We start from the raw sequence: 57,671 nt of genomic DNA on the forward strand, positions 1-57,671 counted from the left end.
ACTAAACAATTTAACCTGACATTGTTCGTCTTTAGGGGATAGTACTTTAGTTATGTCCCAGCCTCTTAACCCACTATAAATATTTTTTCATTTTACATTCCCTTTGCCTTTACAACGCGGACAGGTCTCAGAACCACCCAATACTAACTGAAAATACCCTTTTCCTGAACAATAAACACATGTCTCCTTATCAGTAGCTCTCATGTTACCCTCTCCTTTTTTCTTAATTTTCAGATAATAATACCATCATCTTTTGAAATTGAAAAGGGACATAATACAGTATGTACTTCTAAGTAAACGGATACATGTGGGGTTATCTCACAATATCTCAGTTTTTTTATCTTTTACAGAATATTTGAAAAATGACAGAGCAATATTGCTCTGTCATTGAATACTTCTATTAAAAGAATTTAAATTTTCCTTTTTTGAATACTAGTGATGGTCCGCCAACCATGTATAATGCACGGTTGTCTATCACTTTTTTCATAAAGGAAGCTTTAGTACCTGTCAGCTTTTTACCATATACAACGCCAATAGCATCATCTTCACCTAAGGAACACACTGTACCTTTAATATCTGGAGTGAATTCTTCTAAATGCTCGCTTCCTTTTACTAAGCTAGCGATGTTACGCGCACATACTTCCCCTTGCTGCATAGAAATTTGCGCAGTTGGAGGATATGGTCGATTAATTTCCTCATTGATCATTAAAGAACAGTCTCCGATAACAAAAATATTATCATGACCAGGAGCTCTAAGATCTTTATTTATTTTAACACGTGCACGCATGTTTTCAATGCCTGCTTTTTCGATTAGAGGATTACCTCTTACACCAGCAGCCCAAACAACAGTGCCAGCTTTGATTTCTTCCACTTCGTCTTCGCCTTTAGCGATTAACACACTATTTTCAGTTGCTTCTTTTAATGGTGTACCAATAGAAAATTCTACACCTTTTTTCTCTAATTTTGCTCTTGCATACTTAACAAGTTCTGGATCAAATCCAGGTAAGATCATAGGAGCAGCTTCAACACAAACGATTCGTACTTTTTTAGGGTCTACATCGTATTCTTTACAAAGCTCTGGTATACGATTTCCTAACTCCCCTAAAAATTCAATACCTGTGAACCCAGCTCCACCTACAATGATTGTTAAACGTTCATCGTTTTTCTCATCTTCGGTTTTGTAAGTAGCGAATTGATATTCGATATGCTCACGAATTTGACGTGCAGAATTAACATTAGAAATCATGAAAGCATACTCTTTTAATCCTTGAATGCCAAATGTTTCTGCTTCTGCTCCTAATGCAATTACTAAATAGTCAAATTCCAATTCACCTTGGTCTGTAATGACCTTCTTCTCTTCAATCTTAATGTCTTCTACTGTTGCTTGTAAAAAGTTTACTTTACTGCGATTAATTACATCATTGATACTATAACGTACGCGATCATGATGAAGAGTACCAGCGGAAGCTTCATGCAACCATGTTGTTTCATAGTGGTAATCATTTTTATTAACTAATATAATTTCGGCAGCATCTGTACCCATTTCTTTTTGAAGACGAGTTACTGTCATTAATCCGCCATAACCTGCACCTAAAACGACGATTCTTGGCTTTCTCAACTAAATCACATCCATCTTTTTTTATTGATTTTGTGAAAGATATACTTAGCTTCCTCCACATGTTTCTTTTTTATCCCGTTCAATCTATAGCCAAGCTTTAACTAGTAGTGATAATAGTTTAAACGTGATAAATATCAATTAGGTAATAAAATATAATAAATAAATTAAAACAAAAAAATTGTGACACTTTTCACGAACTAAAACAAAAATGTTCGAAAAATGTCATAATATCTTAACAATATGTCTCCACTACATAATATTCTTTTTACTAGGGTTTTTCAAGATATATATAAGAAATAAGTAAACTTAAGAAAATTATGAAAAGTCGATAGAAATGGGGACTACTCTTACTTCACGAAAAGCAAAAATACCGAAGAATGGAGTGAAATGTGATAGAATGAAGTGGGATTTCCAACAACAGGGATACAATTCCTTAATGATACTGGAGATCAGTCTAGCCTTCAATCTCTAGAATTAGGGGATTTAGCTATTTCTGAACCATTAAATATAACGGAAGAAGGCTTACTACTCGTTTCTTCGGGATAAAATATAATAATGGTTCTATTTTCAGGAGGGATTTCACGTGAGAGAAGATCAAAAAGTTTATGATATAACAATTATTGGAGGCGGCCCAACAGGTTTGTTTACCGCTTTTTACGGTGGAATGCGAAAAGCATCTGTAAAAATTATCGAAAGTTTACCTCAATTAGGTGGACAGTTAGCTACATTATATCCAGAGAAATACATATATGATGTTGCGGGTTTTCCTAAAATAAAAGCACAGGAACTTGTGGATAACCTTAAAGAACAAATGGCCATGTTCGAACCCACTATCTGCCTTGAACAAGCTGTAGAAGGTTTAGAAAAACAAGCAGATGGTGTTTTTAAACTTACAACGAACAATGAAGTCCATTATTCTAAAACAATTATTATTACGGCAGGAAACGGTGCATTCCAACCAAGACGATTAGAACTTGAGAATGCTGACAAATATGAGGGAAAAAACTTGCATTACTTTATTGATAATTTAGAACGCTTTAGAGATAAAAAAGTAGTTATTTGTGGAGGAGGAGATTCAGCAGTTGACTGGGCACTAATGCTAGAACCAATTGCTGAAAAAGTTTCCCTTGTACATCGCCGTGATAAGTTTAGAGCACACGAAAGTAGTGTAGAGGAGTTGAAAAACTCGGCTGTAGAACTCAAAACTCCATTCGTTCCGGTTGAAGTTGTTCATGATGAAGAAAAAATCACTCAACTCATCTTAGATGAAGTCCGTGGAGATACAAAAGAAGTAGTAGAGCTTGATGAGCTTATCGTTAACTTCGGTTTCGTTTCCTCTCTTGGACCAATTAAGGATTGGGGATTAGAAATTGAAAGGAACTCCATTATCGTTAATTCTAAAATGGAAACGAACATTCCAGGTATCTACGCAGCTGGAGATGTCAGTACGTACGAAGGAAAGGTAAAATTAATTGCCAGCGGTTTCGGTGAGGCACCTACAGCGGTTAGTAATGCGAAAACATACTTAGATCCAAAAGCAAGAGTTCAACCAATGCATAGTACATCTATGTTTGAATAACAAAAACGTAAGCGCCTTGAACACCCTAAAAGTTTCATAAGCCAATCATCCTAGAAAGGTGCTTTTTATGCCTTTTGCGATGATTGGCTTATGCGCTTGAGTGGCTAAATCACTTTAATGTTAAAGTTTTCCCCATGCGAATATTTTATAACGAAAAAAGCTGTCCTAAGAGTATTAAGCTCTTAGGACAGCTTTTTATTAACAGTTTTCTGGAGTACCTACATTCGTAGCAGTTCTAAACGATGAACCACAACCGCAAGATGCAATGGCATTTGGATTATCGATGGTAAATCCGCCGCCCATCATGGATTGCTTATAGTCAATTTTCGTTCCATTTAAAATAGCTGCGTCATTCTTTGCCACAACCACTTTGATACCGTGCTGCTCTAATAAGGAATCATCCTCTCCTACTTCACTTTCAAAACCCATACCGTAGGAAAGTCCACTACAGCCTCCGCCTTTAACAGCTACTCTTAATAAAGCATCCGCTTCATCGTGTTCCTTCATCATATCCTTAATCTGAAGGGCAGCGGCTTCTGTAAGAATAACAACTTCACTCATTCTCTACACCTCCACTGTAATCTACCTTGTATTTTACTTTCAGTATACTCTTTTATTCTTTATTACTCAACCAATGGAGCTTGTGTGACAACTTTTCTATTCACCTTCATAAAAACTAGTCTTTTATACTCATTTGGTATTATAATTAAGTATAATAGTCCTATTATCTATTTCAGAAAGAGGTGTGAAGCATGACAGAGATCACTCCGTTTTATGAAAAACAGGTGCAATGCCTATCGTGTAAAAACTCATTTTCAACAACAAAAATCCGCTCCAGATTTGTAAAAGTTAGTAGGCACGATGGAGATTTTTGTCCAATTTACGCGTCCACTGATATAAATCCTTTGCTTTATAATATACACGTTTGTCCTTCTTGTGGTTTTTCTTTTACCGAAGACTTCAATCGTTACATGGTACCAGCTGTTCAAAAAGAGCTAGAAGAAAAGATTAGCCTCCATTGGACAAAACAAGACTATGGTAAGATTAGAAGCTATAAAGAGGCAATAAATACTTATAAGCTCGGAGCATACTGTGCCCTTATTAAACGTGAAAAGAAAATCACGATTGCTGGATTATATTTACGGACAGCTTGGTTATACCGATATTCCGCAGAGGAAGAGGAAGAACAAAGATTTTTAAGGCTTGCTGTTCATGAATATATGGAATCTTATTCAACTGGAGACTTCCAAGGTTCTTCTATGACAGAAGTAAAACTTACTTATTTAATTGCGGAATTACATAGAAGGCTGGAACAATATGAAGACGCCGCTAGGTACCTTTCTAAAGTATTGGAAAAACAAAAGGCATCAACAGAACCTAAAATTATTGAAATGGCTAAAGAACGCTGGCAGGAGATGCGTGGGGCATACAAGGAAGCACGTTCTAGTTAATGATTCAATGATACTAGAAATAAAACAGGGTACCAAACGAGTCTCGTTTGGTACCCTGTTTTTATATAAATAGTTATCAATGCATTAAAACATTGGGTTTTCTTCTAAAAATTGATAGATGTTATCTACTAATTCTTGCGGTGTATCACCTGTGACAACCTCCCCATTAACTAAAGCATAATGGGACTGCGCACATTTTCCACAATAGCCTAAACACCCATATTCTATAACATCAAGATTAGGATCTCGTTCCACTATTTCAAGTGCTTCTTGAGCACCACTCGCTAAGTTGCTAATACAAAACTCAATAATTGGTTTCACTTCTATCACCTCACAACTATTAGTTATGCTATCTTTTTTTTGAGTAAACGTCAACGAATTGCGCTTTTGTTAATCGTATAACAGATTGTGAAGATTTTCGCCAATTTCTGTTGTGAAAGCACTGTTATTTCGATATACTTTTACTGTTAATAGGTTTAGTTTCTTCGTACTTTTTACGATTATGAATCATATTGAAAATGCTTACTATAAATGTATACTGCAAAAGGGGAAATTTCCATGAAACAATTAGTGCTGCTTGGAGGCGGTTACGGAAACATGCGCGTACTGCTTCGCTTATTACCTAATCAACTACCAGAAGACGTTTCCATTACGCTTGTTGATCGAGTACCTTACCACTGTTTAAAAACAGAATATTATGCATTAGCGGCAGGTACTATTTCCGATCAGCATGTTAGAGTCGACTTTCCAGAACACCCTCGACTATCAACGAGATTTGGTGAAATCACAGAAATTGATATCGAAAATAAATTGATTCATCTGGAAGACCAAGAGCCAGTTTCATATGATGATTTAATTGTTGGATTAGGCTGTGAGGACAAATATCATAATGTTCCAGGTGCAGATGAATTTACTTACAGTATCCAATCCATTGAAAAATCACGCAGAACATATGAATCATTATGTAATCTTCCTGCCGGAAAAATTGTTGGAATTGTCGGTGCAGGATTGAGCGGCATTGAGTTAGCAAGTGAACTGAGGGAAAGTCGTTCTGACTTGAAGATTAAGCTCTTTGACCGCGGACCGAGAATTCTAAACGCCTTCCCTGAACGATTAAGTGCTTATGTTCACAAATGGTTCGAAGACAATGACGTCGAAATAGTTAACGGAGCAAACATTACAAAAGTAGAACCAAACACATTGCATAACCATGAAGAACAAATTTACTGTGATGCTATCGTTTGGACAGCTGGTATTCAACCAAATCGTGTTGTACGAAACATGGACGTTGAAAAGGATAGACAAGGACGTGTCGTATTAACGAAACATCATAATATCCCAATTGATGAGCATGTTTATGTTGTAGGAGATTGCGCTAGCCTCCCTCATGCCCCAAGTGCACAACTTGCGGAAGGACAAGCAGAACAAATTGTTCAGATTTTACTAAAACGTTGGAAAAATGAACCGCTGCCTGAAGAACTACCGACAATTAAGCTAAAAGGTATTTTAGGTTCACTCGGTAAAAAACATGGCTTCGGTCTTGTAAATGATCGCTCTATTACTGGGCGCGTTGCCCGTTTAATGAAATCTGGCGTACTTTGGATGTATAAATATCATAATGGGTAAAAAAGGAAAAGGAGTAACCGCAAAAATGGTTACTCCTTTTCTTTACACTGCTTTATATCCAAACTTTTCTAACTCAGAAAAAATTGTTTTTAATTTAGGGTTCCCTTCCCCAACTATATTGCCTTCTAGTAACACGACAGGATAAAACATATCCTCTTCAATAACTCTTTCTGCAAATAACTTAATTGCCTCATCTTCTGGAGGCTGATAAATATCCACATATTTAATCGTAAATGGTTGGTTCGGGAATTTTCTTGCTACCGCCGCCTCTAACCATTCATATGTTTCTTTTGCTGAAGGTAAATTTACACAGCTAGCGCATAATTGCTCCGCACCATATACTTGAATCTCAACCAGTTTTTGTTCCATGCTATTCCCCCCTTTTTGGTCCCCTTTAGTATATTCTACAAAAAAATGGCATACCTTGAAACAAAATTGTTATTCCCAATTATTCGCTGTTAATAGATTTTTTTGTAATATGTCATTATAATAGAAGTAAAGAAAGGAGTAGATAAATATGACTGAACAAGAAATGCTACCAGCTGTACAGGAAGTATTAGATAAATTGCGCCCATTCCTACTTCGTGATGGAGGAGATTGTGAGCTTGTCGATGTAGAAGACGGCATCGTAAAACTCCGCCTACTAGGCGCATGTGGCAGTTGTCCAAGTTCAACAATCACACTAAAAGCCGGTATTGAACGTGCTCTTCTAGAAGAAGTTCCTGGTGTTGTTGAAGTAGAACAAGTATTTTAATTTCTACACTGAAATAAAACCTAAATCTCTAAATGGAGATTTAGGTTTTTTTATTAGAATAAACACCTTTATTTTTAAATTCTTTTGAGGCCGCTTCTCTTCAATTCCCAACTGTTTCTCTTCGTTCTTGATTATCTTTTTTGGGGATTAATACATCTAAAAGAGCCGGCATAACTACCCACCAGCTCTTCTACTTCATTTTTCCTTCCCCAGCCATTCCTTGTTCACAAGTGTTTTAGGTTTATCTCCATTCAATATCAAATTAATATTTTCTACACAAAGCATCATCATATTGTACCTTGTTTCTCTAGAGGAGCTCCCGATATGTGGTAATGCTACTACATTTTTCAAGGTTAACAAAGGATGGTCTGCACTAATTGGTTCCTTATCGAACACATCTAAACCCGCTCCTGCTATCTCTTTATTCTGTAAAGCTTCATAAAGGTTCTCTTCATTTACAATTGGCCCTCTTGCGGCATTGATGAAAATAGCAGACTTTTTCATCATCCGAAACTGCTCTTTTTGAAATAAACCTTTTGTTTCTGCTGTTAATGGAGCAAGGCAAACGACAAAGTCTGCACGTTTTAGTAGCTCGTCTAATTCTGTATAAACCGCACCGAGCTCTTCCTCTGCCTTCTGTTTACGGGAACGATTATGATAAAGAATTTCCATATCGAAGCCTTTAGCCCTTTTCGCAACTGCTTCTCCGATACTACCCATTCCAACGATTCCAATTGTTTTATGATGTATGTCCGTTCCAGCTAATAAAAGAGGTGACCAGCTTTTCCATTCCCCTTCTCGAACGAATTGAGCTGCCTCCACTACTCTTCTAGCAGTAGCCATCAATAGCGCAAATGTTAAATCAGCTGTTGTTTCCGTCAAAACATCAGGAGTATTGCAAATCGCAATTCCCTTTTCGTTCGCTGCGTTTAAATCAATATTATCAAAACCCACTGCCATATTTGCAACAACTTTTAATTCAGACGAAACTTCAAACAACTCTTGATCTACATTATCAGAAAGCACTGTAAATAAAGCACTAGCCTTTTTGGACTTTTCCAATAAAATAGTACGCGGTACTGGAGAATCTTCTCGTTCCCACATTTCCACCTCAAAGTTTGATTGTAAGTTCTCAACAATTTCACTTGGAATCTTTCTTGTAATATAAACAAATGGTTTCATTTTATCCCGCCCCTTTACTATGTCGTATTTCTATATTTTAACATAGTAAACAGGCTTCCTTTAAAAGGAATATACCTAAATTAATAACATTTTACTGAAGCCAATCAATAACAGGAATACCTAGCTTCTTTACCGGAACCTCACTTAAATGGTAAAACTCAGCTAAAAAACGTTCATAATGCCGGGACTGTTTTAAATGCCTTTCTAATTTCTCTTCCATCGTTTTTCTTTGTTGATCAGACTGAGAAATATAATATTCTTCTATACACTCAAAATAGTGAAGCGGGAATAACAGCCTAGCGTACAACAACCTCCATGAAAAAGAACTAAGAGGTGTAATTGTCTGATACGACCTGAGAAATTCCTGTAAATCATGATGAAAAGTGTTGCTTTTTAGAAAATATTTCTCCCTAACCCATTCAGCTAAATCTCTGCTGCAATGGTCAAACACCCATTGGAATGGGAAATGTATCCACACTTCATTTCCCCAAGTTTTACTGCCAAATCGTTCATGACAAACAGTTCCTGCATCTGTTTCTTTCGGTTCATCATCTAGTTCAGTGTCAACTAAATATTGAATTGCATTTTCGGCTAACGCACTATAATAAGGATAACTTTCTGCAAACTTTCGTTCAAATTCATCTCCAGGGTGTTGTTCTACAACTTTTAAATAAGCACTTTCTAATTGGGCCAGCCTCGTTTCCCATAGTTGCTTCCATTTTCCCATTCGACTTATCTTTTCTACCCTTTCTTGATAAAGCCTTCCTCTATAATGAAGTTTACTCAACTTCCTTCCTACCTTCTTTTGTGATGAAGCTTGAATAAAATTATTCTTTAATACAACAAAGTCTTCGTTTCTTTCTGTTACAAGAAACTTTTCTTCACTTGTTGGTACAAAAGAAGATACATAGATATCTCCTGCGGATGATAAGTGTTCCGTTAAATTATAAAGTTCTACTAGCGTTTCTTGTTCCAAATTGGTAACTGGAACAATACTATATAGTAATTCACCCACTAAATAGCGGTCCATTTCCCCATCATAAAAGGAACGCTCAGGGTGTATACCAAAATATTTCGTTAAGATTTCTTGGGACATTGTTCCTCTCTCCTATCCAGTCTACGATCAAAATTTTCGTTCTAATATATATATATGTAAGAAAAAGAACGATTCATGAATATGAAAGGAAATAGATGGGCAAAAATGAGGATAATGGATGCTTTTTCTATTCTTTATTAACTAATCATATAAATAAAGTAAAACTACAAATAGTGGGATTCCTACTGTTTGTTAGCTGAATCAATTGAGCGTTTACGAGCAGTTATCCCCCCACCTACACTTTGTTCGATTGCTCTAATCCCTGAGGTGGAGGTATTAATGCCCGTTAATGCGGGATAAAGTAAAGCTTCTTGCGTAATAACGGGAAGGTATAATCAAAAGGAAAAGGTGAAGAGGATGAAGGAAGAAAAGAAAATGAACTTAACAGAAGAAACGGCAAGAAAATGGCTTCACGAACGTGGCGTAGAAATAAAAGATATTGCTGAATTGGTTATGTATCTTCAACACAAATACCATGACAACCTTCTTATAGAGGATTGTATTCACAACGTGGAAAAAGTAATATCAAAGAGGGAAGTGCAAAATGCTATCCTAACAGGTATTCAGCTAGATCGATTAGCTGAAAAAAAGATGCTTGAAGAACCACTTCAAGGTATCATTGAAGTTGACGAAGGATTATATGGTGTAGATGAAATTTTAGCGTTTTCCATTGTGAATGTGTACGGGTCAATTGGTTTTACTAATTATGGGTATATTGATAAACAAAAGCCAGGTATCCTTGAAAAGTTAAATGATAAATCCGGAGGTCAGTGCCATACATTCCTTGACGATATTGTCGGAGCAATTGCAGCTGCAGCATCTAGCCGTCTAGCACATCGTGTAGAATCTACTGAGTGAGGTAAGGGTATATCTCTTGCCTTTTTTACTTTTCCCAAAGCATCATGTTGGGAGCTCCCTTTATCTTTATAGAAGGAGCCCCTAGCATGGCATGTTAACCTTGTATTTCTTTTATACTTCCCACTCATCAAGAGTATTAATAGTATAGGTCGGCTGAACATCTTTCATTTTTAAAATATCCTTCGTTGTCACTCCCGTATGAACAAGCAATGTATCCAGGCCTGCATTTATCCCAGCAAGAATATCCGTATCATAATTGTCACCAACCATTAACGTATCTTCTTTTGCTACCCCTAACACTTCAAGCGCTTGTTCCATAATAATCGACTCTGGTTTTCCGATAAAAATTGGCTCTGTTTGCGTCGAGACCGTAATAACTGAAGTCAAGGAACCATTCCCTGGCAATAAACCTCTTTCAGTTGGAATGGCGATATCTCCATTAGTTGAAATAAAAGTTGCCCCATTTCGTACACCTAAGCAACCGAGCGCAAGCTTTTCATAGTTAATATCACGATCAATCCCAACAATAACAAAATCCGGACCTTCCTCTACTAGTGTAATACCCTTCTCTTGCAACGCTGACTGGATTCCCTCTTCACCAATTACATATGCTGTCGCATCCTTTTTTTTGTCAGCAATGAACTGTGCTGTTGCCATAGAGGTTGTAAAAACTTGTTCCGGCGTTGCAGGGATATCAAAGCCTCGAAGTTTTTCCGCTACCTGCTCTGGGCGTCTGGATGAATTGTTCGTCACAAATAAATAAGGCAATCCCTTATCAATTAGTCTTTGAATAAACGCTCCCGCTTCCTCAATCTTTTCTTTCCCTTTATACATTGTTCCATCTAAATCAATTAAGTATCCTTTATAACTTTTCATCATTTACCTCCATTAGTTCTTCTCCACTATTATAACCAAAACATCTTTAAGTACATTTTTTCAAGAATAAAAACGCCTCCTTTTAAAGAAAGCGTTTTCCACGAAATACATGTTAATTTCTAAAAGCTGATACCGGACCAAGCTCTGTTTCTAAGTAATGACGTATAGATATTGGAAATTGTTTTAGTGTTGATAAAACTTTTCCTAAAGTCTCAGTTAATTCAGTATGGGTAACAGTGGTATATTCTTGGACAAGTTTCTTTCTCCACTCCACAATAACTTTAAGGTCCTTACTCATATCTTTTCTTACGACTTTCTCATCCAATAAAATGTCAATGATATCTTCATAACTTCCAGGGTCACGCATAATAAAGCCATCAATCATTGCATTTCCAACATCCAAAATAGACTCTACGACTGTATGGGCGATTCTTTCTAAAGCTAGCTTTTCAATAGGAGAATCCCAATTATTTTTCTTTTCCAAAATAGCTAATTGTTCCTCCATATATTGAAGAACAACTTCAATCTTTTCTCGATCAACAAAATACAAAGCAGCCACCTCTTTAGACCAAATTGCTTACCAACTCTATTTTAACATAAAGTGAAACTTCAATCAGTGGGGATTTTTACTGCCCATTAATGTGGGGGAAATAAAACAAAATCTTAAAAATCGCTCACTTTATTAGGAGACTGACTTCCATTTTAATTGGCTGCTTTTATAAAGTTTGTTGTTGATGGGAAGCGGACCATTCCTCCCCGAGGAGCCTAGTGTCCGTAGCGGAAATTAACGGGCTAAATTCATAAGTAAAAACAACAATCTGTGAGAAAAGATCCTTTAGAAAACAACCTTTCAATTAAATAAATTCATCAAGAAACTCCTTTAATTCTCCTGCTTCTTCTTCTGTTAATTTAAAGGTACTCTCTAAATAGCCAGGCTCTTCTAAATCATCATTTCCAATAATTGCGAATCGACTGCCTTGTAAATCAAGAATAAGATGTTTTCCATAGTAACGCTCTGTTTTAATAATGGCTAAATCATAACGTTGCTGTTCACCCATAAAGCTGACAAAACGTGTTTCCGTTGCTTCCGTATCATCATATAAATAAAAACGATCTTCCATCCTAAACCCCCCCTTCGTGTAATGAAGCCCCACTAATAATTATTTTACTTTTTTTATTAGGAAGTAAGGACACCCAAAATTACAGTACTCATACAAATAATCTTTGTATGTACTCACCTTTGTATCAAAGGATGCCTTTTGATTTTGGTCGTCAAAAAAGCCTTTTAACCTTAGCTGACCATAGCCCCAATCACCAAAGATATAATCGTATTTCGTTAATATATCACTATATCTTCCCTTAAACGCTTCTTCATCGAAGCCTTCTCTAAATTCTTCTATCATTTCATAACAAGTATTTTGTATGCAAATCATTATAGCGCACCTTCTTTCCATTCCTTATTTAAAATTATAACGGATTGTCCATTAATTACTAAGAGAAAATTAAAATTAAATGGTGACTCTAACAAATGAGGGGGTGTTTTAGTTGAACAAAACAATACTAGGAACAACTTTATTAACCTTTGCTCTTGTTGGAACTGCCTGTTCTGACGATTTTGCGACGAATGATGTATATCCCGAAAATGGAAACACCATCAATGTGAGTGATCGACAAGACCTTTATAATAAAGATGGCAGAGATAGCGAAGATTTTGGTTATGTCCGTCAGCAAAAAAGTCCAGTAGAAGGTCAGCCTATTTCGTATAAAGACATGTATACCGTGGATCGGGAAAAAGTTGCAGATGCCATCAGTAGAATGAGCATTGCCCTTCCCAACGTTAATGACAGCTCTACACTCGTTACAGATGAAGAAGTGCTTGTTTCCTATGTAACAGACAAAGATAAAAAAGATAAAGATGGTCGATTTGCTGTTGCCGATCAAGTAAAAAGAACAGCGATGAGCGTCGTTCCTCGCTGGTATCACGTATATGTCACAGATGATCCGAACTTGATGAGAGATGTTGAAAACCTTGCATCAATGGATACTGATATGGATAATGTCAATACTGCTATTGATGATACTATTAATTTAATGTTAAAAGCTTCTCCTCAAGGAAATAAGGTTGATGCCGGTGAAAATGCTAATGGTGAAATGACGCAGGATAAATATGAATTACAAGATGATGATGTTCACCAGATCAATCGTGAGCGTCAAAAGCGTAACGATCACACGGAAGAATCAAATAACGAGAACAATACAGGTACAACAGGTGATATGCAAGAATAACTTCACTGTAATAAAGGGACTGACACGATTAGACGAGTCAGTCCCTTTAAATAGTTAATTAAGCATTTTGAGCTTCTTTTTCCCCTTGTGCCTGTTTTGCTTTAGCTGCAGCATTTACTTGCTCATCCGCATGATAAGAAGAACGTACAAGCGGTCCTGCTTCACAATGGCTAAACCCTTTTTCGATAGCCGCTTTGCGAAGTTCAGCAAATTCATCAGGATGATAATACTTTTGCACTTTAAGATGTTTTTTAGATGGTTGTAGATATTGTCCAATTGCCATGATATCTACATTGCTTGCACGAAGGTCATCCATTGTTTCAAGAATCTCCTCTTTTGTTTCACCAAGACCGACCATAATACTTGATTTCGTAGGAACATCTGGTTGAAGTTCTTTTGCTCGGCGAAGGAACTCTAGTGTACGATCATATGTGGCACGTGCACGAACTCTTGGAGTCAAACGTCTAACCGTTTCCACATTGTAGTTCATAATATCAGGCTTCGCATCCATTAACGTTTTGATATTATCAAAAACACCACCCATATCAGATGGAAGTACTTCAATCGTTGTAAATGGATTTTTTCTGCGGATTGCTCTTACTGTTTCAGCAAAAACCTCAGATCCACCATCTTTTAAGTCATCACGTGCTACGGCAGTTACAACAACATGTTTAAGATTCATCATTTGAACTGAATCTGCTACACGTTCCGGTTCCTTCCAATCTAATTCATTTGGAAGACCAGTTTTTACTGCACAGAAACGGCATGCACGTGTACAAACATCGCCTAAGATCATAAATGTAGCGGTTCTTCTTGTACCCCAACATTCATGAATATTAGGACAGCGAGCCTCTTCACATACAGTGTGAAGATTGTTCTCCCGCATCATTTTCTTTAAACCAGTATAATTATCATTCGTGTTCAGCTTTATTTTAAGCCAATCAGGTTTACGGATATGTTCATCTTTTTTGCTCAATACCCTCATCTCCAATCATTAATAGTTGCACTGAGGCAAAGGGTGAAACAGACCTAGTATGTAGGTAAGCTAAAATTTATTATAGTACTTCTTTCTTTGTCACTTTATCATACTAAAAAAACGAAAACAAGTATTCAAAACCTTTTGTCAAATCATCCAGGAACAGGTTTATACTGAGACTTAGATTTATTAGGATTTCCTACTATTCCTTTTGACATTCAGTACGGTTAATTTCCATTAATTTATATTAATGATTCTTCAAGAGAGTAACAAAATATAGATAGGACTATTGGAATGGAGGTAAAGAAAGTTGCTCAGAATTCGTTTTGTACTGCTATGCCTCGGCATTATGATGATAAATTTTACTCCTGCCAGTTTAGCTGCTGAAATGACAGAAAAACAAATCCATGAAAAACGATTCGAATTGTTCCAACAAACCGAGGCAGTAACCAATATTCCTTGGTATTACCTCGCAGCTGTTGACCAGTATGAAAGAAGCTTAAGGTTTGCTCGTAAAGACCGCGACAAACCATCCTTTGACAAAGCCATTTCCATTTATATTGAACCTAATAAATGGGTTGGTCCGCTAAACCCTAATAAACATGATCAAAATCCAAAATCTATTGCTTTTTTTGATGGGATTGGGAAAGATGGAAACGGGGATGGCAAGGCAAACCTTGAAACTGATGAAGATATTTTAGCTGCATTTTCTAATTTTGTATTAGAATATGGTATTGACCACGATAATTTTAAATTAGCTTTATGGGACTATTATAAAAGGGATAAGACAGTTAGTATTATTATGGGAAAAGCTAAAATTTATAAACATTTTGGCACAATTCATTTAAATGACAAGGCCTTCCCTCTCCCTTTACGCTTTAACTATAGTTACAACAATACTTGGGGAGATGCCAGAGGTTGGGGTGGAAGAAGAATGCATGAAGGAACAGATATTTTTGCTGATTATGGCGTTCCAGTCCGTGCCACCTCCTATGGTATTATTGAAATGAAAGGATGGAATCGCTTTGGCGGTTGGCGTGTTGGGATTCGCGACATAAATAACACGTACCATTATTTCGCTCATCTTAGCGGTTTTGCAAAGGATTTGAACGTTGGACAAATAGTAGAGCCCGGTAAGGTTATTGGAGGAGTAGGAAGTACAGGATATGGACCTCCTGGAACATCTGGAAAATTCCCACCCCACTTACATTATGGAATGTATAAAGACAACGGCGTATCAGAGTGGTCTTTTGACCCCTATCCTCACCTGAAAATGTGGGAAAAACACGATAAAATAGAGAATAGAAAGAAACGATAATTTAAAACATATAAAAAGCAGACAATGGGTCATTGACCAATTGTCTGCTTTTTATTAATTAGGATTGCTTTGATTGCTTTGATTTCTTTACTGCATTAGCAATACTTGCTGCTAAACCACCCCAGATAATCACCATTCCAAGAATCATCATGAAAATTGCACTACCTGACATATTATCCAACCTCCTTATAGTTTTCAACTTTAGTTTGAGAACTCCATGGTTTGAAGGTTAGTAATATTCCAGCTACGAGGGCAAATAGTGCAACAAACCAACCACCGTATAAAATAAATGCATTGGAATAGTTTTCATAATTTCCTGTTTCTGATTCAAACTGTCTAAGAAGGTTAAGCTTAAATAATCCAAACATCATATAACCAAGAACAATTGGTGTAATGGCTCCGAGACAAACCTTCCACCAGCTACCAAGCTGAATGTCAGAGATCCCATTGGCGTGCGTTTGAAAATCATTAAGTTTACGCAAGATCCAAGCCATTAAGATAACTTCCACTAAACCGATAAATGCAACACCGAACTGGTTAATAAAATAATCTGCTGCATCTAAGAAGAATAGACCGCCTCTTGTCGCAAATATTAAGGAAATTAAAGCGGCAGCCCCACCACCAATTGCAACGGCTTTGTTTCTAGAAATACCAAATTTCTCAGAGAAGCCTGCAACATATGTTTCCGTAATAGATATAAGAGATGATAAACCTGCTAGAACGAGTGATGCGAAGAAAAGGAATCCAAAAAGTCCATTAAGAGCAGGAAATTCATTAATGATTTGCGGGAAAACAACGAATGCCAGCCCAACTCCGCCACTTACAACCTCTTGAACAGATACACCAGCTTGATTTGCCATAAATCCTAAAGCGGCAAATACTCCTATACCAGCTAATAACTCAAACCCTGAATTAGCAAATCCAGTAATAAATGCATTATTTGTTATATCCGATTTCTTTCCTAAATAACTTGAATAAGTAATCATGATCGCAAACGCGATGGATAAACTAAAGAAAATCTGTCCATACGCCGCTACCCAAACGTCAGGTTGCATAATAGCGTCAAAATTTGGTTTGAAGAAGGCGTCTAATCCTTCCATAGCTCCAGGCAATGTTAAAGCTCGAACAACGATTATTAAAAATATTATTACAAGTGCAGGAATAAAAATTCTGTTCGCAACTTCAATACCTTTTTTAACTCCTTTAAATAAAACCCCTAAAGTAATAGCCCAAACTAAAATTAATGGAATTAACACCCCCGGTACTAATCCACCAAATTGACCCGGTGCCTCAGCTAACTTTAAATGCTCTCCGAATAAAAATCCTTCTGTGTCGTCTCCCCAACTAAGATTGAAGGAAAATACACTATAGGACATCGCCCATGCAATAATAACTGCATAATAAGTGGATATTACAAAGGAAACAAAGACTTGCCACCAACCTACCCACTCAAATTTTCTATTTATCCTAGAGTAAGAAAGTGGTGCGGATCCACGATACTTTTGACCTATTGTAAATTCAAGTACTAATAGTGGAATACCAGCTGTTAAAAGAGCAAATAGGTACGGAATAAAAAATGCGCCTCCACCATTTTCATACGCTACGGACGGAAAACGCCAAATGTTTCCTAAACCGACAGCTGACCCAACTGCAGCTAAAATAAATCCGGCCCTAGTCCCCCATTGAGCACGATTCTCCATGATAGTCCCTCCCAAAGGTTCCAAAAGATATTGGAAATTTTTATATTTTCAGATTATTTATAATCTATCAATAGTATAGCTAGTTCTAATGTAATTGTCAAAGACATTTTTAACTAAAATAGTTGGATAACTATGGACCTGTATAGTTCTAAATAAGCATACGAAAAAAGCTTATCCAAAGTAGTAATTTGGATAAGCCTTTTCTATTAAGATTCTTGCTCTATAGCCGTTTCAGTTTTCTTCTTTTTAACAACAAATGGTAGTAGAATAACAATTGCAAGTGTAATAGGGAATGCTAGTATCGTACTACCAGTGAAACCTAAAATAATAAAACCTACAGAAGCAATAACAGCACCAGCTATTGCATAAGGTAATTGCGTAATAACATGGTCCATGTGGTTACTTCCTGCTCCCGTAGAAGACATGATTGTTGTATCCGAAATTGGTGAACAGTGATCACCAAATACTGATCCTGCTAAAACAGCTGCCATCGAAGGTAACAAAATTGTAACATCGGTTGCTACTGCAATCTCTCCTGCAATCGGAAGTAAAATACCGAAAGAACCCCATGAAGTACCTGTAGAGAATGCCATAACTCCAGCAACAAGGAAAAGGATAACTGGCAAGAAACCAGTAGATAAATTTGCCTGTTCCACTAATCCTGCCAAGTACGTTCCTGTTTGCAATTGATCGATTAATGTAACAATCGTCCAGGCAAATAGCAAGATATATATAGCAGGAAGCATTGATTTTGCCCCTTCCATAATTCCTATAGGAAATGCGCTCCCTACTATACCTTTTTTAAAATACTGATTAATAAAGACAATAATTGATATAGCTAATCCAAACAATCCACCATAAAGAAGTGACGCAGTAACATCCGTATTTTCAAATATTGGTAAAATATCAAAATTACCTACCGCTTTATACCCAGTCCATATCATTGCTCCAACTGTACCAATCACAAGCCCAAGTATTGGGAGCAATAAACCAGCAATCGAGCCTTTATCACTGACAGGGAGGTCATTTTTTAATTCTCCCGGGATTTCCTTATTAGGGTCATACAGACTTCCAGTTTCTACAGCACGTGTTTCATGAAACTTCATTTGACCAAAATCTAATCCTCTAGTAGCAACAATAAGTACTAAAGCAATTGCCACCCATACATAGAGGTTCATCGGGATCATTTGAATAAATGCAGAAAACGCGGAGTACTCCGTAATATTATGTGTTGCTAAGATTGTTCCAATTAGACCTATAATGTATGCTCCCCAACTCGAAATTGGTGAGACGACACAAATCGGTGCAGACGTCGAATCAATAATGTAAGCAAGCTTAGCTCTTGAAATTTTGTGACGGTCCGTAATTGGTCTTGAAACTTGTCCAACTGCCAAAGCATTAAAATAGTCATCAATAAAAATTATGATACCTAAAACAGCAGCTAAAATTTGAGCACCAGCTCTCGTTTTCACACGGGACATTGCCCATTCTCCAAATGCACGACTGCCTCCAGAAATATTTACAAACGCTGTAATGACACCAAGAATCAATAAGAATAAAATGATATACACATTCCAGGTGTTTAGTGTGCCTTCACTGACAAAGATGCCTTTAAATGCATCCCACATAAAGGTAAATGTTTTTGTAATTGAGAATTCAGCTAAAAGGAAGGCTGATGCGACAATCCCTACTCCTAAAGAAAGTAGTACCCGCCGCGTAAGTATAACCATAATAATGGCTAGAAGGGGTGGTATTAAAGAATAGATTGTGTTTTCCATAGTTTCCTCCTCATTGATAGGGGGGACACTAAGTAGCATGACAGAAGACAAAATAAAAAAGGCAATGATAGAGAACTCTATCATTACCTTGTTAGTAATGAGATCATTGCTCCATCACGATCTGTAGCTCCCCATTATGAAAATTCTTCATAATGACAGTGTTACCCTTATTTAAGGTAACCCCAGCGAATAAATCTATGACTAAAATTTATCCACTTCGGCAAGATTCCCTTTCATCTGTGATCCTTGTTGTCATCCTCACACAGAATACTCTTGAATAATGCACCTCTACCCCATCGGATTGATGATGTGGTGTTATATTTAATTTCCTTTAATAATATACCAGATTCCTTCAATCCTGACAATGTTATTTTTTCTCAATTTGTTGGAACTTCAATAGATGGCGAAGTCTCTCCACCATTATTAAAAAATTCCGGTACATCTCCTTTAATATTCCCTTTCGCAATTAGTACATCCTGCTTTACTGTTGTTTCTTTCGTTGCAAATGGAATAATAGTCTGAACTTTCACCTCTAACTGAACATAGATATTAACCATTGCATTATTAATTCCCCAAGGTACTGTTTCATCTTTTAAATTCGCAGAAACATTTCCTACAACATGAAAACGTATAGGGACTTGTGGTCCTAAATTAGCTAATAACACATTATCGGTAGCCTGCCCAAGAGGTACTGTATATACAATTCCCTCGTCCCCTTTTGTTCCTTCCTGATCAATTTCAACATCTGTTAAAAATTCTAACTCCTTTATGTTCCCATCTTCAGCTTCATTTAGATTAACCTGAGCAGCATTATGTATTTCAGACATAACTCTGCTTATAATCTCTGCATTGTATTGATAATTGCCTGCATCGTCGGTGTATATTATTTCATTCACATCCATTACATTGGCAATTCTTTTGTTAACAGCATTGGTAAGGACTAAGTTTGCTATTTCCCTTGATTTTGATTCAGCATATGCTATTAATGTTGGAGTTATCCCTCTATTGACCATCCATAGTCCACCTGCTGTTGATAAGGTAAAAAAAATAAACGTAATGATAAACACATACTGTAATGGTAATGGCCCGCGCCCACGCGGGGGTTTATATGTTTTGAACTTAGGCAAAAAAATCCCCCCTTACAAGCTATTGTTATGCACAGTAAGGAGGGTTTAGCAGAACAAATTATTAACTTTTTAACATACCATTCTCATAATCAGGATCAAATCCAACAACCATTTTATCCAAATGGTTTTTCAAATCTAATTCATAAGGTTCATTTAGCTCTTCCCCATCTTCATAGAATACCCGTAAGACAGGGCGCTCCGTTACGCTTTTATTTTGCTTCAACACTAGTCCTTTTCTCCCGTCATTCAAATCGACTACCATTCCAGTAGGATAGATAGCGATGGAGCGACGAAAGGCTTCCACTACGTCTTTATCAAATAATGTATCTGCTCCGGCAAATAATATCTCTAATGCTTGATGCGGAAGCATTGCCTTCTTGTAAATTCTATTTGTTGTCATTGCATCAAATACATCCGCTACTGCAATTATCTTTGCGTATGGATGTATTTCATTTCCTTTAATCCCCCGCGGATATCCAGAACCGTCTAATCGTTCATGATGCTGATAAGCGCAATGTGCAACTAAGAGTGAAACTGTTTGTAATTGTCTTAATATATTAAACCCATATTCAGAGTGCTTTTGAATCTCAACAAATTCATTTGCAGTCAATTTACCAGGCTTTAATAATATTTCTTCCGGAACGAGCATTTTCCCGATATCATGTAAAATAGCCCCAAGCCCTAATTGTTCTAATTGCTTCTGGGTTAATTTTAGTTCAACCCCCATTGACAACGTATAAAGGGTAACATTGAACGAGTGATGAAAAATGTATGAATCATATGCATAAACATCCGTCAATACTGTCAATATATCCGAATTTGTTTTAACTTCAGTTAGGATTGTATTAATAATTGATTTAAATTGTTTTGTACTTTTTTCAAGAGCCATTATATTTGTAGAAAGATTCTTTTTGCTTATCTGCGTAAACGTCTCTTCAATTCTCTGAACCGCCTCTTGCTTAACCGCACTAGAAAAAGAGTTTTCTAACTCAATCCCATTAGATAACGAATCTTTTATATATACGTATTGGATTTCAAGTTCCTTCAGTCTTGTAATCATTCTTTCTGTTATAGACACATTTTCGTGAATTAATGCTTGTCCCTTTAAATTATATACAGTTGTCGCGAGTACCATTTCTGGTTTTAACGTTTTAGTTGAGATAAGTCTCATAAAACTCTCCTATGTAATTTCTTCATTTTTCGACAAAATTTACTAATAAATTTATTATAAAGGATAAACATCATCTTTCAAGCTAAAATTCAGCCATTATTAATCGTAAAATAAAAAAAGACTGCCTCACAAGCACCTAAGCCCTTCCTTTCAACTAATATATAGTTAATTAAGGAGGACCTAGGACTTTGCTTTAAGCCAGTCTTCATTACACCCTACCATTTTGCACGGTATGAGTTATCATACCATCTTCAATAGTGCATCTCTTCCTATCATACCTTTTGTAATCCCAATATTTTGTGCTTCTATCGTGATTGATTCTAATGGAGCATCTAGCAATTGATCTATCGTTTTCACTCCAACTGCTCTACCAGCAATAATTTTACGATCTTGAAGTTTTTCATTCAGCAAGCCAACATCTAAAGCACCACACATAATGTAACCTTTTTCACTTGTTACAACTAGAAGATTCGTTTTTGGAAGCTGAACAGAGACTGCCAAAAAAGTATGACCTCCGATTTCGACCGGAGAAAGATTCATCATGGTTGATTCTCTCCTTTCTTCATATTTTATGAAAAAAGAGCATCAAGGGTGAGGCTTTATCGCTTTAATTTCCATTCCAAAATATCTCGCATAAATTCAGGCATAAAATACTTTTTTGATGCGCGATGAAGTTCTGGAAAAAAGTGTCCAAATGTAAACATATCTGTCGTTGCAAGTTTATACTTTCCTTGAGGGTCAATAATATTTCCTTGGACGCGAAGTGTTTGCCCATTACTTCCTATAGTAATGCCACTATAGATGAAATTCCCCATTACTTTTCCTCTAAAGCCTAGTCCTTTTATTTGAAGATGAGGCCACTTCTCATCAAATGTTTGTTTAATAACCTCTTTCAGTTCCGCTCCCGTTAACTCTATTAAACACGGGTTTATAGGATGAGGTAATATTTTGTGTAAATCATACTTTGTTACCTCTCCACGACTCAAGCCATTCAGCAGTAGACCCGCATTTAAAAAAGCACAGTCTGCATCACACCATTCTAATAATCCATCAGTAAGTAATTGTGGCAGAGGGGACAACTGAAACCAATCCGCTTTTAATTCAGTATCCAAAAAGGCAACAGGTTGATCCAGCAGTTTCTTTCCTTCCACAAACCAATTTTCTATCTCCCTCTCCTCTAATGGGCTCTTAGGAAGTTCCTGATGCTCGTAAAGTTGAGCTTGTCTTGATAACAATTTTTTCGAAACTGTATCAACTTCTAGTATTATGTGACCGACAAATTGGCCGTACTTTCCTGCAGCACCTAATAGGGAATTATTAACCTCTTTCCCTTCACGAAGAATATGGTGTGTGTGTGCACCCAAAATGATATCTACTTCCGGAAACTGTTCTGCAATCCATTCATCATCTTTAATTCCAAGATGTGAAAGCAGAATTACATAGTCTGCCATTGGTTTTACTTTGTTAATAAGATACCCCAACTCATCCATCGGAGCTGTAACCTTCCATCCTAATGGTTCATAGAAGTTTCCAAAGTTTGCTGTTAGCCCAATTACACCTATTTTCATCCCACTTTTTGTAGTATAAATTTTATACGTATCCACCCAGGATGGAATGTCCTTTTCCATTGTGTAAAGGTTTCCTATTATCACATCAAACTCCGCTTTATCATATAAAGAATCTAAGTCATCATGATCGAGAGTAATGCCCTCATTGTTTCCAATAGTGACAGCATTGTACCCGACCTCGTTCATTAATGCTATATTTCCTTTTCCTAAGGTTCCCTCTGTAAAAGGGTGCCAACGGTCAACATGATCTCCTAAATCAAACAGAAATACGTTGTCCTTCTCTTCTTCATGCCATTTTTTTCTTTTCTTTAAAAAGTCTCGTATCCGAGGCCAATGCTCTAAATGACTATGAAGATCATTTGTATGATAAATATGTATCATTTCTTTCATTTTTTCTCCTCCTCTCCAAGAAAAGTTGACCCGTTCCAGTTCCAGCAGCTAGCCCGCTATGGAAAAGATAATTCCCCCTCTAAAGGTAAAAAATGCCTTCCCGCGGGAAATCCCTATTTTCTTCGCGAGCTGACCAAGTTGCTTCCACTTTTCTTATTACCCAACAATCCCTTGATAGATTAAGCGGATACCCATAATAATCAAAATAATCCTTAGTATATTTACAAGTGTTTTGGATTCTAATTTTGTATTTAAAAAGGAACCTATCCTTGCGCCACTCCACGCTCCGGGAATAAGGACTAAAGCATATAGCCATTTAACATTCCCTAAATATATATGCGTCCCCGAGCTGACGAGCGCGGAAAGAAAAACCATAAACATTGATGTAGCAACAGCAACATGAGGTGGAAAAAGAAAAATAAGAATCATTGCTGGCACCATTAACGAGCCCCCGCCTATCCCAAATAGTCCAGAAGCAAAACCAACGGCAAAAGCAATTGCTGTGCCGACTATCGGTGGGAAACTATAAGTAAATGTTTCCCCGTTTGGGTCTGTAAAAGAACGCTCATAGGATGCATTACGAAATAAATTAACCGGCTTTAGTTTATCGCGTATCATCAAAATAATTGCTGTGACAATCATAAAAAAACCAAAATAAAGATTAAAATCTTCCATATTTAAATCCTTATTAAACCATGCTCCAACAATAGAACCAGGACCACTTCCCGCAAAAAAGATTAATCCACTTTTATAATCTACTCTCTTATATTTTAAATAAGCAAGCGTAGAAGAAAGCCCTGTAAATATCATAATAAATAAAGAAGTCCCTACAGCCGTTTGAGGATTAATTCCTTCTAGCCATGAGGTTGATGTTCCAAAGTAAAGTAGTGCAGGTACAACGATGACTCCCCCACCGAGCCCAACTAAAGAACCTATTGCGCCTGCAAATAATCCTATAGAAAGGAGTATTATCCATACCATCAAAATTCCAACTCCCAGTTCTATCTAGTTGTATTAACAAATAGCTTCCGCTTTTCTAATTGGCTTTTTTCCCATAGATTGTTGTTTTTACTTGTGAATTTTACCCGTTGATTTCCGCTACGAACACTAGCGGAAGCGGCTTAGTCAGCTCGTGAAGAAAATAGGAAAACTCCCAAAAGGCGCCCTTCGCCTTTTGGGGATTTTATCTTTTTCACAGCGAGCTAGCCGCTGGAGCCAGACACTCGGCTTCGCCTGTGAAGTCTCTCACTTCCCTTTATTTCGGCAGGAGTCTAGTGCCCTCCGCTCCGATCAACTCAGTAGGTCCAACTTAGTTTTTAGCTAAAAAGCAACAATCTTTACAAATAGCCTTCTAATTAAAACAACCCCAATTGTTTTGGAGCCAGTCCTTCGTATTGTATATTTAATAAATGAATTAGCTCTTTTGCATTATCTGCTGCGTCCCCACCTGAATTGTTATTAAAAAGAATGAAAAGGTTTTTTGTTTGTTTTTCGAGTTTCTTTATTTTTTCTAGCCATTCCGTTAGTTCTTCGGTTGTGTATCGATATAAATAACGGACTTCTCGCCAATTTTCTCCATTTGGTTTATTCCAGCCATATACATTTCGACCATGAAATCGAATAAGAGTTGCCTCGTCATTAGTTGGTTTTAATATGGTTGGGACCGATCCTTCTCCTGCCTGTGGTTCGTCACAAATACTATGTATCCAACCTTCTTGTTTCATAAAATCAAGTGTTCTCTCACGATAAGGCTCCCGAAACCATGATTGATTCCGGAATTCTAATGCTAACGGCAACCCGCTTAACTCCCTTTTACAAAAGCGAATATAATCAACATGGGCTTTTTTACAATCAAACCATGGAGGAAACTGTAACAGCACCATAGCAAGCTTTTTTGCTTTTAGATAAGGAGTTAGCGACAAACGAAAAGCTTCAAACATCTCATACTTATTTTCAAAAGGTATTTCCCCTCGCTGATGACCTGTAATCCCCTGGTATGCTTTCACAATAAACTGAAATGAATTCGGAGTTTCCTTTACCCACTTCTCAGCATTTTTTAATGGCTGAATAGCATAAAAAGTAGAGTCTACTTCAACAATTGGAAAGTGTGCTCCGTATTCCTTTAATTTATCCCTTGGAGACACATTAATATATAAGGAATCATGATCTCCCCAACCAGTAACACCTATGTAAACCATATTTTAAACACCTTCTTTTGTATAAGCACTATTATTTTACCATACACCATCCAATATTTCTTTAAACCTGTAGGGTACTTCTTATACGAATTAGAGTACCATTTATTGACCCACCTTATCTATTTAAACCAAAATAAAAACTCCCCTGATTGTAATCAGGAGAGTTCTTATACTATTAATTATCCGATTGAACCTTCCATCTCGAACTTGATTAGACGGTTCATTTCAACGGCATATTCCATTGGTAGTTCTTTTGTGAATGGCTCAATAAAGCCCATTACGATCATTTCTGTTGCTTCCTCTTCTGAAATACCGCGGCTCATTAGATAGAATAACTGTTCTTCTGACACTTTTGAAACCTTTGCTTCATGTTCTAATGAAATGTTATCATTTAAAATTTCATTATAAGGAATCGTGTCAGATGTTGATTGGTTATCCATGATAAGCGTATCACATTCGATATTGGAACGTGCACCTTCCGCTTTTCGTCCGAAATGAACGATACCACGATATGTTACTTTACCACCGTGTTTAGAGATGGATTTAGAAACAATCGTTGAAGAAGTGTTTGGTGCAAGGTGAGTCATTTTTGCACCAGCATCCTGATGTTGGCCTTTACCTGCTAAAGCGATAGAAAGTGTCATACCGCGAGCACCTTCACCTTTAAGAATAACAGCAGGGTATTTCATCGTTAATTTTGAACCGATATTTCCGTCTACCCATTCCATTGTTGCATTTTTTTCACAAACAGCACGTTTTGTTACAAGGTTATACACGTTGTTTGCCCAGTTTTGGATGGTAGTGTAACGGCAATATGCGTTGTCTTTAATGATGATTTCCACAACTGCAGAGTGTAAAGAGTTTGTTGTGTAGACAGGTGCCGTACATCCTTCCACATAGTGAACGCTTGCGCCTTCATCAACAATAATAAGTGTACGTTCAAATTGTCCCATATTTTCGGAGTTGATACGGAAGTACGCTTGAAGTGGCGTTTCCACTTTTACCCCTTTTGGCACATAGATAAATGATCCACCTGACCATACTGCTGAGTTTAATGCGGCGAACTTATTATCTGTTGGTGGTATTACTTTTGCCCAGTGCTCACGGAAAATATCCTCATTTTCTTTAAGAGCTGAATCTGTATCTTTGAAGACAATTCCTTGTGCTTCTAAATCTTCTTGCATATTGTGATAAACAACTTCAGATTCATACTGAGCAGATACACCTGCAAGGTATTTTTGTTCTGCTTCTGGAATACCAAGTTTATCAAACGTTTGTTTGATCTCATCTGGTACTTCATCCCAAGAACGCTCTGACTTCTCAGATGGTTTTACATAATAAGTAATTTCATCAAAGTCTAATGAGTTTAGGTCCCCACCCCATTGTGGCATTGACATTTTATAAAAATGCTCAAGTGATTTCAAACGGAAATCAAGCATCCACTGTGGCTCATCTTTCATTCGAGAGATTTCTTCGACAATCTCACGAGTTAAACCACGCTTTGAACGGAAAATTGATACGTCTTTATCAGAAAACCCGTATTTATAATCCCCGATCTCTGGCATTTTTTTAGCCATGTTGATTCCTCCCATTCATTTTATGGAGTCGAAGAGTTGGTGAAACTAACACCTTACTCTTCCTCTTTTACTCCTTTTTCCATCGCTTTCCACGAAAGAGTAGCACATTTGATTCTTGCTGGGAACTTCGCTACTCCCTGTAAAGCCTCTATATCACCTAAATCTACATCTATCTCTTCATCGTAATCTTTTCCTTGCATCATGTCAGAGAAAAGTTTTGACATTTTTAAAGCTGTGTCAATTTCTTTCCCTTTAATTGCCTGAGTCATCATCGAAGCAGAAGCCATCGAAATGGAACATCCTTCACCGTCAAACTTAGCATCCTCAACAATGCCCTTTTCTACTTTCAAAGTAAGACGAATTCTATCTCCACAAGTAGGATTATTCATGTCGACTGTCATGCTTCCATCTTCTAGTGATCCTTTGTTACGCGGATTTTTGTAATGATCCATGATCACCTGACGATATAACGTATCTAAGTTATTAAAAGACATCGCTGAAATACTCCTTTGTTTTCACAAGTCCAGCTACAAGCTTATCAATATCTTCTTCTGTGTTATACAAGTAAAAGCTTGCACGAGCTGTTGCAGATACTTTTAACCATTTCATTAATGGTTGAGCACAGTGGTGACCTGCTCGAACTGCAATTCCTTCTGCATCTAAAACGGTGGCTACATCGTGAGGGTGCACGTCATCAATATTAAAAGTGACAAGACCAGCACGTTTAGAAGGGTCGTTTGGACCAAACACGGTCAATCCTTCAACATCTGACATTTTCTCCAACGCATAGGCAGCAAGCTTATGTTCATGCTTTTCAATTTCATCAAGCCCAATTTGCTCTAGAAAGTCAATAGCAGCACCTAAACCGATAGCCCCTGCAATAATAGGAGTTCCACCTTCAAATTTCCAAGGAAGCTCTTTCCATGTGGAGTCATAAAGACCGACAAAATCAATCATTTCTCCTCCAAATTCAACAGGCTCCATTGCTTCTAATAAAGCTTTCTTTCCGTAAAGGACACCAATACCTGTCGGACCAGCCATTTTATGACCAGAAAAAGCAAAAAAGTCGCAGTCTAAGTCGTTTACGTCCACTTTCATATGAGGTGCTGATTGTGCACCATCTACTACCATAACTGCCCCATTTTCATGAGCAATTTTAGCAATTTCTTTAACAGGATTCATTGTACCAAGGACATTAGAAACCATCATGATAGAAACGATTTTCGTTTGAGGAGTAACCGTTTCTCTTACGTCTTCAATGGAAATAGTCCCATCTTCTTGAAGGGGAACATATTTAAGTGTTGCCCCTTTTTCCTTCGCAAGTTGTTGCCAAGGAATAATATTGCTATGGTGCTCCATGTGAGAGATAACAATTTCATCGCCTTCGCTCACATTAGCACGCCCATAGCTTGCTGCAATGGTATTAATTGAAGTTGTGGTCCCTCTAGTAAAAATTACCTCTTCCGTTGAAGCAGCATTAATAAACTTTCGGACCTTCTCACGCGCACCTTCATACCCATCTGTTGCTCTTGTACCTAGCGTATGCACACCTCTATGAACATTGGAATTATGCTTCCGATAATAGTCATTAATTGCTTCAATCACTGATATCGGTTTTTGAGATGTTGCAGCACTATCTAGGTAAACCAGTGGATGACCATTTACTTCTTGATCGAGAATCGGAAATTGTTTGCGAATCTCTTGGACATTCATTAGTTAACTTTCCTTTCAATTACCTCAACAAGTTGTTTCTTAACTCCTTCAATAGGAAGTTGGTTCACAACTGGAGCAAGGAATCCATGAATAACTAATCGTTCCGCTTCTTTTTGCGGTATACCTCGGCTCATCAAATAATAAAGTTGAAGTGGGTCGACACGTCCAACAGAAGCAGCATGACCAGCTGTTACATCATCTTCATCAATAAGAAGAATTGGATTTGCGTCTCCACGTGCTTTTTCACTTAACATGAGCACACGAGATTCTTGTTCAGCATTTGACTTAGAGGCACCATGTTCAATCTTTCCGATTCCGTTAAAGATGGAAGAAGCTTCCTCTTTCATCACGCCATGCTTTAATATATATCCTTCAGAGTTTTTACCGAAGTGAACAATCTTTGTAGTAAAGTTTTGTTTTTGTTTTCCACGTCCTACTACAACCATTTTCGTATCTCCGTAGGAACCATCACCAAGAAGGTTTGTCACATTTTCAGAAACAGTATTACCATCATTCATTAAACCAAGTGCCCATTCAATGCGAGCATCTCTTTTGGCAATACCACGACGGTTAACATATGTTGTAAGGCCACTTGTGAGGTTATCAACCGCACCATACGCCACTTTTGCATTATCGTTGGCAATTACTTCCGTCACAATGTTATACACACCATTTTCTACCTCTGTTGTAGAAATATAGTTCTCCACATATGTTACAGAGCTATTATCTTCCGCTACAACCAACACATGGTTGAACATTGCCACTTCTGGATTATCGTGAACATACACAGCTTGAATAGGTTCTGCTATTTCAACATTTTTAGGAACGTAAAGGAATGTTCCACCGTTAACAAGAGCAGCATGAAGCGCTGTTAATTTGTGTTCATCCACTTTAACTCCTTCTGTCATATAATACTTTTGAAGAAGGTCACTATGTTTTGATACTGCTGTTAGAATATCAGTGAAAATAACTCCTTTACTTTCCAAGTCTTTGGAAAGTGAAAGAAAAGCTGGTGTATTGTTTCTTTGTACATAAAGGTTTTTATTTTCATTATCCAGATCAATCAGTGATTGTGCTTGTTCTGGTAACTCATTAAGTGTTTGATAAGCATCACTTTTTACAGTGTGCTTTTGAAATCCAGTAAAATTCCACTTATCAATTTTTGTTTTATCAGGCTTTGGAAGTCCTAGTTCATTTGCTTTTTCGAAAGCATCCGTACGCATCTTAGTAAACCATTCAGGTTCACCAAGTTCTTTTGAGTAGGAGCTGACATAGTCCTGATCTACTGTTAGTTTCGTTTCTACAGTCATAATTATCCCCCTAACACTTACGCTTCTTGGCCTACAGTTTCGTCCTTAATTCCTAGTTCTTCCTTAATCCAGTCATATCCTTCTGCTTCAAGACGTTGCGCTAATTCTGATCCACCGGATTTCACAATACGTCCTTGCATCATTACATGAACCTTGTCTGGTGTAATGTAGTTAAGAAGACGTTGATAGTGAGTAATGATTAGGCAGCCAAATTCTTCGCCACGCATTTTGTTGATTCCTTTAGATACAACTTTAAGTGCATCAATATCAAGACCGGAGTCAATTTCATCAAGAATTGCAATCTTTGGCTCAATCATCATTAATTGAAGAATTTCGTTACGTTTTTTCTCACCGCCAGAAAACCCTTCGTTAAGGTAACGCTGTGCCATATCGGGATCCATTTCTAAATATTCCATTGTAGAATCCATACTACGAATGAATTTCATTAAAGAAATCTCGTCTCCCTCTTCACGACGGCTATTAATGGAAGAACGAAGGAAATCTGCGTTTGTAACACCGCTAATTTCACTTGGATATTGCATTGCAAGGAATAGTCCAACGCGAGCGCGCTCATCTACTTCCATTTCTAATACATCTTTACCATCAAAGGTAATGCTTCCTTTTGTTACTTCGTATTTAGGGTGCCCCATTATAGCGGAAGATAAAGTGGATTTACCAGTACCGTTCGGACCCATGATTGCATGGATTTCTCCACCTTTAACTTCAAGGTTAACCCCTTTTAAAATTTCTTTTCCTTCAATTTCAACATGTAGATCTGTGATTGTTAGTGTAGAACCTGCCATGTATAATACCTCCGTGACTTTTATAAAATGAATTTTAAGAATTATTATAACCATTCTCATTTTATTCTCATTACAATCTTATATCAAATAAAAGTTATAATCAACTTTTTCAAGCTATTGTTCTGTACTAATTTACTTTGTTGAATACTTTTTTATTGTGAGCATTATTTCTAATAAATATATTAGTAAAAAGAAAAAAACCAGTGTTATTAGCCACTGGTTTTTCCCAGAGTGTCGAGAAACCCTTTAGGCTCCCGACAACTTGAACGGTTTTTGATAGAAAACAGGGAAAGAAGGATTGAAATAGAGGGATAATTCTTCAAAATAGCCTTCCATCCTATCTTTTTGATGAGATGGAGGGCTATTTTCTTCATATTTTGGCAAGCAGCTGTCATAAATGCCTGCTCTTGGACAGACTTCACCCCTCGAAATCGTGCGTACCGATAACCATGAAGCTCTTTCGCATCGGCAAAACTTCGTTCAATAGTAGAACAGCGAAGCCTATATAATTGTTTTCCTTCGCTTGTTCGTTTATGTTGACGCGTGATTTCCTTATATCCTTCCCAGATGTGCCGTGTAATCGTGCGTTGTTTTTGCTTGGTAGACATACAATCTGAGCGAAGAGGGCAAACTTCACAATCGCTCTTATTGGATTTATAGTGACGATATCCATCACGGTCCGTTGTAGAGTAAGAAAGCATGCACCCCATTGGACAAGCGTACACATCCTTTTCTTCTACATAATGAAATTTCCGTTTTGGTAGACTCTTTTTGGGGTTTCCAAACCGGCGATACCCCATCACCGTAAAGATATTTTGTTCGATTAGTTTCTTACAAATATAGTTGTTAAAATAACCGGCATCCAAAGCGATAGCTTCTACACGAAATTGAAATTTCTCTATTTGCTTTTGAAGGCGTGCCAAATACGGCTCGGAATCTGCCACATTTCCAGCCGTGATAAACGTATCTGTAATGATATTATATTTCGCATCTACCGTGCGATGATCTAAATAGTAAAACCCTTTAGGCTTTCCATCGCGCATAAGAAAGCCACTTTCCGGGTCCGTTTTACTCACTCTCGTTTGTTTTGTTTTGGCAACGCCTTCCTTCTTTGGTTTTAATGCTTTTTTCCGTGTTGAATACGATCTTCTGTCACAGCTGCTTCTAATTCTTCTAAGTACTCTTTTGGACGCTCTTCTTTTGCTTTTCGAATAAATTTATTTTTATTCGCGTTGGCTTTGATATGAGTAGAGTCGGACGTTAAAATGCGCCCTCCTACCATTTTCTGTTCTGCAGCTTGATGGATAATTTCATCAAAGATGTCTTCGAAAATCGTGGTGTTAAGGAATCGAGTACGTCGGTTAAAACTGATGGTGGAGTGGTGAGGAACTTGATCGGATAAAGACAATCCTAAAAACCAACGATACGCAAGGTTCATTCTAATATCTTTCGCTAATTGACGTTCGGATCGAATGCCATAAAAATAACCAATAAACATCATTTTAAAAAGGGTAATAGGGTGAATGGAGGGTCTTCCGTTATCTTCACAATAATAAGGTTGTAACTTTTCTTCAATAAATGAAAAATCAATCGTGGCTTCTATGGCACGTAAAAAGTGATCCTCTGGAACTAAGGATTCAACCGATACGGTTACCTCTTGATCTCGATGATTCTGTAAAGCTCCCATCATACTGCATCTCTCCTTCTTCTTTTCTTTTTAGCAGTGTTAACAGATAGGAGTACATATAGACCTAAAAAAGGCTGTTGAGAAAAAACTTTCTCAACAGCCTGAAAAAAACCAGTGTTATTAGCCACTGGTTTTTCCTTACTTCTTCCTTATTATATATTAACATTCACTTTACTATCAAGACCCGCAATCATTCTCCTGCTTTTTCTATACTCTCGTTCTCTTTTCATTTCTACCTTCATCCTGATATTATGCTTTCTCTTGTACACCTCATATCCAACACCATGCGCTCCATGCATCGCCTTTTCCATATCGCTTGTGTACTCCATATCAAGAGGATCGATAATCAATCATTCCTTTCGTTTTTTTGAACTTTACATCTAATACTATACTACCCGCCATTCCATATGACAAAACGGATTTAACGGCATTTTTCCAATTCTAGAAAGGTGGTAAGACATTTCACAAACCACCGTTTAATTTTCACAATATTCCGTCTATATACTACCGATTATTCTTTATTTGAAATTTCTCATCGATCAAAAGCTTGATTTAATGGGGATTCACAAGTGTTAGTCCATCTATCAGCAATAATAATTTAGGTTTAATTTTTCTATTGTTTAAGCTGATTTAATTCCTGGATTGATTCTTGTACAAGAGTAACAGCTTGGCTGATTGCTGCCCCTCCTCCAAAAGCAGCTGTAACACCCACCGCTTCTAAAATTTCATTTTCAGAGCACCCCTCGTCTAAGCACCCTTTTGTATGATAAATAATGCAATATTCATCTTGAGAATATAAAGAAATGCCTAATGCAATTAATTGCTTTTCTTTTTTTGAAAGCACACCTTCTTTAAAACATTCCTCCGTAAAAGAATTAAAGTGACCTGCTAGCCCTGGCATTTTCTCAGTAAATACACCTAAACCTGCTTTATAATGATGAAGAGCAGCCTCCGTTGAATTTCTTGCTTCAAATTCCATTTTCTTCAGCTCCATTTCTAATAAAAATCTGTCAGAAATAGTATGAGCTAAACGAAAAAGGAATATGTTTTGTTCAAAATGGTAGTTTTTATAAGCTTCTTTCCCAAAGGTTATTTTCGTAAAATTTGTTGTTTATAGGAAATGGATTGTTCCTTTCCAAAACTAACTCATATAAAGTAAAAACCCAGACCCAAAATTTGGACCCAGGTTTTCATTTTACAACTATTTATTCGCTAACTGGAACGACTGCTCCGCCCCACTCTTCTAAAATAAAGTTTTGGATTTCCTCTGAACGAAGAACTTCTACCAATGCTTTAATTTCCTCTTTATCTTCATCGCCATTATTTACTGCAATTACGTTAACATATGGAGATTCTTTATCTTCAATCGCGATGGAATCCTCCATTGGATTTAACCCTGCATCAATCGCATAGTTAGAGTTGATTAGTACCGCGTCCCCTTCACCATTTTCATAAAATTGAGGAAGAAGAGCTGCTTCATATTCATAATCAAATTTTAGGTTTTTAGGATTTTCCGCTATATCCTCAATGGTAGCTTTTGTCTTTTCCACATCCTCTTTTAACTTGATTACACCTTTGCTTTCTAACATAGCAAGAATACGCCCATGGTCTGCAACAGAGTTACTCATTAAAATAGTTGCTCCATCTGGAAGGTCTTCTAATGATTCATGCTCTTTTGAATAAACACCGATTGGCTCAATGTGAATTCCACCTGCATTAACAAAATCGTAACCGTGCTCTGCTTTTTGTGCTTCCAAGTAAGGGATATGCTGGAAGTAATTAGCATCAATCTCTCCATCGGCTAACGTTTTGTTAGGTAAGATATAATCTTGAAAAGTTTCAACTTCCAATTCAATTCCTTTTTCTTCTAATAACGGCTGTGCTTTTTCCAAAATCTCTGCATGAGGAATATTAGAAGCTCCAACAACTAATTCTTTTAACTCCTTATCACCTTCGCTACCTGAACCTTCTTCTGTACCACATGCTGCTAGTGCAAAAATACTTGTTGCTGTTACTATACCTGCCAACCATTTTTTCATCCTATTTATCTCCTTTTCTGTAACTTTTTCGTCTATACAGTTTTTTTATCTTTTATCCAATTTATTAGTGATAAGATCACCGATAAATTGAAGTGCAAATACTATTATTAAAATGACAATCGTCGCAGCTAATGTAACATCATCCCTGCTGCGCTGAAATCCATCTAGATACGCTAAGTTTCCAAGTCCACCTGCACCAATTACTCCCGCCATCGCAGTATACCCAACTAAAGCAATGGCTGTAACAGTTAGCCCTGACACTAAAGCAGGCATTGATTCCGGAAGTAATACCTTCCAAATTATCGTGCTTGTTTTAGCACCCATTGACTTGGCTGCTTCAATAACACCTTTATCAATCTCTCTCAGCGCTATTTCAACCATCCTTGCATAGAACGGTGCTGCACCGATGATCAATGCAGGCAAAGCTGCATTTGCACCTCTAATTGTATCTAATAGAAATTTTGTAAATGGTATTAATAAAACAATTAATATGATAAATGGAATAGAACGAAAAACATTGACAACTGCACTCGTTACCCCATAAACAATTTTGTTTTCCCACAAATTTTCTTTTGATGTTAAAAATAATAAAATCCCTAAAATAATTCCTAAAACAAATGTGATTAAGACTGACAACCCCGTCATATAGAGAGTCTCAACTGTCGCTTCCCACATTTTTTCCCAATCTACATTTGGAAACAGATTTTCAATCATCGTTCCATCACCTCCACCTTCACTGATTGCGTTTCAGTAAACTTAACGGCTTCTGTGACGGTTTGTGCTTGTCCATCAAGTTGGACAAATAATGTTCCGTACGACCCTTTTTGTGTTTGTGAAATTTTCCCCTGTAGGATATTCACATTAACATCAAAATTCCTTATTAAATTTGTAATCAAAGGTTGTCCAGTCGTTTCTCCTACAAATGTCAATTTAAGCACTTTCCCATTCGGATATTGTTCTAGCAAACTATCAATCGCTTCTTCCGTTTCATCTGATTGTGAAACTTCTTTAACGAACCGTTTTGTTACCTCTTGTTGTGGATTACGAAATATGTCTAGCACTTCTCCCAATTCTGCCACTTTACCATCCTCCATTACTGCTACTCGATGGCAAATTTTTTGGATTACGTGCATTTCATGAGTAATTAACACAATCGTTAACCCTAACCTTTTATTAATATCAACTAGCAATTCTAGTATGGAATCCGTTGTCTGTGGATCAAGAGCAGAAGTTGCCTCATCACATAACAAAACCTTTGGATCATTTGCTAGTGCTCTTGCTATGCCGACCCTTTGCTTTTGCCCTCCACTTAATTGGGAAGGGTAGGCCTTTCCTCTCCCTTGTAACCCCACTAAGTCAATTAACTCTGCTGATCTTCTTTTTCTTTCTTTCTTTGAAATACCGGCAATTTCAAGGGGGAATTCAATATTTTCTTCTACTGTTCTTGACCAAAGTAGATTGAAATGCTGAAAAATCATTCCGATTGATTGTCTCGCCTCTCTTAAAGCTTTCCCTTTAATAGAAGATACAATTTGACCATTAACATCGACTATACCATCTGTTGGCACTTCAAGACCGTTTAACATTCTGATTAGCGTACTCTTACCAGCCCCACTATAACCGATTACGCCGAATATTTCCCCATCCTGAATGGAAAGGTCTACACCATCTACAGCCGTAATTAATCCTGATTTCGATTTATATAATTTTTTCAATGATGATATTTTAATCATAGCTGCCTCCACCCTCTTTCATGGTAAAACAATTAATAGGAAAGAAATTCTCTTTCTAATAAATATCGAGTAAATATCCATTAAAAAAAGCCTTCCCGCGATGAGCAGAAAGGCATTATCAATTAAAGTTCCTTCCTCTCATCTCCCAAAGCTATCATGCTTTGTGTGAATTGGCACCATTTCAACTATGTTGACGGTTGCCGGGCTTCCTAGGGCACTTCCCTCCACCACTCTTGATAAGAGTAATATTTAGTTTTCATAATTGTTTTGTATTCAGAAAATTTACTATGGATGTGATTTTACCATTAACTAAAATAGTATGTCAATACTTTTTTACTATATAGAAATTTATACACTATCCATATATGAATAGCTGTATTACTAAATCAGTTTACGTCTAGATAGATTTCTCTAGTGTCTATCCCCTCGAAACAGTAGAGCTTTTGTACCTAAACGATCATTGATTCCGCTTCCATATTTCTACATAACCATAATACTGATTCCGTAAATAACAAATGACGATAGGCTCCCATAACAGTTACTTCATGATCATTTACCAAGTTAGTCAGCCGTTCTTCCCCATAGAAAAGTTTTAACAATGCATGCTCCTCACCTGAAATAACAAAGTCAACATCTTCTTCTGGCAAATCAACTAATTTACATTCTTCTTTTGATAATGATATTGTGTAACCTTTTTGTGCAAGCTTCAATTGAAAGGTGAAAGGTTCGTCTGGAAACAATAATTGCAAATGAAACCTTGTTTGGCACTCGCTTAACAAACTCATCATTTCTTTTTGCACGAATTCATCCCCTTAATGAAATTCTTCTTAACATAAATAATTCCACTTAAAGGTAATAATTCCTCCAAAAAAGCATCGACAAGTTTTGTTGATTCGACCATTCTAACGAAATATTTTGACAATATATTTAAATCTTTTTGACTTCCCTAGAAAGCCGATCCCCCTGCAGACGGAACGGTCCATTCCCCATAAACAACAACCTTTACGAAAAACTCACATGGCAGCTAAGATCAAGCCACCACCATCTACTATAAAAAAACAAATTTGGTGCCAATGTGATATAGAATCGATTCATTTTGGTTATCCTAAATGATTTTACGATGCTTAAAAATACTTTTTTCATACAAACGTCCATCAAAAAAGACGTAGACAGGCTAAGATAAAAGGACTGAAGCGCCCACTTCTAGTCCTTAACGTTTGTAGATATATCTTGTAGCCTTTCATGGAGATATGGTACCGACTGAAAAGCATAAATCCTTTCCATTTCTTCGCCTTTCCGATATAAAAGTAAGCATGGGACGCTTTCGATGCCTCTTTCTTCGGCGAATTGCGGAAGATAGTTTAAATTTGCTTTTATATAGAAATAAGTAGTGGGGATTTTCTCTAAAATATCTATCATCCTGCTAGCTACCTGACATGTCCCACACATAGGTGTATATAGGTAAACAGCCACCAACTCTTCTTCCCTTAGCTTTTCTTGTAAGGATTCCTGATTATCAACTTCAACCACTGCTAGCTCATCCTTTGTTCTAGAAATTCTGTGTGGACATCAATATTCGCTCCGATTAAGACAGAAGCAAGATGGTACTCTGGTGCTGACGCAACCTCCTTATACATGCGATCAATGTATAAATGCTCAGCTTCTGGAAATTCACGCTTAAATTGCTTGCGAAGTTTTTCTCCTGCATCATCTGCATCCACTAAAATATACACATCCCGATCAAATAAAGAATCAATAAGTTCATCCATTTTTGTTATGCTTATCGTTCCATTTGTACAAATAATTTCAATCGGTTCTTTAATAATATCGATTACTTTTCTTTTGTCTGTTGTGCCTTCAACGATAATTACTTTTTCATCACTAAGTTCCATATAAATCATCACCTTATCATCAAAAAATACGCTTCTTTAACAAAAGGGCTATTTTCACATAGTTTGTTGCTTATGCTATCGCAGGAGTCTTTATATAGATCAACGCTGATGAAGCTTTACTCATATAAATTTCTTTATAAAAAACAACAATCCTTTAGAAAACAGCCAACAAAAAAAGTTTCTTTTAAAATGTGTAAAAAGCAATTAACTAAGATTAGAATAGTATATTCAAATGACAACAGATAATGTCCACTATATTTGCCCTAAAAGGACTTATTTTAAATATTATATCGTGCTTATATTTATTTTCCCGTTTTTTCATTAGAAATGCAAAGGATAAAGTTTTACTTTTGCCAAAAACTCTTTGCTCATAGATTGTTGTTTGACTAATAAATTCTGCCCGTTGATTTCCTCTTTTCTCTCAGGAGTCAAGTGTCCTCTGCTCCAACCAACTCAGTGGGGTAAACTTAGTTTCCATAAAAAAACAACAACGTTTACGAAAAACTCACATGGCGGCTGAAACCAAGCCGCCACCATCTACTATAAAAAAGCAAATTTAGTGCCAAAGTGATATAGAATCAATTCATTTTGGCTATCCTAGACGATTTCACGATGCTTAAAAATACTTTTTTTCATACAAACAGCCTTGTAAAAATATCAGTTCCCTTTAAGAGGTGATGATACAAATTACAGCAGAAGTAAACAGGAAGGAATATAAGAAAAGGACTGACTTCAAAGAAGAATTCTTTAAAGATACAGTCCTATGTTTATTCTAACACCATCCACCCTCATCACAGTCTGTATAGCGTGATTCAGGCCCTTCAGTAGAAGTAAAAGAATGAATTATTTTATTTTCCACTACCTCAAAATTTGGTTCTAACTGTATATTACTTAGAGGAAGCGATGTTTTTCCTATTGGCTGATTATCAAAAAATAACTCAAGTTCGCCATCTTTAAGTTTTCCAGTTACTCTCCCTGTTACATCCATTCTTTTTGGTTGCAATACCATAGTCATCATCCTCCTGTAAGGTTGTTAGTATTAACATACCCAAAAAGAAAAACAAAACACCCTGACAATCGTCAGAGTGTTTTGTTCTTGAAGAGGATTAACCTTCATTAATCATTTCTCGGTATTGTTCAGCAGTCATTAAATTATCTAGTTCAGATTTATCTGAAGGCTCTATAACAATCATCCAAGCTTTTTCATATGGAGATTCATTTACATATTCAGGGCTATCATCCAAGTCTTCATTTACTTCCACAACTTTTCCAGATACCGGAGCATAAAGTTCTGAAACTGTTTTTACAGATTCAACACTTCCGAATGGCTCATCAGAAGTAATTACGTCGCCTACTTCTGGAAGTTCAACAAATACGATATCCCCAAGTTCAGACTGTGCAAAATGAGTAATTCCTACACGTAAATTTTCCCCTTCTTCTTTAACCCACTCATGTTCTTCAGAATAACGAAGTTCTTTCGGTGTGCTCATTTTCATCCCTCCAAAATGCTAGTTCCTAACTAATATTGACACAGTTTTGCTAAAAAAAGCAAGAAAACATACATCATTATGTAAATATTTTTATTTTTTTGTAAATCCTTCTCGTTTTTTCTTTATTTCCACGTTTTTTCAAAATTTTCCTCTTTAAAACCTATAGTTACCTGGTTTCCATCTGTTACAATGGGACGTTTTAGTAACATTCCATCAGATGAAAGTATTTCTAGTAATTCTTCATCAGAAGCTGAATTCACTTTATCCTTTAATCCAAGTTCACGATATTTCTTCCCGCTCGTATTAAAGAACTTTTTTAATGGCAAACCACTCTTTTCGTATAAGCCTTTAATGTCTTCTTTTGAAGGTGGGTTCTCCACAATATGAATTTCATTTAATTCTTTCTCATTTTCTTCTAGCCACTTTTTTGCTTTTCTACATGTCCCACACTTGGGGTATGAATAGAAAGTTAATGCCATCTAAAGTCACCACCTTTCTGCTTATTAATCCATTAAGCTTTTTTAGTAATTCGACAAATTTTTTAAAATCCCTTTTTTGAGAAAACGTCGATATGGCTATTTCTATTAACAATACTATTATATCTCTTCTAAACGTTTACGAACAACCTTCTCGTTTATTAATTTGAAGAGGCTGGGACACATTTGTCCTAGCCTCTTCATTTCTTTATTTTCTTCACGAGCTGGTCGAACCACTTCCGCTTTTCTTGTCTAGCTACAGTGGTTAGCTCGCTATGAAAAAGATAAATTTCCCCAAAAGGCAAAGGGCGCCTTTTTGGGGAAATTTCCTTTTTTCTTCACGAGCTGATCGAACCACTTCCGCTTTTCTTTTAGTTTACGTATTTTTCTGCTTCAATTAATTTTTGTGATGCTTCGCGTTTTGTTGCGATAATGTTGATTGGCGTGTAGCGTGTAAATTTGCGGAGTGCTGATAACATCATTTTAAGTGCATCTCCAGTTTCTGCTGCTACTAATGTTTCTTTTGCATGCTTTTCAATTTCATCAAATGCTTCCTGACAGAAAATTTGTGTGTAAAGAAGCTTTTGTTTCGCCTTTTCAACTCCGTCTTTTGCTATTGCCTTTTCTGTTCTTAGGACTACTGATTCCATTGCATAAGCATTTGAAACGATGTCTGCTATATTCACAAGGATTTCTTGTTCTTTCTCTAATGCTTTCCCATATTTCTGTGCTGCTAGACCAGTAATCAATAAGCCAATCTTTTTAGCATTTTTCACTAAATACTTTTCTTGCGCTAACGGCTCATCTCCTACTTCTTCCGGCACAAGCATCATTAACTCTTCTTGTAGTGCTTGAGCTTTTTCAAATAGCGGAAGTTCTCCCTTCATCGCTTTACGAACGTAAGTCCCAGGTACTAATAAACGATTAATTTCGTTTGTCCCTTCGAATATACGGTTAATACGGGAATCGCGATACGCTCTTTCAATCTCATACTCCTGCATAAAACCATATCCACCATGAAGCTGAACACCTTCATCAACAACATAATCTAACACTTCAGATGAGAAAAACTTATTTAATGAACATTCAATTGCATATTCTGCAATCGCCTTCGCTATATCCGATCCATTTTTTATTTCTTCTTCTGTCATGCTACCCATTCTATCCTCATATAAACCAACTGTACGATAAACAGAACTTTCAGAAGCATAAATCTTTGTGCCCATCGTCGCTAATTTTTCCCTTGTTAAATTAAAAGAAGAAATTGGTGTTTTAAATTGCTGACGCTGATTTGTATATTTGATTGTTAATCCTAGCGCTTGTTTACTACCACCTACTGTACCAACTCCAAGCTTATAACGTCCGATATTTAAAATGTTAAATGCAATAATGTGACCTTTGCCGGCTTCGCCTAAAAGATTTTCAACAGGAACTTCTACGTCTTCCAAAACAAGGGTTCTAGTAGAGGAACTCTTGATTCCCATTTTCTTTTCCTCTGGACCAGTGGACACTCCTGGATATTCTCTTTCTACGATAAAAGCAGAGAAGTGTTCGCCATCGATTTTTGCATAAACAACAAACACATCAGCGAATGCTGAGTTTGTAATCCATTGTTTTTCACCATTTAAAACATAGTGCGTTCCAGCAGCATTTAATTTAGCTGTTGTTTTCGCTCCAAGTGCATCTGAACCAGACCCTGGTTCTGTCAATGCATAGGCTGCAAGTTTTTCTCCTGTCGCAAGGGCAGGCAAATACTTTTTCTTTTGATCTTCGTTTCCAAAAAGAACAATTGGAAGAGAGCCAATTCCAACATGAGCACCATGTGATAAGGAAAACCCTCCTGTTCCTGACATATTTTCCGTAATTAATGCAGAACTTATTTTATCTAATCCAAGCCCACCATATTCTTCAGGAACATCCGCTCCTAAAAGTCCTAGCTCTCCAGCCTCCTTCAATAGTCTTACAGAGTGATCAAACTCGTGATTTTCTAATTTTTCAATAACCGGGACGACTTCATTCGTAACAAAATCTTCTGTCGTCTTCGCGATCATTTTGTGCTCATCAGTATAATCCTCTGGCGTAAAAATTTGATTATAATCTACATCCTCAATTAAAAAGCTTCCACCTTTTAAGAGTTTTTTTATTTCATTAGCCATGTTAATTCCCCCTATTATTTTAGAATAAGGGAAGCATTCAACTTCCCTATATTAGTTTTGTTAACTATTAGCTGATAAGCTCGAATACTCCAGCAGCTCCCATACCGCCACCAATACACATCGTTACAACACCAAATTGTTGATTTCTTCTTTTCATTTCATGAATTAATGACAATGTAAGCTTTGTACCGGTACATCCTAGTGGGTGCCCTAATGCAATAGCACCACCATTTACATTTACTTTATCTTCGTCTAAGCCAAGTTGGCGAATGACTTGAATCGATTGAGAGGCAAAAGCTTCATTAAGTTCGAATAAACCAATATCCGGTAACTCTAGACCAGCCATTTTCAATGCTTTCGGAATCGCCTCTACTGGTCCAACCCCCATAATTTCAGGTGGAACACCAGCTACAGCAAACGACCGAAACTTCGCCATTGGCTGCAACCCTAAAGAACCTGCTTTTTCTCTATCCATAACCATAACAGCCGCTGCTCCGTCACTTGTTTGAGAAGAATTTCCTGCTGTAACAGAACCTTTTACATTAAACGCTGGTCTCAATTTGGCTAAAACTTCTGTATTTGTTCCTGGACGGACCCCTTCATCAGTAGTAAAGGTAAAAGCTTTTTCTTCCAACTTATTTTCGTTATTGACGGAACGTCTTACGACATCTACTGGGACAATTTCGTCTTCAAATTTCCCTTCTGCTATCGCTTTTGCTGCTCTTTCATGACTTCTTACAGCGAACTTGTCTTGATCTTCACGTGATATCCCAAACTTTTTCGCAACTTCTTCCGCTGTGTGTCCCATTCCCATATAATACTGAGGTGCAGTTTCAGCTAACTTGGCGTTTGGACGTACGACATGCCCCATCATTGGAACTAAACTCATTGATTCTGCCCCACCGGCAATTGCCGTATCAGAATGTCCTAGCATAATTTTTTCAGCAGCATAAGCAATTGTTTGCAATCCTGAAGAGCAATAACGGTTAATCGTTACCGCAGGAACGGTATGCGGTAAACCTGCTAACCCTCCAATATTTCTTGCCATATTCATACCTTGTTCTGCCTCTGGCATTGCACATCCAATAATTAAATCATCAATATTACCTTCGTAGTTCCCAGCACGCTTCAATGTTTCCTTGACTACAATTGCACCTAAGTCATCAGGCCTTACAGTTGCTAAGCTTCCTTTTCTTGATCTACCGACTGGTGTTCTCGCACCAGCTACAATAACTGCTTCACGCATGATGTACCCCCTCTTGAAAATGATAGTTTTATTGATTAATTGCGTAATGGTTTTCCTTTCACGAGCATATGCTGCATTCTTTGTTGTGTTTTTGATTGACCAATTAAACTTAAAAATGCTTCCCTTTCAAGGTCTAAAAGGTATTGTTCATCCACTTCTGTTCCATAAGGCAACTTTCCACCTGCAAGAACATATGCCAATTTTTTCACTATAACTAAGTCATGATCTGAAATAAATCCTGATTGATACATGGCATTAGCACCGAGCAGCAATGTTGCGTAACCTGTTTCTCCTACAACCGGCACTTTCTTTCGAATAGGCGCTGTATAGCCTTTATCAAAGAGTGTTAAAACAGCTTGTTTTGCATCATATAGCAGGTGGTCGTCATTTACGCTTACACTATCAGCAGCACTCAAGAAATTATTATCTCTCGCTTCTTCACCTGACGTTGAAACTTTTGCCATTGCAATCGTTTCGAATACTTTATTAGCAACCGCCTGGAGGTCAAATTCTACTCCATTCGGCATGCTGTTTAGATGTTTAAGATAAAGCTCCTTATTGCCCCCTCCTCCAGGGATGAGTCCAACACCAACTTCTACAAGACCCATGTACGTTTCCATTGATGTTTGAATATGAGCCGCCGGCAAGCAAATTTCTGCTCCACCTCCAAGCGTCATTCCAAATGGAGCTGCAACAACTGGTTTGGAAGAATATTTAATTTTCATCGTTGCTTGTTGGAAATTGCGGATAACCGTATCGACTTCATACAAATTATCATCTTGTACTTCCATTAAAATCATTGCAAGATTTGCTCCGACACAGAAGTTTTTACTTTGGTTACCAATTACAAGACCTTTGTAATTTTTTTCAACTTCATCCACTGCAAAGTTAATCATTTGTACAATATCTAACCCGATTGCATTGTTTGGTGAATGGAATTCCAACAGTGCTACTTCGTCACCAATGTCAATCAAACTTGCCCCGGCATTTTTCTTAATCAGCTTCCCTTGTTTTTTAAGGAGTTTTAAATCAATTACCTTTGGATTACGCCCGACAACCTTATATTCTTTTTCATGGTAGAAATAGAGTTCATTGTCTTCTGTTTTATAAAAATGAGTATGCCCAGCAGAAAGCATGTCCGTTACCCACTCTGGAACATCTCTTCCTTCTTTTTTCAACTTACTAACAGACTTTTCTACACCGATTGCATCCCAAATTTCAAATGGACCAAGCTCCCATCCGAATCCCCATTTCATGGCACGATCAATCGATACAATATCATCAGCAATTGTTCCATGTAATTGTGCAGAGTAAGTAAGTACTGGCGAAATAATATCCCACAGAAGCTTACCAGCTCTGTCATCTGTATAGACTAAAGCTTTTAGTTTGTTGGCTGGTCCCTTTTCATTCTTGACCTGTTCTAGAGCTGAAGTTTTTAGTTTTTTACGAGCTTCATATTCTAGTGTTTCTGTGTTTAGTTCAAGAATTTCTTTTCCTTGCTTCTTAAAAAATCCTTGACCACTTTTACTCCCCAACCAACCATTATCGAGCATTTTTTGTATAAAAGATGGTATTTCAAATACTTTTTTCTCTTCACCATCTACTTTGTCATAAACATTTTTTGCAACATGAGTGAAAGTATCTAGACCAACAACATCCAATGTTCTAAAAGTTGCACTTTTTGGTCGACCGATAAGTGGACCCGTAATGGAATCAACTTCTCCGACGCTATAGCCACCTTTTACCATTTCTTGAACCGTAACAAGCAAGCCATATGTCCCAATTCGATTCGCAATAAAGTTAGGTGTATCTTTTGCAAGTACTACACCTTTTCCTAATACATCTTCCCCAAATGTTTTCATAAAGGAGAGCACTTCTGGATCTGTTTTTTGTGTAGGTATTACTTCAAGTAGTTTTAAATAGCGAGGCGGATTGAAGAAGTGTGTTCCTAAAAAGTTCTTTTGAAAATCTTCTGAACGCCCTTCTGCCATTGCCTCAATTGAAATACCAGATGTATTAGAGCTTATAATACTTCCGGGTTTTCGATACTGCTCCACTTTTTCAAATACCTTTTTCTTCACATCTAAATTTTCAACGACGACCTCAATTACCCAATCACATTCACTTATACTTTCTAAATCATCCTCAAAGTTACCAGCCGTTATAAGTGATAGATTTTTTTTAGAAGTCAATGGTGCGGGCTTTTGCTTCAACAGCTTTTTTAAAGCGTTTTCACTTAAGCGATTACGAAATGCTTTGCTCTCCTCCGTAAGCCCTTGCGCTTTTTCCTTATCTGTTAATTCGTTTGGAACGATATCTAATAACATGGTCGGGATACCAATATTAGCAAGATGTGCTGCAATTCCTGAACCCATTACCCCTGATCCTAACACTGCTGCTTTTTGAATTCTGCGAACCAATTCATTTTCCCCCTTTGAGCTTTTTGAATGAATACTCATTCATTTTATGCTAAAAAAAATATGAGAATGAGTTTCTGATATTATTAATATATAGGATATTCTAAAATATCGCAATATTTAAACGTTTAAAAACAAAAATTTTTTTAAGTTTCTTTGTTAATATGTTTTTTTATTAAGGGAATGATACTAACTGCTCGACTTTCTTTAATCATAATAAGAAATAGTTGATAATTTTAAACAGTAAAATGGAGGTGTTAATAATGGCCAAAAGAAGAAAACAACCTTCAAAAGCGGGTGTAAGTGCTGCTAGCGTAAAAGGAAATGCTGGTCCTACAGTGGAAGTTGATGGTGGCGGAAAAGTGAACAGCCAAAACAATCAATATAAAAAACAATAGTTAGAAAAGCGAAAGCGGCTTATTTAGCTCGCAAAGAAAATCATCTTTTTCATAGAGGGATTGCCGCTGGAGCTGGACATAATACCCTCTACAATGAATGAGGCTGCCCTATAAGTCGCCTTACTTCCTTTTTTATATAATATTTTATTATATAAAGAGAGATTCTGGCACACCTAGGTCAGCCTCTTTTTCACCTATTTTTTCATTACACCTTTTAACACGAATGCAACATTGGCTGGTCTTTCAGCTAGGCGCCTCATAAAATAACCATACCAATCTGTGCCATATGGAACATATACCCGTACCTTATATCCATCTTTTACTAGCTCGTGCTGACGTTCTACCCGGATACCATATAACATTTGAAATTCGAATTGATCCTTTGGAATATTATGCTCCTTTACTAGCTCTTTCGTATATTCAATCATTGCATCATCATGTGTAGCAACTGCAGTATAATTACCATTTAATAAATGCATTTTAATAATTTTCCTATAGTTCTCATCAACATCCTTTTTATCAGGAAATGCAACTTCAGAAGATTCTTTATATGCACCTTTTACTAGTCGCAGGTTTGGAGAATAAGCATTTAGATCTTCCATATCGTCTAATGTGCGATATAAATAGGCCTGTATTACCGTGCCCACATTATCAAATTCTGATTTTAGTCTTTTGAAAATATCAATTGTTTGCCCGCAGCGAGAATGGTCTTCCATATCGATTGTGACAAAAACTCCTTGTTTTTCGGCTTCGTTAAGGATCTTCCTCATATTGCGGATTACAACTTCTTCTGAAATATCTAACCCCATAGAAGTCATTTTTAACGAAAGCTGAGAATCCAGGTTTTCACGTCCAATGGCTTTTATTGCTTCTACACATTCATCTGCCATTTCATTTGCTTCGCTTTCATCATCAACAAACTCTCCTAAATAATCGATTGTTACAGCTAGCTTCTGATTATTTAACTCCCTAATTACAGCCGTCGCTTGTTTTATAGAATCTCCTGCAACAAATCGTCCCGCTCCAAAACGAAGTCCATAGCTTTTTGCCAATTTAGTTAACTGCTTATTCTTCGAAAGGAATAAAAAGAAATTACGCATTGCTCGCTCCATACTGCATGCCTCCTTGAAACATATAAAGTTAATGCGGGATAATGTAAGCTTTACACTAGTGTATGCATCTTCACCTTGTGCAATGGCTAAACTTATCAGGCCTTTACGGACATTTATTCCTCTCTTACATTTCAAGGGTCTGCTCCTGCAGCAGAGTATATAGTCCGTATTTTCCGGATATACCATTATATGAAAGCGCTTTCTAATTTGTTAAAAAAATAAAAAATTCATACAATAGTTATATTTGACTACATTTTACCACCTTTTAAATAGCTTGCCTATAGCCTTGAATGCCTTTTCAAAAAAATATTTTTCAACCCTTTGCCGACCAAATAAAGTCTTCATAATTACGTGAAGCAATACCCCTTAAATATAGAGATAATAAAATTAATAAAGCTAACAGGAAGACATTATATAAAAAAACTGCTACGGCAGGCGTGGCAGTTTTTTTATATAAATAAGATACAAGTCACAGTTTATAAATGATGAAATATATCGTTTTCTCCATTTATATGTTCCCATTTGTAAAAATATGCCTTTTAATAAGGAGAAACAATAAGAATTTCTCTACCCTTATTAGCCATAATGATGATGTTACTCCCTACAAATCTGAACCTTTGAGTCAATCGAACATTTTCGTCAAATTTCTCCATTCACAACTTCCCACTGTTCTTGAATGTTATCGGTTATCAATAAAAAAGAGACCAACTAAAAGGAACAAAAGCTTTTAGTTGGCCTCCTTTTCATCTTTATTCGTCTTCTTGCTTTTTCTGGTTCATACGGTGCATCTCATTCCACTCTTTTATATCTCCAATGATTGTCTTCATTTCGTCTTTTGCTTCTGGATACAGAGAGTTCCAGTGTTTTACGAGAGGAGGCATATTTTTGGCTATAAATGAATATAACGCATATTTTGTTACCATATCTTTTCGCTTTTCCGTCGATTCCCCAATTAGCAATTCTGTATATTTTTCTACTAAAGCCTCAAACTGCTTTTCAAACTCATTCATGTCAAAGAAACTCCCTTCAATCCTTATGTTTTAAACATATTTGGTTAGGTGCAAACCTTGCACGTTTGCGGACAAGTGTTACATCTGGTTTCCTCTCCTTGCTCTAACATGTACGAGAAACAACAAGTTTTCCTGACACGGACTCTATATTCACCGTCTTTCACTTTTACTTTGGCAGTATAATAACGTGCGAGAGGATTCTTGCTGTACTCTCCAAACAAAGCACCGTTATTGTTTTGGAGGAGAAAAACAAAGTCCTCTTCTACAGTTTGATGAGACAATGCTTCCTGTAGAAAGTTCTTATTTTCATAAAGCCAAAAAATATAAACTGCTACGTTTTCCCAAAGTATTATATGGGAAAGTTTACTATCTTTTTTTATGTTTTGGATAATGACATCCATGTGCTGACGGAAAAACCCTTGCAAAAATTGCTGTTTTTCCTCTTGTGTAGAAAAAGGAGTAACAGTACTATTTTTCAAGTAAAAGCAAGGTGTCCACATACCATTTTTTTCTCTATCTACCAATACTACATTTTCAGGGGATAAGTCCATTTTCTTGTTCCGGTAACTCATTAAAAATAAACCGATGACAGCTAGGAAAGCATATCGCTTTATAAACAAAGATGCGGCAACCTTTATATCGTCTGTTCTTATTAAAGAAAGTCTTTCTGTCAAATAACTACGCAAAGCTTTGCTATCCGTCAATTTACTTGCCTCTATATAGGTAGAAGAGTATTCTATCTCCGGTAAAAATCTGTAGCTTTTCAGTAATTCAACTTCTTCATTACTTAGGGAGGAAGCAGCTATCATCTTACCGCCTCTAAGTCCTTTATAATGCAGCGTCCTCTACCGTAAGGAATACATAATGGAGTGCCAAACAGTGGATCGCTTGTAACTTGACAATCCATATCAAAAACATTTTTGACAAGGTTACAACTTATTACTTCTTCCGGTTTTCCTTGTGCAAATATTTTCTGATCACGGATTGCGACAATGTTATGGGCATAGCGGCATGCTAAATTTAGGTCATGAAGAACCATTACAATCGTTCGTTGTTCTGATTCATTTAATTCAAATAACAAGTCCAGTATCTCAATTTGGTGAGTCATATCCAAATAGGTTGTTGGTTCATCTAACAAAATAATATCTGTATCCTGTGCAAGTGTTAAAGCTATCCATGCACGTTGTCGTTGACCACCAGAAAGTTCATCCACTTTCCTATCCTGTAAGCCCTCCATTTTCGTTGCTTTCAATGCATTCTGAACAAGCTCCTCATCCTTTTTGGACCATTGTTTGAGCCATGTTTGATGTGGATAACGTCCTTGCTTTACAAGCTGTAGCACTGTCAACCCTTCTGGAGCAGTAGGAGATTGCGGCAAAATTGCCATTTTACGGGCTACATCTTTTGTAGATAACGTTGAAATTGCTGAACCATCAAGGAGTATCGAACCAGCCTTAGGCTTTAACAAGCGAGCTAAAGAACGTAAAAGAGTAGACTTTCCGCATCCATTCCCACCAATAAATACTGTAATTTCCCCTTTAGGAATTTCCAAGCTTAATTCATCGATAATAATTCGATCTCCATAGGAAAGCGTTAAGTCTTCTGTATGCAATGTTTTTTCCATTCTTAGCCCACTCCTTTTTCATTGTTGTTCCACTCACAAATAATTAACTATTTCTCCGACGTGCCTTAGCCCGATTGGGGAGATAAAGTGAAACTTACCGATGCGAGAGCGAGGTTTAGTTGAACCAATCGGGTTCCTACTGTCGGTTAAGCAGCCACTGACGAGTGGGGATTTAGCGACAATAGAACGGGACTAACAATCAATGAGGTTAGAAGAAACTCCACTGATTGATGTTTCACTTTATGCGTTTCTTGTTTTAAATAGTAAGTATATAAAATATGGTGCACCAATACTTGCTGTAAATACACCAGCTGGAACTTCAAGCGGAAGAAATAATGTTCTTCCAATTAAATCAGCTACCATAACTAACGTCCCACCTATTAAAGCGGCTGTTGGAAGCAATGCACCATAGGAAGATCCAACTATTCTCCTTGCCATGTGAGGTGCCATTAAGCCGACAAATCCAATTCCGCCAGCAAATGCAACTGCCCCTCCTACTAATGCAGTTGACATAAATAAGAGTAGAAACCGCTGACGCTGGACAGGCACCCCCACACTAGTAGCTATTTCCTCTCCAAGTTCTTGAATGTTCAAGTGTCTTGAAAGTAAGAAAGTAAGAAGAACGAAGATAATTGTCCACGGCAATAGAATAATTACATCGCTCCAGTCCGAACCGTTAACCGTTCCCGTTAGCCAGATATTTGCCTGACTAGCTCGGTAAATGGGACCAAAAATCATTAATAACGTTGTTGCGGCCTGTGTTAAAGCAGATACCCCAATCCCAATTAACACGAGGCGTACTGGAGATACTCCATTTCTCCAAGCTAAAAAATACACAAGAAAAGCAATAATAGTTGCCCCAATAAAAGCAGCTACAGGCAGCCATTGGATACTAACCGTTAAAACATTATCTGCGTTACTAAATAATGCTAAAAAACCGACCACTGCAGTTCCTGCACCACCTGTAATCCCAATAATATCTGGGGAAGCGAGTGGATTACGGATCATTCCTTGAAGTATCCCTCCAGCGACCGCTAGTGCTATTCCAGCCAATAAAGCAATTAATATTCTAGGGAGTCGAAATGAAGTAACAACTAATTGCTCCAAACTACTTCCTCCGCCAAAGAACACTTCTATAACTGTCCAAGGGGCAATTTTCATATCCCCGAGCCCTGTACTTATCACTAATACAAGAAAAGTAATTAATAGTAGAAAAGCAATTTTTTTTAATGCCGACAAATCAATTAAGAAAGAAAGGCGGTCTCGAAACCAACGCTTTGCTAAAAACCTATTCATTATTAAAACCCCTTCCTTGCAATGTAAATAAAGAATGGTGCACCGATTATGGCAGTCATGACACCAACCGGTACTTCCTGGGGCATAATAATATACCTTGCCGCAATATCAGCTGCAAGCAGTAAAATCGCTCCTATTAAACCTGAATAGGGAATTAACCAGCGATGATCAACACCGATAATTCTTTTTGCAAAATGGGGAACAATAATCCCAATGAAACCGATTGGCCCTGCAATTGCTACGGCTCCACCTGCGAGTAACACAACTACAGCTAAAGAAATTATTTTAATAAATGCTGTTTTCAAGCCAAGCCCTTTTGCAACATCTTCCCCCATTGCAAGGACATTCATTTTATTAGCAATGAGTAGTGAAATAATCCAACCTACTACAATATACGGGAAGACACCAGTTAAAATTTCCATGTTTCTTCCTTGGACAGATCCAGCAAGCCAAAATAAAACTTGTTCTAGAGCAGCTTCATTGAGGACAAGAAGTCCTTGTGTAAAAGAGGCAAACATTGCAGTAATTGCAGAACCAGCAAGTGTCAATTTCATTGGTGTTAACCCTTCACTTCCTGCAGCACCAATTATATAGACACCAACAGCGGCAATTCCAGCTCCTAAAAAGGCAAGGACCGTGAACGCTTGAAGGTTGGTGATACCAAATAGGGTAACCCCTACTACAACCATAAATCCTCCACCGGCGTTTATTCCAAAAATCCCAGGTGATGCCAGCGGATTTTTAGTCAGTGTCTGCATGAGAACTCCCGCTATCGCTAATGAGGCACCTACCGTTGCGGCAATTAATGCCCTTGGCAGCCGGATATTTTGTAAAACAAGATGTTCTGTTGTTTGATTTGGATTAGTGAATGCTTCATAGGCTGTTGCCCATGACGTATCTGTATATCCATATACCACACTTATCCCTATAAATAGGATGAGAATGAGTACAGTTCCTACTAAAGTTATTGCTTGATTTCTAGTTTTACTCATTAATTTTGAGCCTTTCTAACCATCATTGTATTCTTTCTTTATTCTAAGGAATGCATTACTATTAGTCAACGACTTTGAAAATCATTCTCAGTGTAATTATTGACAAATGATAAGGCTTTCTTATATGATGAGAAAGTATTGATAATGATTATCATTTACATACAAATCCATTAAGGAGGACTACATAATGAAATCAATTCGTACTTTATTATCGCTTCTTTTAGTATCATCCCTTCTTCTTTTAGCTGCTTGTGGTAATGCTAAAGAAGAGGAAAAGGATTCAACAACGAGCAACGATTCAAAAAAAAGTGAAAGCTATACGATTGAACATGCAATGGGCACAACAGAAATAGAAAAAACACCAGAGAAAGTTGTTATTCTTACAAATGAAGGTACAGAAGCTTTATTATCTATGGATGTAACTCCTGTAGGTGCGGTACAGTCTTGGACTGGAGATCCTTGGTATAATCATATTGCAGATCAAATGAAAGATGTTGAAGTTGTCGGCACGGAAAGTGAATTAAACATTGAGGCAATCGCTAAATTACAACCTGACTTAATTATTGGAAACAAAATGCGCCAAGAAGAGCAATACAACCAGTTAAAAGAAATTGCTCCAACCGTAATGGCAGAAACGCTTCGTGGTAACTGGAAAGAAAACTTCAAGTTGTATGCAAAAGCATTAAATAAAGAGGAAAAAGGTCAAGAGGTTATTGCGGAGTATAATCAACGGATTGAAGACATAAAAGCCGAACTTGGAGACAAACTAGATCAAAAAATATCAATGGTTCGTTTTATGGCTGGAGATGTTCGCATTTATCATAAAGATTCTTTCTCCGGCGTTATCTTAGACCAATTAGGCTTTGCTCGTCCAGAAGGTCAGGATGTAAATGATTTTGCTGAAACTGGCGTCACAAAAGAACGTATTCCTGCAATGGATGGAGATGCTCTATTCTATTTCACCTACGATACTGGTGATGGTGAAGCAAATTCATTAGAAGAAGACTGGATTAACGACCCTCTATTCCAAAATCTAGAAGTAGCTAAAAATGATAAAGTATTTGAAGTAAATGACGCTATTTGGAATACAGCAGGCGGTGTAATCGCTGCAAACAAAATGCTTGATGACATTGAAAAATTCTTCTTAGAACAATAAATAAGAAAAGTGGAAGTGCCTTAATCAGCTCGTGAAGAAAATAGGGATTTCCTCCAAAAGGCGTCTGTTGCCTTTAGGGAGAAATCATCTTTTTCACAGCGAGCTAGGCACTGGAGCTAGACATATACCAAATGAAAGACTAAATGTTAGGATGAAATTCCTCTAACATTTAGTCTTTTTTCATTCTATAAACTTTCCCCTCTTTTTCATATTTCTCCCTTTTTCGGAAACACTATGGTTTAGACTATTCAACGAACGAGGGATGTACATGTTCTCGATATTCAGAAAGAAATCATCTGATAAAACAAAAGAAAAAAGGTCATTTGAAAGCTTTAAAAGAGATGCAAAAAAATCATCTGATTACAAACAAGCTTTCTATCAGAATACAAAGACAGGAACAAAATTCAATCTCCATTTTATTACTTCCTTAATTGATGAAAGTACAGTACAAAATGATATTTTACCTTCTTTATTGTCTAAGGATTTTTCTGACTTTGAGGATCTTAAACATATCTTACCTGTCGTCGATATCACATTATCAAAGGATGAACAACAAATAGAGCAAAAGGTATATAACGGCTATATACTTCTGACAATAGATGGTGATAATAAAAACTTCGCATTTATTGCGGCGCAAAAAGAGGCTGGACGCAAAGTTTCTCAGCCGGAAGTAGAATTTAGTGTCATTGGACCAAAAGAAGCTTTCGTAGAATCCCTTGGTCAAAATATTAACCTTATTAGGAAAAGAGTACCAATAAAGGAGTTAGTAATAGAAGAATTTAATATTGGAAAAGTTACACACACAAAGGTTGCACTTCTCTATATAGATGGACTTGTGGATAAAGTGAACGTTGATACATTCCGTCAAAGATTGAAAGCAATTGATTTTGATCAAATTATTGATAGCTCTTTCATTGAACAACTTATATCAGATAATAGTCACTCTCCTTTCCCACAACTTTTGGACACGGAACGCCCTGACCGCGCGGCTTCTGTCGTTGTAGAGGGAAAGGTTGTCCTTCTAGCGGATGGGTCACCTCATGCTCTAATCGGTCCTACGACATTGGTGGAATTTTTTAATTCTTATGAGGACTACTTTTTAAATTTCTTTATAGCTTCTTTCTTCCGACTTATCCGTGTGTTTGCAGTTTCTTTCTCTATCCTAATTACACCGATATATGTGGCTGCCTTGACCTATCATTATGAATTAATTCCGAAAGACCTTATGGCAACACTCATAACTTCTAGACAAACAGTTCCGCTTCCTCCTATTTTAGAGGCATTAGTTTTAGAATTGACGATAGAACTGTTAAGAGAAGCTGGAGCCAGGTTGCCTGCCAAGGTTGGTCAGACAATTGGTATCGTGGGCGGGATTGTTATCGGAACGGCATCCGTTGAGGCCGGTCTGACAAGTAACGTCCTTTTAATTTTAATCGGGCTATCCGCACTTGCCTCTTTTACAACGCCTGTCTATAAAATGGGTAATACCATTCGTTTTTTGCGTTTTCCATTTTTATTATTTGCTCAGCTTTGGGGGCTGTTGGGTATTGTTTTTTGTTTCTGTATTTTAATGACTCACCTTATACGTTTGACTTCTTTAGGCAGACCGTTTTTGGAGCCGCTTTATCCTCCACGTTTAAAAGACTTGCAGGATGCCCTTGTTCGCTTTCCTTTTAATAAACAAGAGAAGCGACCATTATTTTTACGCACTCAAAAGCCTCGACGTTTCTGGGGAAAAGAAGGGAAGAAAAAGCTTGATATTGATGAGTAAGTCGGAGGTGATAACATGCAGGCCATTCCCGAAAGAAGAAAAATTTCTCCCTTCCTTGTCTTTTATTTAATACATTCCGTTCAAGTCGGGGTTGGCGTTTTAGGATTTCAAAGGGTCATTGCAGTAAATGCCGGCTATGACTCCTGGATTTCCATTATATTAGCTGGAGGCTTGACACATATTCTCATGTTTATGATGTATAGAATCGTACAAATGAGTGATGGTGACCTAGTTTCTGCCCATACATTTGCATTCGGAAAATGGATAGGGAAAATATTCAGCTTCATCTTTGTTCTCTATTTTGCAGCACTTGTCGTGACAATTATTCGAACCTATATAGAAGTGGTACAAGTTTGGATGTTCCCACGTATGAATACATTTCTTTTTTCTTTGTTTTTTTTATTACTTGTTATTTATATCGTAAAGGGAGGTATTCGTACGATTGCTGGAGTTTCCTTTTTTGGATTAATCCTTCCCAGCTATTTACTGCTAACATTTGGATTTACCTTCCAATATGCTGATTTTAGAAACATACTACCTATATTTGATCACAGTATAATGGATATTCTTAAATCGATGAAAAGCATGTCACTAACATACTTGGGCTATGAATCAATTTTGCTTATCTATCCTTTTATTAAAGAGGGGAAGGCCTCACAAAAATGGGCACAGTGGGGGCTTTTCGCAAGTACTCTAGTTTATACTCTCATTGGAATTATCTCTTTTGCCTTCTTTAGTGAAGGTCAATTAAAGAAGACTGTTTGGGCTACTTTATCTATGTGGAAGATTTTAGAGTTACCTTTTGTTGAACGTTTTGAGTATATCGGCATTGCTAATTGGTGCCTTATTATCTTACCAAATGCCTGTATTGCGATTTGGTGTGCAAGCAGAATCGTTAAAAGAGCTACACCTTTGAAGCAGAGTACTTCGTTAATTTGGCTTTCGCTAGTATGTCTTAGTGTACTGACTTTGTTTCCAAACAGAGAAAAAATAGATATGTTAAATAATATCCTCAGTCAAACTGGTTTTTATATTAATTTTGTTTATATCCCTTTTCTTTTTGTTTTAATTCTAGTCATAAAAAGGGTGAAGAAAAAGTTATGAAAAAACTATTACTTTTTTTCGTATGCCTCCTACTTTCTGGGTGTATTGAAAGAGAAACCATAGATGATCTCCTTATAGAAGCTGCAAAAGCTTATGACCTTGTGGAGAAAGGTAAGATTGAAGGAACTGCTCTTTTCCCAAAATATTTAGCGGATCAATCAATTGAAAATGTTACGTTATCAGCAACCGCCTCCTCCTCAAGAGAGGTGCTAGAAAGAATTGAACGTAAGTCACAACTTCCTCTTGTACGTGGGGGTCTCGAAGTCGTTATTCTAGGAGAAGATTTGGCCAAAGACGGGATAATAGACATAGCAGATTCATTGCAACGAGACGCAAGTATAGGATCTAGGGTTTACTTAGTTGTTAGTGAAGGAAAAGGAAAAACTATATTAGAAGGACAGTACGGTGTGAAAGGAAACGGGATTTATATTGGTAATTTAATTAGGCAGAATGTTGAGCGGAGAGAATTGCCTAAAACAAATCTACACCTGTTCCTTCATGATCATTTTCAGAAGGGGAAGTCCCCTTACTTACCTATTATAAAGAGGTTGAATAATAACACGTTGGAGGTTACTGGTGTTGCCTTATTTAAAGACGATAAAATGATAGGAAAAGTCGACTCTGATGACATGTTTTTTTTCAAGCTCCTTGTTGATAAATTTTCGGAAGGAAGCCATGTCGTAAAACTCGGAAAAGGCAAGGCTCGAACAGAAGAAAAAATTGAAGCATCCGTAACTAGTTTACGCTCTGTGCATGATATTGAGATTAACCAAAACTCCACTCCATTAGAAGTAATAATAAAAATAAAACTCAAAGGGATAATTAAAGAATTTACAGGTGAATCACTTACTCCTCCAAAAGTGAAGGCTGTTGAGAAAAAGATGGAATCAGACATTAAAGAAGTAACAGAAAAGCTATTAAAAAGGTTCCAAAAATTAGGGATAGACCCTGCAGGAATTGGGCAACGCCAAAAGCATGGCGTCCGCGGGTTTGACTTTAAAAAATGGGAAGAGTCAATCTATCCTAATGTAAAGTTTAAAGTGAAGGCAGATGTAACAATTGTGGAGTCTGGAACGGTTGAATAAGTAATAGTTACCTTTAGATGGATATCACTGCT

At 37.1% G+C, this 57,671-nt stretch carries 59 protein-coding genes, 1 pseudogene and 2 riboswitches; of the genes and pseudogenes, 13 read left to right on the plus strand and 47 right to left on the minus strand.

All coding sequences use genetic code 11. The annotated features are described in order from the left end of the window. Positions 1 to 87 precede the first annotated feature (87 nt). Positions 88 to 204 (minus strand): YuiA family protein, encoded by a 117-nt coding sequence (locus tag ACFSUL_RS05365; protein ID WP_377933404.1) that lies wholly within the window; start codon positions 202 to 204, stop codon positions 88 to 90. 196 nt (positions 205 to 400) lie between these two features. Continuing rightward, the gene (locus ACFSUL_RS05370; RefSeq protein ID WP_377933406.1) at positions 401 to 1,618 is read right to left on the minus strand and encodes an NAD(P)/FAD-dependent oxidoreductase; all 1,218 of its coding nucleotides are present in this window, start codon (positions 1,616 to 1,618) and stop codon (positions 401 to 403) included. A gap of 402 nt (positions 1,619 to 2,020) precedes the next feature. On the opposite strand from ACFSUL_RS05370, the gene ACFSUL_RS05375 reads away from it, so the two are divergent. Together ACFSUL_RS05375 and ACFSUL_RS05380 are read left to right on the plus strand one after the other, a co-directional pair. Beyond that, entirely contained in the window at positions 2,021 to 2,164 is a 144-nt protein-coding gene (locus ACFSUL_RS05375; protein ID WP_377933408.1) for a hypothetical protein, read from the plus strand. A gap of 37 nt (positions 2,165 to 2,201) precedes the next feature. Further along, positions 2,202 to 3,197 (plus strand): NAD(P)/FAD-dependent oxidoreductase, encoded by a 996-nt coding sequence (locus ACFSUL_RS05380; RefSeq protein ID WP_377933410.1) that lies wholly within the window; start codon positions 2,202 to 2,204, stop codon positions 3,195 to 3,197. Between the two features lie 198 nt (positions 3,198 to 3,395). Here ACFSUL_RS05380 and ACFSUL_RS05385 read toward each other — a convergent pair whose 3' ends face one another. Next, positions 3,396 to 3,758 (minus strand): HesB/IscA family protein, encoded by a 363-nt coding sequence (locus ACFSUL_RS05385; protein ID WP_377933412.1) that lies wholly within the window; start codon positions 3,756 to 3,758, stop codon positions 3,396 to 3,398. 191 nt (positions 3,759 to 3,949) lie between these two features. On the opposite strand from ACFSUL_RS05385, the gene ACFSUL_RS05390 reads away from it, so the two are divergent. Then, positions 3,950 to 4,648 (plus strand): DUF2225 domain-containing protein, encoded by a 699-nt coding sequence (locus ACFSUL_RS05390; protein ID WP_377933414.1) that lies wholly within the window; start codon positions 3,950 to 3,952, stop codon positions 4,646 to 4,648. 84 nt (positions 4,649 to 4,732) lie between these two features. Here ACFSUL_RS05390 and ACFSUL_RS05395 read toward each other — a convergent pair whose 3' ends face one another. After that, positions 4,733 to 4,969, minus strand: coding sequence for a YuzB family protein (locus ACFSUL_RS05395; RefSeq protein ID WP_071410895.1), 237 nt, complete (start codon positions 4,967 to 4,969; stop codon positions 4,733 to 4,735). 237 nt (positions 4,970 to 5,206) lie between these two features. On the opposite strand from ACFSUL_RS05395, the gene ACFSUL_RS05400 reads away from it, so the two are divergent. After that, complete coding sequence (locus ACFSUL_RS05400; protein WP_377933416.1) at positions 5,207 to 6,274, plus strand: NAD(P)/FAD-dependent oxidoreductase; 1,068 nt, start codon at positions 5,207 to 5,209, stop codon at positions 6,272 to 6,274. 42 nt (positions 6,275 to 6,316) lie between these two features. Here the strand turns inward: ACFSUL_RS05400 and ACFSUL_RS05405 are convergent, their stop codons facing one another. Further along, positions 6,317 to 6,643: a YuzD family protein gene (locus tag ACFSUL_RS05405; RefSeq protein ID WP_071410893.1), complete on the minus strand. Its 327-nt coding sequence runs from the start codon at positions 6,641 to 6,643 to the stop codon at positions 6,317 to 6,319. A 148-nt stretch (positions 6,644 to 6,791) separates the two neighbouring features. Between ACFSUL_RS05405 and ACFSUL_RS05410 the strand changes: the two genes are divergently transcribed. Continuing rightward, positions 6,792 to 7,028, plus strand: a complete 237-nt coding sequence (locus tag ACFSUL_RS05410) for a NifU family protein (RefSeq protein ID WP_071410892.1) — start codon at positions 6,792 to 6,794, stop codon at positions 7,026 to 7,028. A 195-nt stretch (positions 7,029 to 7,223) separates the two neighbouring features. Here ACFSUL_RS05410 and ACFSUL_RS05415 read toward each other — a convergent pair whose 3' ends face one another. Both ACFSUL_RS05415 and yutH read right to left on the minus strand, forming a co-directional pair. Next, entirely contained in the window at positions 7,224 to 8,210 is a 987-nt protein-coding gene (locus ACFSUL_RS05415; RefSeq protein ID WP_377933419.1) for a 2-hydroxyacid dehydrogenase, read from the minus strand. Between the two features lie 91 nt (positions 8,211 to 8,301). Then, positions 8,302 to 9,306 carry a spore coat putative kinase YutH gene (gene yutH / locus ACFSUL_RS05420; protein WP_377933421.1) on the minus strand — a complete coding sequence of 335 codons (1,005 nt, stop codon included), beginning with the start codon at positions 9,304 to 9,306 and terminating at the stop codon, positions 8,302 to 8,304. A 357-nt stretch (positions 9,307 to 9,663) separates the two neighbouring features. Here yutH and ACFSUL_RS05425 point away from each other — a divergent pair, with 357 nt between their 5' ends. Next, positions 9,664 to 10,164, plus strand: coding sequence for a phosphatidylglycerophosphatase A family protein (locus ACFSUL_RS05425; RefSeq protein WP_377933423.1), 501 nt, complete (start codon positions 9,664 to 9,666; stop codon positions 10,162 to 10,164). A gap of 111 nt (positions 10,165 to 10,275) precedes the next feature. Here the strand turns inward: ACFSUL_RS05425 and ACFSUL_RS05430 are convergent, their stop codons facing one another. The 4 genes from ACFSUL_RS05430 to ACFSUL_RS05445 form a co-directional block, all read right to left on the minus strand. Further along, complete coding sequence (locus ACFSUL_RS05430) at positions 10,276 to 11,040, minus strand: TIGR01457 family HAD-type hydrolase (RefSeq protein WP_377933425.1); 765 nt, start codon at positions 11,038 to 11,040, stop codon at positions 10,276 to 10,278. A gap of 112 nt (positions 11,041 to 11,152) precedes the next feature. Next, positions 11,153 to 11,590 carry a DUF86 domain-containing protein gene (locus tag ACFSUL_RS05435; protein WP_377933427.1) on the minus strand — a complete coding sequence of 146 codons (438 nt, stop codon included), beginning with the start codon at positions 11,588 to 11,590 and terminating at the stop codon, positions 11,153 to 11,155. A 304-nt stretch (positions 11,591 to 11,894) separates the two neighbouring features. Next, the gene (locus ACFSUL_RS05440) at positions 11,895 to 12,161 is read right to left on the minus strand and encodes a DUF3055 domain-containing protein (RefSeq protein ID WP_377933429.1); all 267 of its coding nucleotides are present in this window, start codon (positions 12,159 to 12,161) and stop codon (positions 11,895 to 11,897) included. Between the two features lie 39 nt (positions 12,162 to 12,200). Beyond that, on the minus strand, positions 12,201 to 12,473 hold the full coding sequence (locus ACFSUL_RS05445; protein ID WP_071410885.1) for a YutD family protein: 273 nt from the start codon (positions 12,471 to 12,473) through the stop codon (positions 12,201 to 12,203). Positions 12,474 to 12,585: 112 nt separating this feature from the next. On the opposite strand from ACFSUL_RS05445, the gene ACFSUL_RS05450 reads away from it, so the two are divergent. Further along, complete coding sequence (locus ACFSUL_RS05450) at positions 12,586 to 13,326, plus strand: YhcN/YlaJ family sporulation lipoprotein (RefSeq protein WP_377933431.1); 741 nt, start codon at positions 12,586 to 12,588, stop codon at positions 13,324 to 13,326. Between the two features lie 58 nt (positions 13,327 to 13,384). Here ACFSUL_RS05450 and lipA read toward each other — a convergent pair whose 3' ends face one another. After that, positions 13,385 to 14,302 carry a lipoyl synthase gene (lipA, locus tag ACFSUL_RS05455; protein ID WP_377933433.1) on the minus strand — a complete coding sequence of 306 codons (918 nt, stop codon included), beginning with the start codon at positions 14,300 to 14,302 and terminating at the stop codon, positions 13,385 to 13,387. A 319-nt stretch (positions 14,303 to 14,621) separates the two neighbouring features. On the opposite strand from lipA, the gene ACFSUL_RS05460 reads away from it, so the two are divergent. Next, positions 14,622 to 15,620: a M23 family metallopeptidase gene (locus tag ACFSUL_RS05460; RefSeq protein ID WP_377933515.1), complete on the plus strand. Its 999-nt coding sequence runs from the start codon at positions 14,622 to 14,624 to the stop codon at positions 15,618 to 15,620. Positions 15,621 to 15,678: 58 nt separating this feature from the next. Here the strand turns inward: ACFSUL_RS05460 and ACFSUL_RS05465 are convergent, their stop codons facing one another. From ACFSUL_RS05465 to ACFSUL_RS05605, 29 genes and pseudogenes are all read right to left on the minus strand, one after another. After that, entirely contained in the window at positions 15,679 to 15,792 is a 114-nt protein-coding gene (locus ACFSUL_RS05465) for a methionine/alanine import family NSS transporter small subunit (RefSeq protein WP_377933435.1), read from the minus strand. 1 nt (position 15,793) lies between these two features. Continuing rightward, the gene (locus ACFSUL_RS05470) at positions 15,794 to 17,320 is read right to left on the minus strand and encodes a sodium-dependent transporter (protein ID WP_377933437.1); all 1,527 of its coding nucleotides are present in this window, start codon (positions 17,318 to 17,320) and stop codon (positions 15,794 to 15,796) included. Positions 17,321 to 17,526: 206 nt separating this feature from the next. Next, positions 17,527 to 19,098, minus strand: a complete 1,572-nt coding sequence (locus ACFSUL_RS05475; RefSeq protein WP_377933439.1) for a Na+/H+ antiporter NhaC family protein — start codon at positions 19,096 to 19,098, stop codon at positions 17,527 to 17,529. A 116-nt stretch (positions 19,099 to 19,214) separates the two neighbouring features. Continuing rightward, positions 19,215 to 19,397: riboswitch (Lysine riboswitch) on the minus strand. A gap of 78 nt (positions 19,398 to 19,475) precedes the next feature. After that, on the minus strand, positions 19,476 to 20,225 hold the full coding sequence (gene yunB, locus ACFSUL_RS05480) for a sporulation protein YunB (RefSeq protein ID WP_377933441.1): 750 nt from the start codon (positions 20,223 to 20,225) through the stop codon (positions 19,476 to 19,478). A gap of 61 nt (positions 20,226 to 20,286) precedes the next feature. Continuing rightward, positions 20,287 to 21,396 (minus strand): HD-GYP domain-containing protein, encoded by a 1,110-nt coding sequence (locus tag ACFSUL_RS05485; protein WP_377933443.1) that lies wholly within the window; start codon positions 21,394 to 21,396, stop codon positions 20,287 to 20,289. Positions 21,397 to 21,636: 240 nt separating this feature from the next. Next, entirely contained in the window at positions 21,637 to 21,939 is a 303-nt protein-coding gene (locus ACFSUL_RS05490; protein WP_377933445.1) for a YunC family protein, read from the minus strand. 56 nt (positions 21,940 to 21,995) lie between these two features. Continuing rightward, a complete protein-coding gene (locus ACFSUL_RS05495; RefSeq protein ID WP_377933447.1) occupies positions 21,996 to 23,354 on the minus strand; it encodes a bifunctional metallophosphatase/5'-nucleotidase in 1,359 nt (452 codons plus the stop codon). Positions 23,355 to 23,510: 156 nt separating this feature from the next. Then, positions 23,511 to 24,335 (minus strand): sulfite exporter TauE/SafE family protein, encoded by an 825-nt coding sequence (locus tag ACFSUL_RS05500; RefSeq protein WP_377933517.1) that lies wholly within the window; start codon positions 24,333 to 24,335, stop codon positions 23,511 to 23,513. Positions 24,336 to 24,709: 374 nt separating this feature from the next. Beyond that, positions 24,710 to 25,552, minus strand: a complete 843-nt coding sequence (locus ACFSUL_RS05505) for a DUF72 domain-containing protein (RefSeq protein WP_377933449.1) — start codon at positions 25,550 to 25,552, stop codon at positions 24,710 to 24,712. A 179-nt stretch (positions 25,553 to 25,731) separates the two neighbouring features. Next, on the minus strand, positions 25,732 to 27,129 hold the full coding sequence (sufB, locus tag ACFSUL_RS05510; RefSeq protein WP_377933451.1) for a Fe-S cluster assembly protein SufB: 1,398 nt from the start codon (positions 27,127 to 27,129) through the stop codon (positions 25,732 to 25,734). Between the two features lie 53 nt (positions 27,130 to 27,182). Then, complete coding sequence (gene sufU, locus ACFSUL_RS05515) at positions 27,183 to 27,623, minus strand: Fe-S cluster assembly sulfur transfer protein SufU (protein ID WP_071410873.1); 441 nt, start codon at positions 27,621 to 27,623, stop codon at positions 27,183 to 27,185. Beyond that, the gene (locus ACFSUL_RS05520) at positions 27,613 to 28,842 is read right to left on the minus strand and encodes a cysteine desulfurase (protein WP_377933454.1); all 1,230 of its coding nucleotides are present in this window, start codon (positions 28,840 to 28,842) and stop codon (positions 27,613 to 27,615) included. Before ACFSUL_RS05520 ends, sufU begins: the two co-directional genes overlap by 11 nt. Next, positions 28,842 to 30,152 (minus strand): Fe-S cluster assembly protein SufD, encoded by a 1,311-nt coding sequence (sufD, locus tag ACFSUL_RS05525; RefSeq protein WP_377933456.1) that lies wholly within the window; start codon positions 30,150 to 30,152, stop codon positions 28,842 to 28,844. The genes ACFSUL_RS05520 and sufD overlap by 1 nt, the downstream gene beginning before the upstream one ends. Before the next feature lie 17 nt (positions 30,153 to 30,169). Then, positions 30,170 to 30,955, minus strand: coding sequence for a Fe-S cluster assembly ATPase SufC (gene sufC, locus ACFSUL_RS05530; protein WP_377933458.1), 786 nt, complete (start codon positions 30,953 to 30,955; stop codon positions 30,170 to 30,172). Positions 30,956 to 31,276: 321 nt separating this feature from the next. Further along, positions 31,277 to 32,645, minus strand: a pseudogene (locus tag ACFSUL_RS05535) (IS1182 family transposase); the annotation flags it as partial. Between the two features lie 149 nt (positions 32,646 to 32,794). Beyond that, the gene (locus ACFSUL_RS05540; protein ID WP_377933460.1) at positions 32,795 to 32,992 is read right to left on the minus strand and encodes a hypothetical protein; all 198 of its coding nucleotides are present in this window, start codon (positions 32,990 to 32,992) and stop codon (positions 32,795 to 32,797) included. A 263-nt stretch (positions 32,993 to 33,255) separates the two neighbouring features. Then, positions 33,256 to 33,621: a carboxymuconolactone decarboxylase family protein gene (locus ACFSUL_RS05545; protein ID WP_071410868.1), complete on the minus strand. Its 366-nt coding sequence runs from the start codon at positions 33,619 to 33,621 to the stop codon at positions 33,256 to 33,258. 226 nt (positions 33,622 to 33,847) lie between these two features. After that, positions 33,848 to 34,681: a MetQ/NlpA family ABC transporter substrate-binding protein gene (locus tag ACFSUL_RS05550; RefSeq protein ID WP_377933462.1), complete on the minus strand. Its 834-nt coding sequence runs from the start codon at positions 34,679 to 34,681 to the stop codon at positions 33,848 to 33,850. Positions 34,682 to 34,726: 45 nt separating this feature from the next. Beyond that, positions 34,727 to 35,395, minus strand: coding sequence for a methionine ABC transporter permease (locus ACFSUL_RS05555; RefSeq protein ID WP_071410866.1), 669 nt, complete (start codon positions 35,393 to 35,395; stop codon positions 34,727 to 34,729). Next, positions 35,392 to 36,414: a methionine ABC transporter ATP-binding protein gene (locus ACFSUL_RS05560; RefSeq protein WP_377933465.1), complete on the minus strand. Its 1,023-nt coding sequence runs from the start codon at positions 36,412 to 36,414 to the stop codon at positions 35,392 to 35,394. The genes ACFSUL_RS05555 and ACFSUL_RS05560 overlap by 4 nt, the downstream gene beginning before the upstream one ends. 135 nt (positions 36,415 to 36,549) lie before the next feature. Continuing rightward, positions 36,550 to 36,657: riboswitch (SAM riboswitch) on the minus strand. A gap of 206 nt (positions 36,658 to 36,863) precedes the next feature. Then, positions 36,864 to 37,214 (minus strand): SCP2 sterol-binding domain-containing protein, encoded by a 351-nt coding sequence (locus ACFSUL_RS05565; protein ID WP_377933467.1) that lies wholly within the window; start codon positions 37,212 to 37,214, stop codon positions 36,864 to 36,866. A gap of 403 nt (positions 37,215 to 37,617) precedes the next feature. Next, positions 37,618 to 37,944: a thioredoxin family protein gene (locus ACFSUL_RS05570; RefSeq protein ID WP_377933469.1), complete on the minus strand. Its 327-nt coding sequence runs from the start codon at positions 37,942 to 37,944 to the stop codon at positions 37,618 to 37,620. A gap of 2 nt (positions 37,945 to 37,946) precedes the next feature. Continuing rightward, positions 37,947 to 38,306 (minus strand): toprim domain-containing protein, encoded by a 360-nt coding sequence (locus tag ACFSUL_RS05575; RefSeq protein ID WP_377933471.1) that lies wholly within the window; start codon positions 38,304 to 38,306, stop codon positions 37,947 to 37,949. Positions 38,307 to 39,078: 772 nt separating this feature from the next. Then, positions 39,079 to 39,315, minus strand: a complete 237-nt coding sequence (locus ACFSUL_RS05580) for a YusG family protein (protein ID WP_377933473.1) — start codon at positions 39,313 to 39,315, stop codon at positions 39,079 to 39,081. A gap of 97 nt (positions 39,316 to 39,412) precedes the next feature. Then, positions 39,413 to 39,796, minus strand: coding sequence for a glycine cleavage system protein GcvH (gene gcvH / locus ACFSUL_RS05585; RefSeq protein WP_377933475.1), 384 nt, complete (start codon positions 39,794 to 39,796; stop codon positions 39,413 to 39,415). 122 nt (positions 39,797 to 39,918) lie between these two features. Next, the gene (locus ACFSUL_RS05590) at positions 39,919 to 40,275 is read right to left on the minus strand and encodes an arsenate reductase family protein (RefSeq protein WP_377933477.1); all 357 of its coding nucleotides are present in this window, start codon (positions 40,273 to 40,275) and stop codon (positions 39,919 to 39,921) included. A gap of 368 nt (positions 40,276 to 40,643) precedes the next feature. Next, positions 40,644 to 42,428, minus strand: a complete 1,785-nt coding sequence (locus ACFSUL_RS05595) for an acyl-CoA dehydrogenase family protein (RefSeq protein ID WP_377933479.1) — start codon at positions 42,426 to 42,428, stop codon at positions 40,644 to 40,646. Between the two features lie 67 nt (positions 42,429 to 42,495). Next, complete coding sequence (locus tag ACFSUL_RS05600) at positions 42,496 to 43,674, minus strand: acetyl-CoA C-acetyltransferase (RefSeq protein ID WP_377933481.1); 1,179 nt, start codon at positions 43,672 to 43,674, stop codon at positions 42,496 to 42,498. A 35-nt stretch (positions 43,675 to 43,709) separates the two neighbouring features. Continuing rightward, on the minus strand, positions 43,710 to 46,094 hold the full coding sequence (locus ACFSUL_RS05605) for a 3-hydroxyacyl-CoA dehydrogenase/enoyl-CoA hydratase family protein (RefSeq protein WP_377933483.1): 2,385 nt from the start codon (positions 46,092 to 46,094) through the stop codon (positions 43,710 to 43,712). 260 nt (positions 46,095 to 46,354) lie between these two features. Between ACFSUL_RS05605 and ACFSUL_RS05610 the strand changes: the two genes are divergently transcribed. Beyond that, complete coding sequence (locus tag ACFSUL_RS05610; protein ID WP_377933485.1) at positions 46,355 to 46,489, plus strand: YuzL family protein; 135 nt, start codon at positions 46,355 to 46,357, stop codon at positions 46,487 to 46,489. 194 nt (positions 46,490 to 46,683) lie between these two features. Here ACFSUL_RS05610 and ACFSUL_RS05615 read toward each other — a convergent pair whose 3' ends face one another. From ACFSUL_RS05615 to ACFSUL_RS05640, 6 genes are all read right to left on the minus strand, one after another. Beyond that, positions 46,684 to 47,601, minus strand: a complete 918-nt coding sequence (locus ACFSUL_RS05615; protein ID WP_377933487.1) for a proline dehydrogenase family protein — start codon at positions 47,599 to 47,601, stop codon at positions 46,684 to 46,686. Between the two features lie 749 nt (positions 47,602 to 48,350). Next, positions 48,351 to 48,611, minus strand: a complete 261-nt coding sequence (locus tag ACFSUL_RS05620) for a DUF2573 family protein (RefSeq protein ID WP_377933489.1) — start codon at positions 48,609 to 48,611, stop codon at positions 48,351 to 48,353. Positions 48,612 to 48,655: 44 nt separating this feature from the next. Beyond that, positions 48,656 to 49,420, minus strand: coding sequence for a siderophore-iron reductase FhuF (gene fhuF, locus ACFSUL_RS05625; RefSeq protein WP_377933491.1), 765 nt, complete (start codon positions 49,418 to 49,420; stop codon positions 48,656 to 48,658). Next, the gene (locus ACFSUL_RS05630; RefSeq protein ID WP_377933493.1) at positions 49,417 to 50,235 is read right to left on the minus strand and encodes an ABC transporter ATP-binding protein; all 819 of its coding nucleotides are present in this window, start codon (positions 50,233 to 50,235) and stop codon (positions 49,417 to 49,419) included. The genes fhuF and ACFSUL_RS05630 overlap by 4 nt, the downstream gene beginning before the upstream one ends. Before the next feature lie 240 nt (positions 50,236 to 50,475). Further along, entirely contained in the window at positions 50,476 to 51,531 is a 1,056-nt protein-coding gene (locus ACFSUL_RS05635) for a FecCD family ABC transporter permease (protein WP_377933494.1), read from the minus strand. A 2-nt stretch (positions 51,532 to 51,533) separates the two neighbouring features. Next, positions 51,534 to 52,523 carry a FecCD family ABC transporter permease gene (locus ACFSUL_RS05640; RefSeq protein ID WP_071410850.1) on the minus strand — a complete coding sequence of 330 codons (990 nt, stop codon included), beginning with the start codon at positions 52,521 to 52,523 and terminating at the stop codon, positions 51,534 to 51,536. 187 nt (positions 52,524 to 52,710) lie between these two features. On the opposite strand from ACFSUL_RS05640, the gene ACFSUL_RS05645 reads away from it, so the two are divergent. The 4 genes from ACFSUL_RS05645 to ACFSUL_RS05660 all read left to right on the plus strand — a co-directional run bounded on the left by ACFSUL_RS05645 (position 52,711) and on the right by ACFSUL_RS05660 (position 57,639). Further along, positions 52,711 to 53,679, plus strand: coding sequence for an ABC transporter substrate-binding protein (locus ACFSUL_RS05645; RefSeq protein WP_071410849.1), 969 nt, complete (start codon positions 52,711 to 52,713; stop codon positions 53,677 to 53,679). Between the two features lie 268 nt (positions 53,680 to 53,947). Then, on the plus strand, positions 53,948 to 55,450 hold the full coding sequence (locus tag ACFSUL_RS05650; RefSeq protein WP_377933497.1) for a spore germination protein: 1,503 nt from the start codon (positions 53,948 to 53,950) through the stop codon (positions 55,448 to 55,450). A gap of 15 nt (positions 55,451 to 55,465) precedes the next feature. After that, on the plus strand, positions 55,466 to 56,554 hold the full coding sequence (locus tag ACFSUL_RS05655) for a GerAB/ArcD/ProY family transporter (RefSeq protein WP_377933499.1): 1,089 nt from the start codon (positions 55,466 to 55,468) through the stop codon (positions 56,552 to 56,554). Then, positions 56,551 to 57,639, plus strand: coding sequence for a Ger(x)C family spore germination protein (locus tag ACFSUL_RS05660; protein ID WP_377933501.1), 1,089 nt, complete (start codon positions 56,551 to 56,553; stop codon positions 57,637 to 57,639). The genes ACFSUL_RS05655 and ACFSUL_RS05660 overlap by 4 nt, the downstream gene beginning before the upstream one ends. Positions 57,640 to 57,671: the final 32 nt, after the last annotated feature.

The organism is Bacillus seohaeanensis (assembly GCF_042684945.1).
Taxonomy (GTDB): Bacteria; Bacillota; Bacilli; order Bacillales; family Bacillaceae_B; genus Rossellomorea; species Rossellomorea seohaeanensis.

What these genes read in the sequence shown, in the direction of transcription:
- ACFSUL_RS05365 (WP_377933404.1), bottom strand. Translation starts at nt 204, where the DNA reads ATGAGAGCTACTGATAAGGAGACATGTGTTTATTGTTCAGGAAAAGGG.
- ACFSUL_RS05385 (WP_377933412.1), bottom strand. Translation starts at nt 3,758, where the DNA reads ATGAGTGAAGTTGTTATTCTTACAGAAGCCGCTGCCCTTCAGATTAAG.
- ACFSUL_RS05390 (WP_377933414.1), top strand. Translation starts at nt 3,950, where the DNA reads ATGACAGAGATCACTCCGTTTTATGAAAAACAGGTGCAATGCCTATCG.
- ACFSUL_RS05400 (WP_377933416.1), top strand. Translation starts at nt 5,207, where the DNA reads ATGAAACAATTAGTGCTGCTTGGAGGCGGTTACGGAAACATGCGCGTA.
- ACFSUL_RS05405 (WP_071410893.1), bottom strand. Translation starts at nt 6,643, where the DNA reads ATGGAACAAAAACTGGTTGAGATTCAAGTATATGGTGCGGAGCAATTA.
- ACFSUL_RS05410 (WP_071410892.1), top strand. Translation starts at nt 6,792, where the DNA reads ATGACTGAACAAGAAATGCTACCAGCTGTACAGGAAGTATTAGATAAA.
- ACFSUL_RS05415 (WP_377933419.1), bottom strand. Translation starts at nt 8,210, where the DNA reads ATGAAACCATTTGTTTATATTACAAGAAAGATTCCAAGTGAAATTGTT.
- yutH (WP_377933421.1), bottom strand. Translation starts at nt 9,306, where the DNA reads ATGTCCCAAGAAATCTTAACGAAATATTTTGGTATACACCCTGAGCGT.
- ACFSUL_RS05425 (WP_377933423.1), top strand. Translation starts at nt 9,664, where the DNA reads ATGAAGGAAGAAAAGAAAATGAACTTAACAGAAGAAACGGCAAGAAAA.
- ACFSUL_RS05430 (WP_377933425.1), bottom strand. Translation starts at nt 11,040, where the DNA reads ATGAAAAGTTATAAAGGATACTTAATTGATTTAGATGGAACAATGTAT.
- ACFSUL_RS05440 (WP_377933429.1), bottom strand. Translation starts at nt 12,161, where the DNA reads ATGGAAGATCGTTTTTATTTATATGATGATACGGAAGCAACGGAAACA.
- ACFSUL_RS05445 (WP_071410885.1), bottom strand. Translation starts at nt 12,473, where the DNA reads ATGATTTGCATACAAAATACTTGTTATGAAATGATAGAAGAATTTAGA.
- ACFSUL_RS05465 (WP_377933435.1), bottom strand. Translation starts at nt 15,792, where the DNA reads ATGTCAGGTAGTGCAATTTTCATGATGATTCTTGGAATGGTGATTATC.
- ACFSUL_RS05470 (WP_377933437.1), bottom strand. Translation starts at nt 17,320, where the DNA reads ATGGAGAATCGTGCTCAATGGGGGACTAGGGCCGGATTTATTTTAGCT.
- ACFSUL_RS05475 (WP_377933439.1), bottom strand. Translation starts at nt 19,098, where the DNA reads ATGGAAAACACAATCTATTCTTTAATACCACCCCTTCTAGCCATTATT.
- ACFSUL_RS05485 (WP_377933443.1), bottom strand. Translation starts at nt 21,396, where the DNA reads ATGAGACTTATCTCAACTAAAACGTTAAAACCAGAAATGGTACTCGCG.
- ACFSUL_RS05490 (WP_377933445.1), bottom strand. Translation starts at nt 21,939, where the DNA reads ATGATGAATCTTTCTCCGGTCGAAATCGGAGGTCATACTTTTTTGGCA.
- ACFSUL_RS05495 (WP_377933447.1), bottom strand. Translation starts at nt 23,354, where the DNA reads ATGAAAGAAATGATACATATTTATCATACAAATGATCTTCATAGTCAT.
- ACFSUL_RS05500 (WP_377933517.1), bottom strand. Translation starts at nt 24,335, where the DNA reads ATGGTATGGATAATACTCCTTTCTATAGGATTATTTGCAGGCGCAATA.
- ACFSUL_RS05505 (WP_377933449.1), bottom strand. Translation starts at nt 25,552, where the DNA reads ATGGTTTACATAGGTGTTACTGGTTGGGGAGATCATGATTCCTTATAT.
- sufB (WP_377933451.1), bottom strand. Translation starts at nt 27,129, where the DNA reads ATGGCTAAAAAAATGCCAGAGATCGGGGATTATAAATACGGGTTTTCT.
- sufU (WP_071410873.1), bottom strand. Translation starts at nt 27,623, where the DNA reads ATGTCTTTTAATAACTTAGATACGTTATATCGTCAGGTGATCATGGAT.
- ACFSUL_RS05520 (WP_377933454.1), bottom strand. Translation starts at nt 28,842, where the DNA reads ATGAATGTCCAAGAGATTCGCAAACAATTTCCGATTCTCGATCAAGAA.
- sufD (WP_377933456.1), bottom strand. Translation starts at nt 30,152, where the DNA reads ATGACTGTAGAAACGAAACTAACAGTAGATCAGGACTATGTCAGCTCC.
- sufC (WP_377933458.1), bottom strand. Translation starts at nt 30,955, where the DNA reads ATGGCAGGTTCTACACTAACAATCACAGATCTACATGTTGAAATTGAA.
- ACFSUL_RS05545 (WP_071410868.1), bottom strand. Translation starts at nt 33,621, where the DNA reads ATGGAATTTGAAGCAAGAAATTCAACGGAGGCTGCTCTTCATCATTAT.
- ACFSUL_RS05550 (WP_377933462.1), bottom strand. Translation starts at nt 34,681, where the DNA reads ATGAAAAAATGGTTGGCAGGTATAGTAACAGCAACAAGTATTTTTGCA.
- ACFSUL_RS05555 (WP_071410866.1), bottom strand. Translation starts at nt 35,395, where the DNA reads ATGATTGAAAATCTGTTTCCAAATGTAGATTGGGAAAAAATGTGGGAA.
- ACFSUL_RS05560 (WP_377933465.1), bottom strand. Translation starts at nt 36,414, where the DNA reads ATGATTAAAATATCATCATTGAAAAAATTATATAAATCGAAATCAGGA.
- ACFSUL_RS05575 (WP_377933471.1), bottom strand. Translation starts at nt 38,306, where the DNA reads ATGGAACTTAGTGATGAAAAAGTAATTATCGTTGAAGGCACAACAGAC.
- ACFSUL_RS05580 (WP_377933473.1), bottom strand. Translation starts at nt 39,315, where the DNA reads ATGGTATTGCAACCAAAAAGAATGGATGTAACAGGGAGAGTAACTGGA.
- gcvH (WP_377933475.1), bottom strand. Translation starts at nt 39,796, where the DNA reads ATGAGCACACCGAAAGAACTTCGTTATTCTGAAGAACATGAGTGGGTT.
- ACFSUL_RS05590 (WP_377933477.1), bottom strand. Translation starts at nt 40,275, where the DNA reads ATGGCATTAACTTTCTATTCATACCCCAAGTGTGGGACATGTAGAAAA.
- ACFSUL_RS05595 (WP_377933479.1), bottom strand. Translation starts at nt 42,428, where the DNA reads ATGGCTAATGAAATAAAAAAACTCTTAAAAGGTGGAAGCTTTTTAATT.
- ACFSUL_RS05600 (WP_377933481.1), bottom strand. Translation starts at nt 43,674, where the DNA reads ATGCGTGAAGCAGTTATTGTAGCTGGTGCGAGAACACCAGTCGGTAGA.
- ACFSUL_RS05610 (WP_377933485.1), top strand. Translation starts at nt 46,355, where the DNA reads ATGGCCAAAAGAAGAAAACAACCTTCAAAAGCGGGTGTAAGTGCTGCT.
- ACFSUL_RS05615 (WP_377933487.1), bottom strand. Translation starts at nt 47,601, where the DNA reads ATGGAGCGAGCAATGCGTAATTTCTTTTTATTCCTTTCGAAGAATAAG.
- ACFSUL_RS05620 (WP_377933489.1), bottom strand. Translation starts at nt 48,611, where the DNA reads ATGAATGAGTTTGAAAAGCAGTTTGAGGCTTTAGTAGAAAAATATACA.
- fhuF (WP_377933491.1), bottom strand. Translation starts at nt 49,420, where the DNA reads ATGATAGCTGCTTCCTCCCTAAGTAATGAAGAAGTTGAATTACTGAAA.
- ACFSUL_RS05630 (WP_377933493.1), bottom strand. Translation starts at nt 50,235, where the DNA reads ATGGAAAAAACATTGCATACAGAAGACTTAACGCTTTCCTATGGAGAT.
- ACFSUL_RS05635 (WP_377933494.1), bottom strand. Translation starts at nt 51,531, where the DNA reads ATGAATAGGTTTTTAGCAAAGCGTTGGTTTCGAGACCGCCTTTCTTTC.
- ACFSUL_RS05640 (WP_071410850.1), bottom strand. Translation starts at nt 52,523, where the DNA reads ATGAGTAAAACTAGAAATCAAGCAATAACTTTAGTAGGAACTGTACTC.
- ACFSUL_RS05645 (WP_071410849.1), top strand. Translation starts at nt 52,711, where the DNA reads ATGAAATCAATTCGTACTTTATTATCGCTTCTTTTAGTATCATCCCTT.
- ACFSUL_RS05650 (WP_377933497.1), top strand. Translation starts at nt 53,948, where the DNA reads ATGTTCTCGATATTCAGAAAGAAATCATCTGATAAAACAAAAGAAAAA.
- ACFSUL_RS05655 (WP_377933499.1), top strand. Translation starts at nt 55,466, where the DNA reads ATGCAGGCCATTCCCGAAAGAAGAAAAATTTCTCCCTTCCTTGTCTTT.
- ACFSUL_RS05660 (WP_377933501.1), top strand. Translation starts at nt 56,551, where the DNA reads ATGAAAAAACTATTACTTTTTTTCGTATGCCTCCTACTTTCTGGGTGT.